The organism is Dokdonia sp. Asnod3-C12 (assembly GCF_045063975.1).
GTDB lineage: Bacteria > Bacteroidota > Bacteroidia > Flavobacteriales > Flavobacteriaceae > Dokdonia.
Map to the genome: position 1 here is coordinate 2,438,971 of NZ_JBEFNY010000003.1, position 57,671 is coordinate 2,496,641.

Genomic DNA, 57,671 nt, shown 5'->3' on the forward strand with positions numbered 1-57,671 from the left:
TTGAGTGTGTTAAATAGAAAATGAGGGTGAATTTGCTCTTTTAGGTAATAAAGTTCTTTCTCTTTAAGGGTGAGTTGACCTTCTAGAAGTTTTTTTTCTAATGCTGTATTGCGATTAATCGCTTTGTAGTTGTATCTCAGGACTTGTACAAGTGATACTAATCCAGCAATAATGTAAACAAGTATGAATACAAATAGAAAATTACGGGTGAGTAATGGCATTTGCTTCATATCATAATTAGATAAAAATATGAAGTTGATAAAAGTGATAATGATAATAAGAAATAGCGAACCAACTATGGTGTAGAGTAGGTAGGTACTAAATAATAGATATCGCTTTTCAAGCAAGAATCTTGGAATTAAATAGTAAGCAATAATATAAGTGACGGTAATCGTTATTGGCAAAAGACTCGTTGCAAAGTATAATACAAACTCTTCATTTGCTGCTGCATAGCTAAAAAAGTAAATGTAAAATAGCCATACGACTATCCACAGTATAATATGTAATGGTATAAGCGCAAGATTTTTAAGCTTGAATTCATGCATTTTCCAAAGATGAGAAAAATATAAGAACGATTTGATTTTTTGAGGTGAACGACGAGATTCATCATGGGAATAACATTTTCACCAAGCTAGTAACCACTTAAAAGGCTTATTAAGTTATAATGTGTGTTATAATGGAAGTTGGTCGAGTATATTAATGAGCGTTGTAATTCAGTTATATGTTTGCCTCGTAAACGTTTACGAATAACTTGCCCAGCATGTTATGTTCAATCATTTAATATCAAATAGTATTTTTAACCATTAACACTACAAATTATGTCACAATTAATTGACCGCATGAATGAAGGAGGGCCATTATTTATGTACCCTATTCTAATAGTAATTCTTGCTATACTTGCCTTGCTTGTAATTTCTCTCATGGGAAAAAGAGCTAAGAGAGCAACCTCAGAAATTATAGGTCACCTTAGTTTATTTGCAATGATGTGGGGCTTTCTAGGTTCTACCTTGGGCTTAATTACAGCTTTTGATGCCATAGAAGGAAGCGGTAATATATCGCAACCCATGATGGCAGGCGGACTTAAAGTAGCATTGCTTTGTACGCTATTTGGTCTCTTTACCTTTGTGATTGGTAGGTTGTCTATGTTGGTGCTTACTGTAAAAGCACAACAAGAAGAGCGAACTAAAGTATAATTTAGAAAGTACCTGATATCCCGGCACGACCTAGACCTACATTAAAATTCCAAGTGATTTTATTCTTCTTAGTTCCGTCGGGATAGACGTTACTTTTGTTCATATAGTTATCTATAGAATCTACAATAACGATACTTAATGCTGCACTAAGTGCAACATCTGTAAGCCAGTGCGCTCCTCCCCAAAGTCTTTGCAAAGGTGCAATAGATCCTAAGGCGTACACGCCCACTTTTACCCACGTGTTATCAAATTGCTTTGCAATTGCATGCGCCATCGTAACAGATAATATAGTATGTCCAGAAGGGAATGATCTAAAACCTGGCATACCACTATAAGGGTTAAATGCAAATTTACCTTCGCCGTTTTTAGGTCTACTTCTTCCTACAGAGGCCTTGAGAAGAGTTTGTAAAAGCCCAGCCGTCACTGCAGATGATGTCATTAAAGCTCCTGCTCTGCGCACCTTTTGATTCTTAGTAAATAACCCAAATAAATAAGTTCCAGCCGTCAGTCCATAAATCACCTGCGGACTACCGCCTCGTTCTCCAGCCTCGTCTAGTACTCCTGGTAAGTCATCACTTCTTTTTGTGAAAAAACTGTTCACATCATCATCTACAAAATAGAGTAATGCGGTTCCTCCAGCAATCGTACCAGCTACAATCCAGTCATCCTTTTTCCATCGTAGTGGTCCTGTATAAGCGTGACCTATACCTTTGAGCATTACCTTAGTGTCGTACACTGCAAGTTTTAAAATACTCAAGGTGTCTTGAGTTTGAGAAGGAATAGGGGTTTGTGCTTTGCAAAAAATAGAAAGGAAACACACGAGTATGATGGTAAAGGTCGTTTTCAATGGGGTCATAATTTAGTGTGTGAGATTGACTAGAAAACTCACGCTATGGTTGGTTTAATGGTAAACTAGGTAAATAGTTTTTTCTTGCGTAGCTCAAAGTTTTGACCTAAATATACTTTACGTACCATCTCATCTGCTGCAAGTTCTTCTGGTTCTCCATGTTTAAGGATACTTCCTTCAAACATTAAGTAAGTACGATCTGTAATGGCAAGTGTTTCTTGGACATTATGATCGGTAATAAGTATTCCTATATTTTTATCTTTAAGCTGTGCTACGATGCGCTGTATATCTTCTACTGCAACAGGATCCACACCTGCAAAAGGCTCATCCAGTAATATAAAAGAGGGAGAGGTCGCTAGTGCTCTTGCAATTTCTGTACGGCGTCGTTCACCTCCAGAAAGTAAATCACCACGACTTTTACGTATATGCCCTAAACTAAATTCTTCTATGAGTTCCTCCATTTTATGAAGTTGCTCTTTCTTTGAAAGCTTTGTGAGTTGTAGTACACTTAATATATTATCCTCAATGCTTAGTTTTCTAAAAACAGAAGCCTCTTGCGCGAGGTAACCTATCCCATTCTGGGCGCGTTTGTACATCGGGTACTTTGTGATATCCTGCTGTTCTAGGTAAATATTTCCACCATTAGGCTTTACAAGACCTACTATCATATAGAAGGAAGTAGTTTTTCCAGCTCCGTTAGGGCCTAGTAATCCTACTATTTCTCCTTGATTTACCTCTACAGAAATTCCTTTAACCACCTGTCGGCCTTTATAGGATTTCATTAAATTTTCAGCGCGTAGTTTCATAATAGGTAAATATACAAATTGTTTAATCCTCTGTTCTAGTCTTATTATAACGTGTAAAAGTAAAAGCCATTATAAGACCAAAAAATAAACCTTGAAATAATTTACCAAACCAGCTTATCTCTTGTTTACTAAAATATTCAAAAGCATTGAGTACAAGACTGTGTGTAATGAAGAAGGTTATAAAATATTTTAAAAATCTCATCATTACACACAGCTTAAATTATTTACCTGCTTTTCTCTCGTCTAGTGCTTCCCAAAATTCATAAGCACGGCGCAGGTGAGGTATTACAATAGTACCACCCACTAGGGTTCCTATTCCTAATGTTTCCATTACTTCTTCTTTTGTCACGCCTTCATCGTGACAGCTTTCCAAGTGATATTTTATACAATCATCACATCTTAGAACGGTAGAGGCTACAAGACCTAAAAGCTCTTTAGTCTTTTTATTTAGTGCACCTTCAGAAAAGGCATTGGTATCTAGGTTAAAAATACGCTTGACGATTTTATTATTATCGGCAAGAATTTTATCGTTCATTGTAGAACGGTAACTATTAAAGTCGTCTATTATATTGCTCATAATTGCGGGGAGTAGTGGTTATTACGCTTTCGCGAAAGCGTTAAAAATGAATATTAGTTAAGTGATGTTATGCAAGTCCTTCCTTCTTGAGTCGGCGTTTTTCTCTTCTGATAACACCTCTAGAAATAAAAATACTTACTTCATATAATATAATGATAGGTACGGCAACGATTACTTGCGTTGAAATATCTGGAGGCGTTATAATTGCCGCCAAAATTAATACAATAACTAATGCATACTTGCGATTCTTTTTAAGGAATTCTGGAGTGACAAGCCCTATTTTAGTAAGGAAGTACATAATGATAGGTAGTTCAAATATTAATCCAGATGCTAGCACTGAAGCCCTTACAAGACCTATAAATGAGTCGATATCAAATTCATTTTGAACTGCATCAGATATCTTAAAAGTTGCTAGGAAATTAATAGATAGTGGTGCTACCACAAAGTATCCAAATGCTGCTCCTAGAAAGAATAGAAAAGAGGCAACTACAATAAAGCCTTTACTAGATCTACGCTCATTTTCATAGAGTCCTGGAGATATAAATTTCCAAAATTCATACAATATATATGGAAAACCTATTACAACTCCTGCCATAATAGAAGTCCATATAGCTGCGCTAAACTGGCCAGCTACTTTTCTACTCTGGATGATAAAGTCCATATCGCCATCTGCAATACATCCTTTTTCTGCTCCAAAAAATTGAGAGATTTTACAGAGTATGTCATAAGAAACGAAGTCTGGATTTTGAGGTCCAAAAACAATTTCAAAAAGCGTTCCTTTAAATATAAAAGCAACTGTAGCTATGATAACTACAGCAAGCGTAGCTCTTATTAAGTGCCATCTTAATTCTTCCAAGTGATCAAGGAAGGACATCTCATCTGGATGTTTTTTTACTTTCTTTGCCATTATGCGATTCCTTCTTTTATAAGATCGTGTATGTGCACCACGCCAGCATAGTTTCCGTCTTTTTCAACTAGTAACTGGGTGATGTTATGTGCTTCTAAAATTTCTTTTGCATCAATCGCCATGGCATCATGACGAACTGTTTTTGGTGTAGCACTCATGATTGCAGCAGCGGTAAGACCGTCAAGTGAATCATTTTTTGAGAGCATGCGACGCAAGTCGCCGTCTGTAATAATTCCTTGGATAACTCCGTTGAGCACAACGGCGGTTACACCAAGCATTTTATTAGTAATCTCAATGATTACCTCCTTGATACTTGCATCTGGAGTTACTTGTGGATTTTCGTGAGTCGAGCAAATATCATTAACGGTAAGGTATAGTCTCTTGCCTAGTGCACCACCAGGGTGGTATCGTGCAAAGTCACTTTCTGTAAATCCTCTCAAATCTAGCAAGGCAACTGCTACAGCATCACCTAGCACTAGCTGTACAGTTGTGCTTGTAGTAGGTGCGAGGTTGTTAGGGCATGCTTCCTCTTCTGTGTTGGCATGTAAAATATAGTCTGCTTCTTTACCTAAAAAAGAATCTCTATTTGCAGTAATTGCAATCAGCGTGTTCTCCGTCTTTTTAATAAGAGGAACTAGAACCTTGATTTCTGGAGTGTTTCCGCTTTTTGAGATGCAGATAACGATGTCATCTATTAATATGCTTCCTAAATCTCCATGAATAGCATCTGCTGCATGCATAAATAATGCAGGAGTTCCTGTGCTATTTAAGGTTGCAACGATTTTTTGAGCAATAATTGCGCTCTTGCCTATGCCAGTAATGACCACTCTGCCCTTAGATTTATAGATGGCTTGTACTGCTTGTGCAAATTCTTCGTCTATTAATGAACTGAGATTTGCAATCGCAGTTTGCTCAATATGAATGGTTTTCTGTGCGCTAGCAATGATTTGCTGGAAGTTGTTCAAAACTGGGTTTTGTTATGATTTGTTTAACGTGCGGAAATTACTATCTTTAGAAAACACAAAGGTATGTAAAAATGTATTTGAATACATATGGGGACAAGGCAAATAGACTTACACGAAGAACTTAAAAGATATTTTGGCTTTAGTCAGTTCAAGGGTCTGCAGGAAGAAGTTATAAGAAGCATCGTAGGTGGTAATCACAGTTTTGTGATTATGCCCACAGGAGGTGGAAAATCATTATGTTATCAGTTACCTGCACTTATTGCAGAGGGAACTGCTATTGTGGTATCACCACTTATAGCATTAATGAAAAACCAAGTAGATGCACTTAGAGGTATATCTCAAGAAGAGGGCATAGCTCATGTACTTAATAGCTCGCTTACTAAAGGAGAGATAAAAAAAGTAAAAGAAGATATTACTAATGGAGTAACAAAACTCTTGTACGTGGCTCCCGAGTCACTTACTAAAGAAGAAAACGTCGAGTTTTTAAGAGGAGTTACTGTTTCTTTTTTAGCTATAGATGAAGCACACTGTATCTCAGAGTGGGGACATGATTTTAGACCAGAATACCGTAACCTACGTAAGATTATTGGTAGGATAGGTGATAATATCCCAATTATAGCGGTTACCGCTACTGCTACCCCAAAAGTGCAAGAGGATATTCTTAAAAACTTAGGGATTACAGATGCAAACACTTTTAAGGCGTCATTTAATAGACCTAATCTATATTACGAGGTGCGACCTAAAACGGCACAAGTAGATGCAGATATTATTCGTTTTGTGAAGCAAAATGAAGGTAAGAGTGGTATTATATATTGCCTCGCACGTAAGCGTGTAGAGGAGTTAGCGCAAACATTGCAAGTAAACGGACTTAAAGCGGTGCCATATCATGCAGGACTCGATGCAAAAACACGAGTGAGACATCAAGATATGTTCTTGATGGAAGATGTGGATGTGGTGGTTGCTACCATAGCTTTTGGGATGGGAATTGATAAGCCAGATGTAAGATTTGTTATACATCATGACATTCCTAAAAGTATAGAGAGCTACTATCAAGAAACTGGTAGAGCGGGAAGAGATGGAGGAGAAGGACATTGTCTTGCTTTTTATGCATATAAAGACATAGAGAAGCTTGAGAAATTCATGAGTGGCAAGCCCGTTGCCGAACAGGAAATAGGTCATGCCTTACTTCAAGAAGTAGTAGCTTTTGCAGAGACGAGTATGTCTAGACGTAAATTTATACTTCACTATTTTGGAGAGGAGTTTGATAACGCCACTGGAGAAGGAGGGATGCTTGATGATAACATGCGTAATCCTAAAAAGCAACACGAGGCAAAAGAGGAACTTGTAAAAGTGTTATCTGTAATACGAGATACTAACGAGATCTATAAAAGTAAAGAGATTGTTCTTACGTTAAGAGGAAAGGAAAATGCTATTATCAGTTCGCATAAAACTCATGAGCAGCCATTTTTCGGTATAGGTCATGATCAGAAAAAAGAATACTGGTTTGCCCTTATACGTCAGGCTCTAGTTGCAGGATATATAAAGAAGGACATTGAGACTTATGGCGTTGTAAAAATGACACCACAAGGTCTAGATTATATAGAGAACCCTGTCTCATTTATGATGACAGATGATCATGTATTTGATGCAAATACTGATAATGCAATAGTATCTGCTCAAAAAGCAGGAGCTGGAGCCGATAAGAAGCTCCTAGAAATGCTTAAAGACTTGCGTAAAAAAGTAGCAAAGAAGCTTGATGTGCCACCTTTTGTGGTTTTTCAAGATCCTTCACTAGAAGATATGTCTATTAAATACCCTGTAAGTGTTGAAGAACTTGGTAATGTACATGGAGTAGGTGATGGTAAGGCAAAGAAATACGGAAAAGAATTTGTAGCGCTTATTGATAGGTATGTTTCTGATAATGAAATTTTAAGGCCAGATGATCTTGTAGTGAAAAGTACAGGAGCAAATAGCGGATTAAAATTATACATTATTCAAAACGTAGATCGCAAATTACCACTGGATGACCTCGCTTCTGCAAAAGGTAAGGATATGCCAGACTTCATTAAAGAGATGGAGGCAATCGTTTTTAGCGGTACGCGTCTTAATATAGACTACTGGATTAACGATATACTGGACGAGGATCAGCAAGAGGAACTGCATGATTATTTTATGGAGGCAGAGACAGATAAAATCGAAGTTGCCATGGAAGAATTTGATGGGGACTATGAGGACGAGGAGCTGCGTTTGTATAGAATTAAATTCATGAGCGAGGTGGCAAATTAAATTGTAATTATATGAGATGTGTTTGGTTTTAAGTACGCTTTCGCGAAAGCGTGATTAATTAAAAATCATCCCTAAGACTATTTCCGATTCGTTTATTATAACATGGTACATCTAGCATTTATTACCTTCACAATATGTTGAAACTAGTATACGATATACGGCATTATTTTGAGAAACATGGGTTTTATGTTTCCTCTAGACTCGCAGACCGCCTAGGAATGCGAGCAAAAAATGTCAGACTTTTTTTTATATATGTGTCATTTGCAACCCTAGGGGTAGGCTTTGCATTATATCTTACAGTGGCGTTTTGGCTTAAGTTAAAAGATCTTATTTATACAAAGCGTACTTCTGTTTTTGACTTATGAATTTGTTTTCCTTTTTTAAGAATAAAATTTATCTAGCTATAGTGCTCCTAGTAACGACCTTGCTTTTAGGAGTTTTTGGCTATCGTTTTATAGCAGACTACAATTGGGTAGATGCTGTATATATGACGGTAATTACAATAACTACCGTGGGTTTTGGAGAAGTGATACCACTCACACCCGAAGCAAAAATTTTTACAGTAATGCTTATTTTATTAAGTGTTGTGATTGTGGGTTATGCTTTGACAGTAATCTCGGAGTATATAATAAGTAAGAGTTCTTATAAAGATTTAATACATAAAAAGGTGCAGCAAGAAATCGATAAAATGACAGATCACATCATTGTGTGTGGTTATGGACGTAATGGACAAGAGGCGGTGCAAAAGCTCATGGCTTATAACAAGCAATTTGTGGTCATTGAGATGGATTTGGACGTTATAGAGCGCTATGAAATGGATAAGAATATTCATTTTGTGTATGGCAACGCAAATGAAGATGAGATACTAGAGAAAGCTGGAATCACAAAGGCCTCGGCACTATTGTGTGCACTTCCTGAAGATGCAGACAACCTTTTTATAGTACTGAGTGCACGTCAACTTAATAGTAAGCTCAAGATTATAAGTCGAGCAACTGCCGAGACTTCTCAAAAGAAACTCAAGCTTGCTGGAGCAGATAATGTGATAATGCCTGATAAAATAGGTGGAGATCACATGGCGTCACTTGTCGTAGTTCCTGATCTTATCGAATTTTTAGACAATTTATCTGTAGTAGGAGAGGAGGATAGTATTAATGTAGAGGAAATAAGCTTTGATCAAATTTGTGCAGACGGAAAAGAAGCAAGTATTAAGGAAATTGATTTGCGTTATAAGACTGGCTGTACGATTATAGGTTACAGATCACCATCTGGTAAGTATATTGTTAACCCAGAAGCAGATATGAGACTAGAGAGAGGGTCAAAATTAATAGTGATAGGGCGCCCTGAACAAATCAAAAGACTACACGAGACCTTTGATATTTAAATATTGTTAAGGATTTTAAGATAGTTTCCTTTGAATAAGGGGCATTTTTTTGGATATTGCTAGCTGAATTTACAATAACTTAATATATCTATACTAATGAAGAAATACCTTTTATTCATTCTTTCTGTTTTTATTCCGCTTCTTTCATTTGCACAAGAAACTCAAGAAGTAGGAATTGACCAGAAAATTGACCAAGCATTTCAACCAATTTCAGATTTCTTTTCGGCAATTGTATTTTTTGAAGTTGCAGGAACACCTTTTGTTCTTATTTTATTAGTGGCGAGTGCCGCTTTTTTTACGATTTATTTTGGATTCCCAAACGTACGTTTCTTCTGGAGAGCAATCCAAACTGTACGTGGTAAATATGAAGATATTGAAAAGCATGGAGCTGCAGAGCTTTATGGTGAAGATGGTATTGCACAAGGCCAAGATTTATCTAATGTTGATATAGAAGAGCATATAGAAAATCTTGATGTAGATGATAATCTAGCTATTGATGGAGACATCGTAGACACAATTAGAGATGAAAGTTCTGCAGGAGAAGTTTCTCACTTCCAAGCACTAGCAACTGCAGTATCTGGAACTGTAGGTAATGGTAATATTGCTGGTGTTGCACTTGCTATCGCATTAGGTGGTCCGGGAGCTACATTCTGGATGATTGTTTGTGGTCTTTTAGGAATGTCTACAAAATTTGTAGAGTGTACCTTAGGTGTTCAGTACAGAGATGTAGGTGAAGACGGGACTGTTTATGGAGGTCCTATGTATTATTTAACTAAAGGTTTAAAAGCAAAAGGATTTGCAACTTTAGGAAAGATTGCAGCTGTAGTATTTGCTGTTTTCTGTATTGGTGGTTCTTTTGGTGGTGGTAACGCAGCTCAATCTAACCAAGCTACTATCGTTCTTAAAGAGATGTTTAACATGACGAGTGCAGCCTCAGGATTTATTGTAGGTATTGTACTTGCAATAATTGTTGGTATTATCATCATAGGTGGTATTAAGCGTATTGCTCAGGTAACAGAGAAAGTAGTACCTTTTATGGCAATCATGTACGTTGTTGCATGTCTATACATTATACTAAGTAACTTTACTCTTATTGATGATGCTGTAGCACTTATCGTAAAAGAAGCATTTAACCCTACAGCTATAGGAGTGGGAGGATTTATAGGAGTATTATTAGTTGGTTTCAAAAGAGCAGCATTTTCAAATGAAGCTGGAGCAGGATCTGCATCTATTGCACACTCTGCAGTACGTACTAAATACTCTGCAAGTGAAGGTCTAGTGGCATTACTAGAGCCATTTATCGACACAGTACTTATCTGTACGATGACAGCACTTGTGATTATTATTTTCAACTTTGGAGGAGCTTTCCAATATGGTGGTGATGGACTAGGAGCTGTAATGATAGGTGGGGAATCTTTTGAAGGAGCTGGTATTACTGCCAAGGCTTTTGCAGAATATATTCCTTATTCTGATGTATTCTTAACAATTGCAGTGGTACTCTTTGCAGTGTCAACGATGATCTCATGGTCTTATTACGGACTACAATCTTGGAAATTTCTTTTCGGGCGTGGTAAGGTTGCAGATTTAGTGTACAAATTATTATTCTTAACGTTTGTAGTTGTAGGAGCATCTGCAAGTATGAACTCAATATGGGCATTCTCTGATGCAATGATTTTTGCAATGGTTTTCCCTAACATGGTGGGATTATTCTTCCTATTCCCTGTTGTTAAAAAGCAATTAACTAGATACCTTAACGCTATAAAGCTTAAGGAGCAGGCTATAGAGTAATAGTAAATAGTATGAAAAGTTTAAAATCCCATTTCATTTACGATAGGCGTAAAAGAAATGGGATTTTCTTTTTTATAGCAATAATTATTGCGTGTACTGCTGCGGTCATTTTTTATACCCCAGAAGCCGATGTGCAAATATCTCAAGAAGAAGATCTAGAGGTTTTGGCGTTTCAGAAGGAGATAGACTCTCTTAAGTTGGTAGAGATTGAGAAACATAAGCCTAAGATTTTTCCTTTCAACCCTACACTACTTACAGACTTCAACGGTTACAAACTTGGTATGACCACAGAGGAGATAGATAGAGTGTTACGCTTTCGCGAAAGCGGGAAATGGTTTGATTCCACCGCTCAGTTTCAAAAAGTGTCAGGCGTCTCAGATTCCCTGCTTACAGTGATGGAACCTTATTTTAAATGGCCGAAATGGATTGAAGAGCAAAAGAAATCTCCTAAAAAGAAATCTAGTTTTAAAAAGAAATGGAAAACTGCCGAAGAAAAAGGTGATCTCAATAGTGTCTCTTATGAAATGTTGATAGCTATTGATGGTGTAGATGAAGATATAGCGACCAGAATACTTAGACATCGTGATAAAACTGGAGGATATCTAGTAGATTTTCAGCTTTACAGTGTGTTTGGGGTTGATAAAAATGTGAAACGTGCAATTCTTAACGAATACACGGTAAAAGAAAAGCCAGTAGTTGCATTAGTAAATGTGAATACGGCAACCGCATCAGATTTATCTACCGTTCCTTTACTTAATTTTGATCTTGCCAAAGAGATAGTAGATTATCGAATTCTCAGAGAAGGTATCAAATCGATAGAAGAATTGAAAAATTTGGAGGGTATGACAGACTTTAAATATGATATAATAAGTTTATATTTACATATTGATTGAAATTGCTATAAATAACCATCACATTCTTAGTAATTATTCTAATTTTAGAGAATTACTTATTAGAATGAAATTCCCAATTGTAAGAGTTGTAAAAGGCTTACAATTGGATTGAAAAAGAATTTTAAATATGACAAACATGTATTTTACGGAGGAGCATAATCTCTTTCGCGAAAGCTTAAGAGACTTTCTTAAGAAAGAAGTAGTGCCGCACATTGATAAGTGGGAGGAAACAGGACAGATAGAACGTTTTATCTGGAAGAAATTTGGTGACATGGGATTCTTTGGGATTAGTTATCCTGAGGCATATGGAGGAATGAATCTTGACTTCTTCTATACTGTTATCTTATTAGAGGAGCTACAGCGTATTAATAGTGGTGGATTTGCTGCTGCGATATGGGCGCACGCTTATCTTGCAATGACACACCTTAATGTAGAGGGTGATGAAAGAATAAAATCTGAATATCTTACAGCGAGTATTGCAGGAGATAAAATAGGTTGTTTATGTATCACAGAACCTTTTGGTGGAAGTGATGTTGCAGGTATGAGAACTACAGCTGTAAAGGATGGTGATCATTATGTAATTAATGGTTCTAAGACCTTTATCACAAATGGCGTGTATTCAGATTATTTAATTGTTGCTGCTAAGACGGCTCCTGAGTTAGGAGGTAAAGGTATGAGCATTTTCCTATTAGATAGAGATATGCCAGGTATAAGTGCTACAAAGCTGGATAAGCTAGGGTGGAGAGCATCAGATACTGGAGAGATTGCATTTGATAATGTGAAGGTGCCAGTGGCAAACCTTATGGGTGAAGAGAATGCAGGCTTTGGGTACATCATGCAGCATTTTGCATCAGAGCGTCTTATTATGGGTATAAACGCTCATGCGAGGGCAGAGTATGCTATTGAGTATGCGCTAGACTACATGAAGGACAGAATGGCCTTTGGTGTTACTATTGATAAATTCCAAGCGTTACGTCATACACTAGCAGAGCGTCAAGCAGAGGTTGAGATGTCAAAAGCTTTTAATTATACAGTGGCATATCGTCTTAATAAAGGGGAGTATGTTGTAAAAGAAGCGACCATGTCAAAACTCACTGCGACAAAAATTGCAGATGAGGTAATTTATGACTGTTTACAGATGCTAGGTGGTTATGGTTATATGGAAGAATATCCACTTGCACGTATGTTACGTGATAGTAGGCTAGGACCTATAGGTGGCGGTACCTCAGAAATACTGCGTGAAATCATTGCAAAGATGGTTATCGATAAGAAGACTTACAAAGCAAAGTCAGAAGAAATTTCAAAAAATTAAAGGATAGGGTTGCAGGGTTACTTTTAAAACGTATATTTGCAGCCTGAAAACCGAATAAGAACTTAAAGAAAGGAGGTCCCACTATGTTAATTATACCAGTAAAAGACGGAGAAAATATAGATAGAGCGCTTAAACGTTTTAAGCGTAAATTTGATCGCACAAAAACTATGCGTAATCTTAGAGAGCGCAAGCAGTTTACAAAGCCTTCTGTAGTAAGAAGACGTGAGATTCAAAAAGCATCGTACATCCAAGGGATGAGGGATGCAGAGAATATCTAGCATTTATTAATCCGTTGTCATGCAAAGCATGATCTGGATTAACAGAGAGATTAAACCTCTCTCAATCATATAAAACCGTTGTGTTGTAAAGTTTATCTTTACAGTGCAACGGTTTTTTATTTTAGACATATGTTGTAAAGAGTGTTTGTAGTAATTCTAATAATCTATCTTATTTATGTCATTGACCTCTTTTCTTGATTATCTCAGTCTTGAGAAAAATTATAGCAAGCATACAGTTGTAGCTTATGAGAAAGATGTGGTTGAATTTTTGGCTTTCGCCAAAATAACTTTTGATGAAAGTAATTTAGCAGATATTCATTACGTGCAAATCCGGTCTTGGATTGTAAGTCTTGTAGATAACGACGTTTCTAACCGAACGGTCAATAGAAAGATATCTTCGTTAAAGGCTTACTATAAATTCTTACTTAAAATAGGTGAGATAGAAGCTTCGCCACTTGCGAAGCATAAATCACTAAAAACTCCCAAGCGACTACAAATTCCATTTTCTGAAGTAGAGGTGGGAGCTGTCTTTGATCGGCTAAAAGAAGCTGATGATTTTGCAACGTTGAGAGACTTATTCATAGTGGAGCTTCTGTATGCAACTGGAATGAGACGTGCTGAGCTAGTGGATCTGACTGTGGGGAGCATTGATGTGGTTCAAAAAACCATAAAAATTATAGGTAAACGTAATAAGGAGCGCATCGTTCCTTTGCTTTCTAGTGTGGTTGTTACCTATGATAGGTATATAGCTGTTAGGTCTTCTGTAGCTAGTAGTGGTGAAGATGCTCTCTTGGTGACTAATAAAGGTGCTAAAATTTATAGCACCCTTGTATACAGGATAATTAATCGTTACTTTAGTGAGACGTCAGATAAGTTAAAAACGAGTCCGCATATATTGAGACACTCGTTTGCAACGCATTTACTTAATCAGGGTGTAGATTTGAATATTGTAAAAGAGTTGTTGGGTCACGCAAGTCTTGCATCTACGCAAGTTTATACGCATAATAGTGTCCAGGCGCTCAAAGATGTTTATTCTAAAGCGCATCCTCGCAATAAAAAGTAATTATCTGAGTAATTAAAGCAAGCACCTATTGTAAGGTGTTTGAGTTTTGAACTAAAAATATATAATCTTATGAAAGTAACTGTAGAAGCGCCAAAATTTGATGCAGATGTAAAGCTCATTGAATTCATTGAAAAAAAAGTAGGAAAGCTTGAGCATTTTTATGATAAGATAATTCACGCAGATGTGTTCTTAAAATTAGAGCCTAATGTGAAGCCGGATAATAAAATTGTGGAGCTATTAATCAGTGTTCCAGGGGATGAGTTTATCGTAAAGAAAATGGCAAAGTCTTTTGAAGAGGCTACAGACACGTGTGTACAGTCTATGGAGAGGATGCTTTTAAAGAGGAAGGATAAAATTAGATCTTAATTTTTTTGATTTTTTTTCAAAAAAAAATTGGATAAGTATAAAAATTAGTTATCTTCGCAGTCCGTTAGAAATAGCGGACTTTTTTACGCCTCTTTATAGAGGTCTATGTAAGTAAAAAGCCGATGTAGCTCAGCTGGCTAGAGCAGCTGATTTGTAATCAGCAGGTCGTGGGTTCGAGTCCCTCCATCGGCTCTTTTTTAACTGAAATAAAAAGGTTAAAAAGTTCTTTAAAATATTGTTTTATTATTCAAAATTAATACGTAGTTTTGCGCACTGAATTTTGATAATACAATGGGGAGATACTCAAGCGGCCAACGAGGACTGACTGTAACTCAGTTGTTTTTAACTTCGCAGGTTCGAATCCTGCTCTCCCCACACCTTTAATTTCATTATCACTTTTGTTAGTGAGATTATAAACGCGGGAGTAGCTCAGTTGGTAGAGCGTCAGCCTTCCAAGCTGAATGTCGCCAGTTCGAACCTGGTCTCCCGCTCTAAATGCCTTTGAGGTATTGAGCTTTCGCGAAAGCGTAAAAAAATCCGCCGACGTAGCTCAGGGGTAGAGCGTTTCCTTGGTAAGGAAGAGGCCACGGGTTCAATTCCCGTCGTTGGCTCAAAAAGAATTAATAACAATGAGTGCTGGTCGCACTCACTTTTCGTGTTTAAATGAGAAGGTACTCGATCAATAGTAAACTAGTACACTAATAATAACTAAGATTAAATAATTACATTATGGCAAAGGAAACATACGATCGTTCGAAACCCCATTTAAATGTTGGAACTATCGGACACGTAGATCACGGTAAAACAACTTTAACAGCTGCGATTACAAAAGTATTGGCAGATGCGGGTTATTCAGAAGCTTCTGCTTTTGATCAAATTGATAATGCTCCTGAGGAAAAAGAAAGAGGTATAACAATAAACTCTTCACACGTTGAGTATGCTACGGAAAACCGTCACTACGCACACGTTGATTGTCCAGGTCACGCCGATTATGTAAAGAATATGGTAACTGGTGCTGCTCAAATGGACGGTGCTATACTTGTTGTTGCTGCTACAGATGGTCCAATGCCACAAACACGTGAGCACATCCTTCTTGGTCGTCAGGTAGGTATTCCTCGTATCGTTGTATTCATGAATAAAGTGGATATGGTTGATGATGAAGAATTACTTGAGCTTGTAGAGATGGAGATCAGAGATCTTCTTTCTTTCTACGAGTATGATGGAGATAATGGTCCTGTAATTGCTGGTTCTGCTCTTGGAGCATTAAACGGTGAGCAAAAATGGGTTGATACAGTATTAGAGCTTATGGCTGCTGTTGATGCTTGGATCGAAGAGCCACTACGTGAGACTGAAAAGCCTTTCCTTATGCCAATAGAAGATGTATTCTCTATTACAGGTCGTGGAACTGTTGCTACAGGTCGTATCGAAACTGGTATTGCAAACACTGGAGATCCTGTTGAGATCATTGGTATGGGTGCAGAGAAACTTACATCTACTATTACTGGTATTGAAATGTTCCGTCAGATCCTTGATAGAGGTGAGGCTGGAGATAACGCTGGTATCCTTTTAAGAGGTATTGAGAAATCAATGATTTCTAGAGGAATGGTAATTGTTAAGCCAGGATCAGTAACACCACACGCTAAGTTTAAAGCTGAGGTTTATATCCTTAAGAAAGAAGAAGGTGGACGTCACACTCCATTCCACAATAACTACCGTCCACAGTTTTATGTACGTACAACTGATGTAACTGGTAACATCATGCTTCCTGATGGAGTTGAGATGGTTATGCCTGGAGATAACTTAACTATTACTGTTGAGCTTATCCAGCCTATCGCACTTAGCTTAGGTCTTCGTTTTGCTGTCCGTGAAGGTGGTAGAACTGTAGGAGCTGGTCAGGTAACTGAGATATTAGATTAATTCTAGTCTATAGATAAAAAGTAAAGGTGTCTTGTTTTGCAAGACGCCTTGACTTTTGTTAAGAGGGGTTCTGTTTAGCTTTCGCGAAAGTGTTGCTTGTTGAAATCCTAAGTTTATGAATAATAACGATAATTTCTTTTGAAATTTGAGATTCAAAACTTAAAGTATACGGGATTAGCTCAGTTGGTAGAGCACTGGTCTCCAAAACCAGGTGTCGTGAGTTCGAGTCTCTCATCCCGTGCAACTTAAATTAGCTTTAAGATTAATTTTTAGAGCTAATTTATATTTTGAAAACATTAGAACATCCTAGCGCTTGTTAGATGTTTGTTTAGAAAGAAATAACTATTATGGCTGGATTAATTAATTACGTTCAAGAATCATATAATGAGCTTAGAAACCACGTGACGTGGACGCCGCTTCCAGAAGCGCAGCGTCTAATGGTAGTGGTTGCTGTGTTTTCTATAATTTTTTCATTGGCTATTTGGGGTGTTGATACCGTTTTTAGTAATGTGATTAAGTTATATTTTGATAAAGTAGTTGGAACAAATTAATTCAAGCAAGATGGCTAAGACAAGTAACACGAAGCAGTGGTATGTGGTAAGGGCCGTTAGTGGTCAAGAGAATAAAGTAAAGGCGTATATCGAGCAAGAAATTTCTCGTTTAAATCTTGAGGATAGTATTGAAGAGGTGTTAGTGCCTACTGAAAAAGTTATCCAAATCCGTAATGGTAAAAAGGTTAATAAAGAGCGTGTTTATTTTCCTGGATATATAATGGTTAAAGCTAATCTTGGTGGAGAAATTCCTCACATTATTAAGTCTATTAATGGTGTAATTGGTTTTCTTGGTGAGGTTAAAGGGGGAGATCCTGTTCCTTTACGTAAGTCTGAGGTTAATCGTATGTTAGGTAAGGTAGATGAGCTTGCTGTCAAGCAAGACAGTATATCTATACCATTCACTATAGGTGAGACAATCAAGGTGATCGATGGTCCATTTAATGGATTTAACGGTACGGTTGAGAAAGTGAATGAAGAAAAGCGTAAGCTTGAAGTGATGGTGAAGATATTCGGAAGAAAGACTCCGTTAGAGCTTAGCTATATGCAAGTGGAAAAAGTATAAGAGATTAATTGTTACATTAATATATTTTAGATTTTGTTCTATGCTTCCACATTATGAACAAGTCTGTTTAAATTTTTAGAAATGGCAAAAGAAGTAAGTAAGGTTGTTAAGTTACAAGTACGTGGAGGGGCTGCAAATCCTTCTCCACCAGTAGGACCTGCTTTAGGTGCAGCCGGTGTAAATATCATGGAGTTCTGTAAGCAGTTTAATGCTAGAACTCAAGATAAAGCTGGTAAAGTGCTTCCTGTTGCGATAACTGTTTATAAGGATAAGTCTTTTGATTTTGTAATCAAAACTCCTCCAGCAGCAGTTCAATTATTGGAAGCAGCTAAAGTTAAAAGTGGTTCTGGTGAGCCTAACCGTAAGAAGGTTGCAAAAGTTACTTGGGATCAAGTACGTGCAATTGCAGAGGACAAGATGCCTGATTTAAATGCATTTACAATTGATAGTGCAATGAAGATGGTGGCTGGTACAGCTCGTTCAATGGGAATAACGGTTAAAGGTGGAGATGCTCCAGCTTAACAGCTTAAAACAAAATTAAAATGGCAAAATTAACAAAAAAGCAAAAAGAAAATCAGACTAAGATTGAAGCGGGTCAAACCTACAATCTTGCTGATGCTTCTGCTTTAATTAAAGAAGTAAGTAACGTAAACTTTGATCCTTCTGTAGATATTGCTGTGCGTCTTAATGTTGATCCTCGTAAAGCTAACCAGATGGTTCGTGGAGTGGTTACATTACCTCACGGTACTGGTAAGGATGTAAAAGTGCTTGCGCTTGTTACTCCAGACAAGGCTGCTGAGGCTCAAGAGGCTGGTGCAGATTACGTAGGATTAGACGAGTACCTTGAGAAAATCAAAGGTGGTTGGACAGACGTAGATGTAATTATTACTATGCCTAGTGTAATGGGTAAATTAGGGCCTTTAGGACGTGTTTTAGGACCACGTGGTTTAATGCCTAACCCTAAGACTGGTACAGTTACTATGGATATTGCAAAAGCAGTATCTGATGTAAAAGCAGGTAAGATTGACTTTAAAGTTGATAAGACTGGTATCATTCACGCTTCTGTAGGTAAAGCATCTTTTGATGCTGAGAAAATTGCAGGAAACGCAAGAGAATTAATAACAACATTAGTAAAGCTTAAACCTACTACGGCAAAAGGTGTTTACATAAAGAGTATTTTTATGTCAAGTACAATGAGCCCATCTGTAGAGGTAGATGCTAAGCGATTCGCTACTGACTAGTTCAAATTTTAAATTATGACAAGAGAAGAAAAATCAATAGTAATTAAAGATTTAACTGCGCAGTTAGGGGATAATGTACATATTTATCTTGCAGATATATCTGGTTTAGATGCAGGTACGACTTCTAATTTACGTCGTGCATGTTTTAAAGCAGGAGTTAGTCTAGCAGTAGTTAAAAACACATTGCTTTCAAAGGCAATGGAGGCATCAGACAAGGATTTTGCAGAACTTCCAAGTGTATTAAAAGGAAACACTGCAATCATGTTTGCTGAGACGGGTAATGCACCTGCTAAGGTAATTAAGGAATTTCGTAAGAAATCTGATAAGCCTTTATTAAAAGGAGCATTTATTGAAGAAGCTATTTATGTTGGAGATGACCAACTAGATAGTCTGGTAAATATCAAATCTAGAGAAGAACTTATTGGAGACATCGTTGGATTGCTTCAATCACCTGCTAAGAACGTTGTTAGCGCTCTTAAGTCAAGTGGAGGTAAACTCGCTGGTATTATCAAAACCCTTTCTGAAAAGGAAGGATAAGCAGTACGCACTATTATTTATTATATAACAATTACAATTTTCAAAAACGATAGAAAATGGCAGATTTAAAAGATTTCGCAGAACAATTAGTTAACCTTACAGTAAAAGAAGTAAACGAGTTAGCTACTATTTTAAAAGATGAATACGGTATCGAGCCTGCTGCTGCTGCAGTAGTAGCTGGACCAGCTGGAGCTGGAGCTGAAGCTGCTGAGGAAAAGTCAGAATTTGACGTGATCCTTAAAGCTGCTGGTGGTTCTAAACTTGCTGTAGTTAAACTTGTAAAAGAATTAACTGGAGCTGGACTTAAAGATGCAAAAGAGCTTGTAGATAATGCACCATCTCCTATCAAGGAAGGTGTTTCTAAAGACGAAGCTGAAGCACTTAAAGCTCAATTAGAAGAAGCTGGTGCAGAGGTTGAGCTTAAGTAAGCTTACCATAATAACTAGATAAAGGTTTAGGTTAATTGTACTTCTTCGGAAGTACGATTATACCTAAACCATTTGTCGTATAAGATGGTTACCTTTTTTGTAACTCGATATTTACTTGATTTTAATCGTACATAATAAATCATATTTAAACTTGCTAAGGGGCAAGTTTAGTTCTAATCAAATTCCGTTCGTTGATGATGCAAGATGCAAAACAAGGAGAAAGAATCAGTTTCTCATCGGTAAAGAATAGACCTGATTATCCAGACTTTTTGGATATTCAAGTAAAGTCTTTCCAAGATTTTTTCCAACTGGAAACAAAGTCTGATGAGAGAGGTGATGAGGGTCTTTATAATACTTTTCTCGAGAACTTCCCAATTACAGATACTCGTAACAACTTTGTACTCGAGTTTTTAGATTATTTCGTTGATCCACCAAGATACTCTATTCAAGAGTGTATTGAGCGTGGTCTTACATATAGTGTGCCTTTAAAGGCACGTCTAAAATTATACTGTACTGACGAAGAGCACGAGGATTTTGAAACTATTGTACAAGATGTATATCTAGGTACAATTCCATACATGACTCCTAGCGGAACATTTGTGATCAATGGCGCAGAGCGTGTTGTTGTTTCTCAACTACACCGTTCACCTGGAGTTTTCTTTGGACAATCGTTCCACGCAAATGGGACAAAATTATATTCTGCCCGAGTAATTCCTTTTAAAGGATCTTGGATAGAATTTGCGACAGATATTAATAGCGTTATGTACGCATATATCGATCGTAAAAAGAAATTACCTGTTACTACACTTTTCCGCGCAATCGGTTTTGAAAGAGATAAAGACATCCTTGAAATCTTTGACCTTGCAGAGGAAGTAAAAGTTTCTAAAACAGGCTTAAAAAAATATTTAGGTCGTAAGCTTGCTGCACGTGTTCTTAACACGTGGCATGAAGACTTCGTAGATGAAGATACTGGTGAAGTTGTTTCTATCGAGCGTAACGAGATTGTGCTTGACCGTGATACTGTATTAGAAAAAGAGCACGTAGAAGAAATTCTTGAAGCTGGAGCTAAAACTGTGTTACTTCACAAAGAAGATAATCAGCAGGCAGATTATGCTATTATCCATAATACACTACAAAAGGATCCAACAAACTCTGAAAAAGAGGCTGTTGAACATATTTATAGACAACTACGTAATGCTGAACCGCCAGATGAGGAAACAGCACGTGGTATTATTGATAAATTATTCTTCTCAGACCAACGCTATAACTTAGGTGAAGTAGGTCGTTACAGAATGAATAAAAAATTAGGTCTTGATATTGAGATGGATAAGCAAGTGCTTACTAAGCTTGATATTATTACCATTATTAAGTATTTAATTGAGTTGATCAATGCAAAAGCAGAGATTGATGATATTGATCACTTATCAAACCGTCGTGTACGTACAGTTGGTGAGCAATTATCTGCACAGTTTGGTGTAGGTCTTGCACGTATGGCTCGTACTATTCGTGAGCGTATGAACGTTCGTGATAATGAAGTTTTTACTCCTATTGATTTGATTAATGCAAAGACATTGTCCTCTGTTATTAATTCTTTCTTTGGAACAAACCAGTTATCACAATTTATGGATCAAACCAATCCTCTTGCAGAGATAACGCACAAGCGTCGTCTTTCTGCTCTTGGACCTGGAGGTCTATCTCGTGAGCGTGCTGGATTTGAGGTACGTGATGTTCACTATACTCACTACGGAAGATTATGTCCAATTGAAACACCAGAGGGGCCAAACATTGGTCTTATTTCATCTCTTGCGGTATATGCAAAGGTGAATAACATGGGATTCATTGAGACTCCATATAGAAAAGTAGAAAACGGTAAAATCGATCTAAAATCTGAACCACTTTATTTAAGTGCAGAGGAGGAAGAAGGGATGTTAATTGCACAAGCAAACAACCCGATGGATGATAGCGGGGCAATTACTGAAGAAAAAGTAATTGCACGTATGGAAGGAGATTTTCCTGTTGTAGATCCTGATACCGTACACTATGCAGATGTCTCTCCTAACCAGATTGCATCTATATCTGCATCTCTTATTCCATTCTTGGAGCATGATGATGCAAACCGTGCACTGATGGGATCAAACATGATGCGCCAGGCAGTACCACTTATTATGGCAGATGCGCCTATCGTGGGAACAGGTCTGGAACGTCAAGTAGCTACAGACTCTAGAGTACTTATTAACGCAGAAGGTGCGGGTACTGTTGAGTATGTAGATGCAAACATGATTACTATCAAGTATGATCGTACTGAAGATGAGCGTTTAGTTAGCTTTGACGAAGATTCTAAATCATATAACCTTATTAAGTTCCGTAAAACGAACCAAGGAACAAATATCAACTTGAAACCTATTGTAAAAGTAGGTGATAGAGTGGAAAAGGGTCAAGTATTATGTCAAGGGTATGCTACCGAGAAAGGGGAGCTTGCACTAGGACGTAACATGAAGGTTGCCTTCATGCCTTGGAAAGGATATAACTTTGAGGATGCAATCGTAATATCTGAAAAGGTAGTACGTGATGATATCTTTACTTCTATTCACATTGATGAGTATTCTCTTGATGTGCGTGATACTAAGTTAGGAAACGAAGAGCTTACTAATGATATCCCTAACGTTTCTGAGGAAGCTACTAAGGATCTTGATGAGCACGGAATGATCCGTATAGGAGCAGAGGTAAAACCTGGAGATATATTAATAGGTAAGATTACTCCAAAAGGAGAATCTGATCCTACTCCAGAAGAAAAACTTTTACGTGCAATCTTTGGAGACAAAGCTGGTGATGTAAAAGATGCTTCTCTTAAAGCTTCTCCTTCTTTACATGGTGTGGTTATCAATAAGAAATTGTTTGCAAGAGCAATAAAAGATAAGCGCAAGCGTGCAAAGGATAAAGAAGACATCGCTGTTCTTGAAAATGAGTATGACGATAAGTTTGACGATTTACAAGCTGTAGTAATTGAAAAATTATTTAAGCTAGTAAACGGTAAAACTGCTCAAGGTGTTATGAACGATCTAGGTGAGGAAGTTCTTCCTAAAGGAAAGAAATTCACACTTAAGATGCTTAACTCTGTAGAAGATTACACGCACCTTACACAAGGTACTTGGACTACAGATGACAAGACTAACACGCTTATAGCAGATTTATTACACAACTATAAGATTAAAGAAAACGATCTACAAGGAAACTTACGTCGTGAGAAATTTACAATTTCTGTAGGAGATGAATTACCAGCTGGTATCATCAAACTTGCAAAAGTGTACATTGCTAAAAAACGTAAGCTTAAAGTAGGTGATAAAATGGCAGGACGTCACGGTAACAAAGGTATTGTTGCTCGTATCGTTCGTCAAGAGGATATGCCATTCCTTGAGGATGGAACTCCAGTAGATATCGTTCTTAACCCACTTGGTGTACCATCTCGTATGAACATCGGGCAGATTTATGAAACGGTATTAGGATGGGCTGGTCAAAAATTAGGAAGAACGTATGCGACGCCTATTTTTGATGGAGCTACACTAGATCAGATTAATGCACTTACTGATGAGGCAGGTATTCCACGTTTTGGACATACTTACTTATATGACGGAGGTACGGGAGATCGTTTTGATCAACCAGCAACAGTAGGAGTTATCTACATGCTTAAACTAGGACACATGGTAGATGATAAGATGCACGCGCGTTCTATCGGACCATACTCTCTTATTACGCAACAACCTCTTGGAGGTAAGGCGCAGTTTGGAGGTCAACGTTTTGGTGAGATGGAAGTTTGGGCTCTTGAGGCATATGGAGCTTCGGCAACATTGCGTGAGATCTTAACTGTAAAATCTGATGACGTGATTGGTCGTGCTAAGACGTATGAAAGTATTGTAAAAGGAGAGCCTATGCCAGAGCCGGGACTTCCTGAATCTTTCAACGTATTGATGCATGAGCTTAAAGGACTGGGACTAGACATTCGTCTAGAGAATAAGTAAATGGTTTTTGGAAAGCGGAGTCTTTTTAGGTTCCGCTTTCGCGAAAGCGTAACAATAACCATTCACAACAATAATTAATTCGACATATACAGAATTATGGCAAGAAATAATGATAATGTACAACAGCCGAAGTTTAATGCTATCTCGATCGGTCTTGCGTCTCCAGAATCTATTCTAGGGGCATCAAGAGGAGAAGTTTTAAAGCCGGAAACAATAAACTACCGTACGCACAAGCCAGAGCGTGACGGGTTGTTCTGTGAGCGTATTTTTGGTCCTGTAAAGGACTATGAGTGTGCTTGTGGTAAATATAAAAGAATACGCTACAAAGGGATCGTGTGTGATCGTTGTGGTGTTGAAGTAACAGAAAAGAAAGTACGTCGTGATCGCGTGGGACACATTAATCTTGTGGTTCCTGTTGCACACATTTGGTACTTTAGATCGTTACCTAACAAAATAGGTTACTTACTTGGTCTTCCATCTAAGAAATTAGATATGATCATTTACTACGAGCGTTATGTGGTTATACAACCAGGTATTGCAAAGAGTGAAGAAGGTGAGGAACTTAACAAGATGGATTTCTTAACAGAAGAGGAGTATTTAAATATACTTGATAGTCTTCCTCAAGAAAACTTATATCTTGATGACGAGGATCCAAACAAATTTATCGCCAAAATGGGTGCTGAATGTTTGATCGACCTTCTTAAAAGAATTGATCTTGATGAGCTTTCTTATGAGTTACGTCACAAGGCAAATAATGAGACGTCTAAACAACGTAAAACGGAGGCGCTTAAACGTCTTCAAGTTGTAGAAGCACTTCGTGATTCTAACAAGAATCGTGAGAATCAACCTGAGTGGATGATTATGAAGGTTGTACCTGTAATTCCACCAGAATTACGTCCACTAGTACCACTAGATGGAGGTCGCTTTGCAACATCAGATTTAAATGATCTTTACCGTCGTGTAATTATACGTAACAACCGTCTTAAGAGATTGATGGAAATCAAGGCTCCTGAGGTAATTTTACGTAATGAGAAGCGTATGCTACAGGAATCTGTAGATTCACTTTTTGATAACACACGTAAGTCATCTGCAGTAAAAACAGATTCTAACAGACCATTAAAGTCTCTTTCTGATTCTTTAAAAGGTAAGCAAGGGCGTTTTCGTCAAAACTTACTTGGTAAGCGTGTGGATTATTCAGCACGTTCTGTAATTGTTGTTGGACCTGAGCTTAAATTGTTTGAATGTGGTATTCCTAAAGGAATGGCTGCCGAGCTTTATAAGCCATTTGTAATCCGTAAGCTTATTGAGCGTGGGATTGTAAAGACAGTAAAATCTGCAAAGAAAATAATAGACAAAAAAGAGCCAGTAGTTTGGGATATTTTAGAGAATGTTCTTAAAGGACATCCTATCCTCCTTAACCGTGCTCCTACGCTTCACCGTCTAGGTATACAGGCCTTCCAGCCTAAACTTATTGAAGGTAAAGCAATACAGTTACACCCATTAGTATGTACAGCATTTAACGCCGATTTTGATGGTGACCAGATGGCAGTACACTTACCATTGGGACCTGAAGCGATACTTGAGGCGCAGCTATTAATGCTTGCTTCTCATAATATCTTAAACCCTGCAAACGGTGCTCCAGTAGCAGTACCTTCTCAGGATATGGTATTAGGTCTTTACTATATGACAAAGGCCAGAAAATCGACTCCGGAATTTCACGTAAAAGGAGAAGGAATCACTTTCTACTCTGCAGAAGAGGTAAACATTGCCTACAATGAAAAGCGTGTAGACATTAATGCTATCATTAAAATACGTGCTAAGGATTTTAATGAGAATAAAGAGCTTGTTTATAAAGTAATGGAGACGACTGTAGGTCGTGTGCTATTTAATGAAGCAGTGCCAGAAGCAGCTGGATATATTAACGAAGTATTGACTAAGAAGTCTCTTCGTGATATTATCGGTGGTATTCTTAAAGTGACTAGTGTACCTGTAACAGCAGATTTCCTTGACCGTATCAAAACGATGGGTTATGGATTTGCATTCCGCGGTGGACTATCATTCTCTCTTGGAGATATTATTATCCCGAAGGAGAAGCAGGAAATGATTGATGATGCAAACGAGCAAGTTGAAGGTATTACTGGATCTTATAACATGGGTCTTATTACTAACACAGAGCGTTATAACCAAGTTATTGATGTATGGACATCAACAAACGCGACTCTTACGGAGCTTTCTATGAAGCGTATTCGTGAGGATCAACAAGGGTTTAACTCGGTGTATATGATGCTTGACTCTGGAGCACGTGGATCTAAGGAGCAGATTCGTCAGCTTACTGGTATGCGTGGTCTTATGGCAAAACCAAAAAAATCTAACGATGGAGGTGGTGCCATTATTGAAAACCCTATTCTTTCTAACTTTAAGGAAGGTCTTTCAATTCTTGAGTACTTTATCTCTACGCACGGTGCACGTAAAGGTCTTGCAGATACCGCTCTTAAAACGGCAGATGCAGGTTACTTAACACGTCGTCTAGTAGATGTGTCACAAGATGTTATTATTAATAGCACAGATTGTGGTACGTTAAGAGGTGTAGAAGTAGGAGCTCTTAAGAAAAACGAAGAAATCATTGAGAAACTAAGCGCACGTATCGTGGGACGTACATCATTAAATGATGTAATTAATCCACTTACAAACGAGGTAATCGTTGAGGCTGGTGTTGAGATTGATGATGACATAGCAGATCTTATAGGTGCTGCACCAATAGAAACTGTAGAGGTTCGTTCTGCGCTTACTTGTGAGGCTAAGAAAGGAATTTGTGTGAAATGTTACGGTCGTAACCTAGCAACCAATAAAACGGTGCAAATGGGTGAAGCTGTAGGAGTAGTAGCAGCACAATCTATTGGAGAACCAGGTACACAGCTTACACTTCGTACGTTCCACGTAGGAGGGGTAGCAGGAGGTGTGTCTGAGGATTCTAGTGTAACAGCTAAATTCCCTGGACTACTTGAGATCGAAGATCTTAAAACTGTAACTGGACAAGATAACGAAGGAAACGATGTTCAAATCGTAATCTCTCGTACATCTGAAGCAAAAGTATCTGATCCTAAAACGGGTATCACATTAAGTACAAATACAATTCCTTACGGTTCACAAATATTTGCCAGCTCTGGTGATAAAGTGAAAGCTGGAGATGTAATCTGTAAGTGGGATCCATTTAACGGTGTAGTTATTTCAGAATTTGCTGGAAAAATTAAGTTTGAGTCTATTGAGCAAGGTATTACATACCGTGTAGAAACAGATGAGCAAACAGGTTTCCAAGAAAAAGTAATATCTGAATCTAGAGATAAGAAGAAGATACCAACATTGATTATTGAGGATAGCAAAGGAAACGCGCTACGTTCTTACAACTTACCAGTAGGAGCTCACCTTATGATTGATGATGGGGATAAAATTAAAGAAGGTAAGATTCTTGTAAAAATACCTCGTAGGTCTGCAAAGGCTGGCGATATTACAGGGGGTCTTCCACGTGTAACTGAGTTGTTTGAAGCGCGTAACCCATCTAACCCAGCAGTAGTATCTGAGATAGACGGTGTGGTTTCATTCGGTAAAATCAAACGTGGTAACCGTGAGATAATCGTAGAGTCTAAGCTTGGAGAAATCAAGAAGTACTTAGTGAAGTTATCTAATCAGATTCTAGTTCAAGAAAATGATTATGTACGCGCAGGTATGCCACTTTCTGATGGATCTGTGACACCTAATGATATTCTTAATATCAAAGGGCCGTCTGCAGTACAGCAGTACCTAGTAAACGAAGTACAAGAAGTATATCGTCTACAAGGGGTGAAGATTAACGATAAGCACTTTGAAGTTGTTGTGCGCCAGATGATGCGTAAAGTACGTATACAAGATCCAGGAGATACTATTTTCCTAGAGAATCAATTGGTACACAAAGCAGACTTCATTGAAGAAAATGATGCAATGTACGGTATGAAAGTCGTAGAAGATGCAGGAGAATCTGAGAGCCTTAAACCAGGTCAACTCGTTTCACCACGTGAGCTTCGCGATGAGAACTCTTTACTTAGAAGAGAAGATAAGAATCAAGTTACAGCTCGCGATGTAAGTCCAGCTACAGCTTCTCCTATCCTTCAAGGTATTACAAGAGCATCGTTACAGACTAAGTCATTTATCTCTGCAGCATCATTCCAAGAGACAACAAAAGTATTGAACGAAGCTGCTGTAAGCGGTAAGATTGATTACTTAGAAGGTCTTAAAGAGAATGTTATTGTAGGTCATAAAATTCCAGCAGGAACGGGAATGCGTCGTTACGATAATATACTCGTAGGAAGCAAAGAAGATCTTGAGAATATGATGACTGAAAAGCAAGAAGTGAATTACAACTAGTATGTAGTTTGAGTTTTTTAATTTTTTAAGAAACAAAAGCTTTAATAATTTTAAAACCCGTTCAGCAATGCTGAACGGGTTTTTTATTTTAATATAACTAATCACATTGCTTAGATGGGGTTCGGTATTTCGTGTTGAGATAAATGCTCATTAGACTATTTATGCTTTCGCGAAAGCGTACTAATTCTTACACTTTATAGATGTATTTGAAGCAACACCATGTCTTAGGGTATCGCAACATATGATAACCATTAACCATTCATTATTTAAAGCTACTATATAGATATGAAAAGCGTCTTGCGAAATCACTTATCAAAATATAAGAAGATTTGCAGGAGCTTGTAAGTTTAATAATGAATATGAACAGATATGAATGCTCCTCAACTCAGTAGTTGCTAAACGTACCTAGAACTTGCTGTAACTAGGTAGAGTTTTTAGTCTTTTAATTTATGTAATGGGACTAGAACGTGCTGTATTGAACAAATATTAAACGCTTTTAGGCAAAAGTGCGAGCATTTCTTTTGATTTCCTTTTAACATAAACAAAATGTTAATATTTAATCGTAAATTTCTTAAACAAAACTTAATTTGAGATATTAAGCATATCTTCGAATTCTTTTTTTATGAAATTTTTTAGTTTTTAACCCCTACTTTTTTGAAGAACACACAAAATAAGAAGCATATTATTGTAGCTGTAGGAGCCAGTGCTGGCGGCCTAGAGGCACTCAATGCTTTTTTTAATAATGTAGTCGAAAATTACGATTACAGTTATATAATTATACAGCACTTGTCTCCAGACCATAAAAGTCTCATGGCCGAATTGCTGTCTAAAAAAACAAATGTTCCTATTGTTGCCGTTACTAATGACTCTGAAATAAAGCGGAGTCATATCTATGTGATACCTCCTTCAATGAATCTTATTATTGAAAATGGGCACCTCATATTATTAGACAAACCATTAGCCAAAACGCTCAATCTTCCTATTGATTTATTCATGAGTTCCCTTGCAGAAGCTTATGGAAAGGAAGCCGTAGGCGTTATATTGAGTGGTACAGGTAGTGATGGTACAAAAGGCGTTCAAGCTATCAAAGAACATGGAGGAGTCGTACTTGTACAACAGCCAGATGAGGCTAGCTTTGATGGGATGCCTACAAGCGCTATAAATAGTGGTGATGTAGACTATATTGTGCCAGCAGGAGAAATGATAGATGAAATACATCGCTATTTTAATAATGAGGATGCGTTTAATTTTAAGGACGATATTTCTACAGAAGATAATGAACGTTTGCGTTCCATCTTAAATATACTCCATACTAATACAAATATAAATTTCAATTATTACAAGCGTCCTACGATTCTGAGACGAACAGAAAGGCGTATGCAAAACCTTAAAATGGGTAGTTTTGATCAATATATAGCATATCTCAAAATTCATCCAGAAGAGGTTTCTGTGTTATATAAGGAGTTTTTAATAGGAGTCACAAAATTTTTTAGAGATACAAACGCGTGGAATTTGCTAGAAGCGGAGACCATACCAGGTATTGTAAGAAATAAAAGGGATGGAGATACTATAAAAGTTTGGGATGTGGCTTGCTCTACAGGAGAAGAGGCATATTCAATGGCGATGCTTTTTCAAGAAGAAATAGATCGTCAGGAAAAGGATATAAAGCTCAAAATATTTGCTACAGATATTTCTGAAGAGCACATAGCACTTGCATCTCAAGGGGTTTTTAGTAATACAATCGTTCAGAGTGTTTCTCCTAGTAAATTACAGAAGTACTTTGTTAAAGATGGAGAAGAATATAAGGTTGCTAAAGATCTTAGAAAGAAAATTATTTTCTCTAATCATGATATTTTAAAAGACCCTCCATTTAAAAATATGGATATGGTCTCATGCCGTAATCTTTTGATTTACTTAAAGCCAGAGGTGCAAACAGCGGTATTGCATACATTACACTACGCATTGAAACTTAATGGATTTTTGTTTTTGGGTTCAAGTGAGTCTATAACTGCATTGCGTAATTCCTTTGAGACAATCAACGGGAAGCTTAAAATTTTTAAAAATATACACCCATCGGAGAGATTGCATAGTGAGTTACTTACTTCAAATGCAGATAAGAGTAACTTCATGCTTTCGCGAAAGCAGAAAAAAACGGTAATTCACAAGAAAGAAACATTTACTAGCGATATAAAAATGAGTATAAGCAATGTGCTTTTATCTCAATTTGATACTGCTAGCGTATATGTAGATGCAGACTTTAAAGTACTAGATGCTTTAGGTTCTTTTTCTAAGTATGCACAATTACCAGAGAGCGGTTTTTCTTTAGACTTACTAAAGATGCTTCCTGATAATTTGAAAACGGCAGTAAACTCGGCTGCGAGAAAAGCAAAGCGTTCTAAAAAAGACTTTATTTACAACGACGTGATTACCCCAAAGGCAGGTGCAGATACCGTTGTTAATGTATTGGTAAAGCCTGTTTTTCAAAATAACACGAGTGACTGTAACTATGTAGTCACCTTTATTGAAAAGGAATTAAACCCAGATGCAGCTGTAGCTCGTGGTACAATGAATCTTGCAGTAGCTCCAGACGAGCGTATTAAAGACCTTATAGACGAGATAGAAGAAACAAGAGGAGAGCTTAAAAAAGCGCTAGAGGATGCAGAGACTAGTAATGAAGAACTACAAACGCTCAATGAAGAGTTGCTTGCCTCAAATGAAGAATTGCAGAGCACAAACGAGGAGTTGCAGAGTGTAAATGAAGAGTTGCATACTGTAAATGTGGAGCATATTGAAAAAATGGATGATCTCGCATTGCTTAATGCAGATATGGACAATATTCTTAATAGTACTCAGATAGCCACAATTTTCCTAGATAGGCAACTTACAATTAGAAAATTTACACCTTCCATAAAAGAACATTTCAAGTTAATGAAGCAAGATGTAGGGAGACCTATAGATCACTTCTTAACCCAGTTAGGAACAGGGAGAAAATCGTCACTTAGAAGTAAGATTGAAACTGTGATGAGTAAAGGTGAGGTAAATGAAACACAAATTGATAAAAAAGGTGGACGCTCTTATATACGACGTATTTCTCCTTTTTATACAGGGACTAATAAAATAGAAGGATCTGTAATCACCTTTGTAGACATTACCAAAACGGTGGATTCACAAAAGAAATTAAAAGAAAGCCAGCAGAAGTTTAAAGATTTTTATGAAAATGATCCTGTGATGCACGTTAGTGTAGATCCTTCTACAGGACGTATTGTAGAATGTAATAAAATTTTCATCGAGACGCTTGGCTTAAATTCTCGTAGCGAAGTTGTAGGAAGGCGTATATTTGATTTCTACACAGATGATTCTAAGGCTAAAGGCCTTGGTCTCTTGGATGAGATTCAAAGAACTGGAGTGATAGAAGGTGAGCAAATGACCCTTATAGATACAGAAGGTAACGAGATTCCTATTATTCTTAATTCTGAGCTGGTGATTCCAGAAGAAGGTAACTCGTACTCGCGTTCTACCTTAATAAACATATCAGATTTGCAGCGTGCACAGCAGTTAATGTATGATAAGAATGAAGAGTTACAACGCATTAATACAGACCTAGAACAGTTTGTATCTATATGTTCACATGACCTACAAGAACCTTTGGGTACGATACGCTTTAGTAGTGATGTTATTCTAAAGAAATTTGGAGATGATCTGGACCCTAAGGCTGCCGAATACTTAGGTTACATCTATGGTGCAGCGGGTAGAATGGCAAACCAAATCAAAGGACTTCTTGAGCATAGCCGCATAGGGCAAGAGCTAGAGCGTACGGAAGTAAATGTTCAAGAACTTCTAGAGATTGTGAAATACGATCTCGGTAAAAGACTGAGGGAGTGCGGAGGTAAAATACACCTTAGTAAAATGCCTACTATCCAGGCGTATAATACGGAATTGAGATTATTGTTCCAGAACTTAATAGGTAACTCACTTAAATATTCAAAGCCAGATGTAAGTCCTGTAGTACGTATTTCATCTTTTGAAGATGAAGGGTACTGGACCTTTGTGATTAACGACAATGGTATAGGTATAGCCGAAGAAGATCTTGACCATGTTTTTAAAATTTTTGGTCGAGCATCCACCCAGCATAAATATGAAGGTACTGGTGTCGGTCTTGCACACTGTGAGAAAATTGTAAAACTTCACGATGGCTCAATATGGGTAGACTCTCAGTTAAATGTAGGTAGTACATTTTATTTCAAAATTAAAAAATAAGTAAACTATGGGGAGTCCATCTGCTTTATATCCAAAAAAGATTGACCTAACTAATTGTGATAAAGAACCTATACATCTCATAGGTCGTATACAATCTCATGCGATGCTTTTTGTGATAGATAGCTCATCTTTTGAGATATCACACATATCTCAAAATGTGATTTCAACGCTTTCGCGAAAGCGTGAAGAGTTTTATTCTAAGCGTCTTGAAGATGTGTTGGGACAAAATGGTACACTTATAGAAACATATATAAAAAGTAAAAATAAGACCTCTCTAGAGGTAACTATTGATGATAAACGTTATGTAGTAGTCACTCACCACAACAATCAATTAATATATATAGAATTAGAGCCAATACAACAGCAAGAAAGTGCTCAATACATGCAACGCCAGTTGTCTGAAATTATATCAGATTTAAGTGAGGCTGTTTCTGTCTCTGCAATGTGCGATAAAACAGCAAGACTCATTAAGGGTTTTACTGAGTATGATCGCGTAATGATATATAAATTTGACGAAAACTGGAACGGTAAGATTATATCTGAGGCTCGTGAAGAGCACCTTAATAGCTGGATAGGCATGCACTACCCAGCGACAGATATACCGCAGCAAGCACGTAAACTATTTTTAAAACAAGGCGTGCGTATCATTGCAGATGTTTCATCACAGACGGTTCCCGTTTATGCAAAGCCTAGTGCAGAAGATGAGCCAATAGATTTAGGTCTTTGTGAGTCTCGAGCATCGTCTCCTATACACATAGAGTATTTGGAGAACATGAAAGTGGGAGCAACACTTACAGCAGCAATTGTGAGTGATGGAGAATTATGGGGGTTAATAGCGTGTCATCATTATAGTCCTAAGTTTGTAAACTATTATCAAAGACAAACGGTTAAATTTTTAACCCAGGTATTTTCTACGCAGCTCACATTAAGAGCGTCAAATGAAGTGCTCAGCCGTATTAACGCAACCTCTGCTATACGAGCTAGCCTTGTAGAGCAAATGAGTGATGGATGGGACGTGGCAAATGGTTTGACACAGAAGTCTACATCAATGCTCACTATTACAGAAGCTACGGGTGGAGCAGTGTTTTTAGAAAATAATGTGTCCACTGTAGGAGAGACCCCCAGTAATGAAGAAATTACAGCCTTAATAGACTGGATTTATAACACCCAGATGGGCGATATATATACCACTCAAAATATTGCAGAAGAGTATGATAAGTGGGCGGCTTTCGCCAAAATAGGCTCGGGATTACTTTGTATTTTTATTGCAAAAGGAGAAAAGGATTGTCTTCTCTGGTTTAAACCAGAACTTAAACAAGTTATATCCTGGGGAGGAAATCCAGAAAAAGCGATGGAAGAAAAGGCGCAAAATCTAAGCCCTAGGAAATCTTTTGAAAAATGGAATAAAGAGCAAGTAAATACATCGCTTCCTTGGAAAGATTATGAAATAGCTTCTGCTCAAGCACTTAAAACAAGTATTTCAAATATTATTATAAGTAGGTATCAAGAGGTAAAACTTCTTAATGATAAACTTAAAGAAGCTTATAAAGAGTTAGAATCTTTTAGCTACAGTGTTTCTCATGATTTGAGGTCTCCTTTGCGTGGTATTGATGGTTTTGCACAAATAATTAAAGAAGATTACTTTGAAACGCTGGATGAATACGGTCAAAAAGCCATTCAGACAATTATCGACTCCACAAGCAAAATGAATACGCTTATAGACGATATTCTTGCATTTTCTGGAATAGGTAAAAACCAAATAGCTATGGGAGTCTTTTCTATGAAAGACTTAGTAGAAGAGGTAGTTGCATTTTTGCAAGTAGATATGAAGTACAAAGACGCACAGTTTGTTATCGATCCAGAATTACCTGATGCCTTTGGAGATCGAGGTATGATTTTTCAATTGCTCAATAATCTTATAGGCAATGCTCTTAAGTATTCTCACACTATAGAAAAACCTATTATAGAAATAGGTTGTGATAACAGTGTCTCTCCTGCAGTTTATTATGTGAAAGATAATGGGATAGGTTTTGATAATAAGTATAATGAGAAAATTTTTGGAGTGTTTAATAGACTTGTAAAGGACGAGTTTGAAGGTTCGGGTATAGGTCTTGCTATCTCTCAACGAGTATTAGAAAAGCATCAAGGTCGCATCTGGGCAGAAGGTAAGATAGATGATGGAGCCACATTTTATTTTCAACTTCCCACTAGATAATGAAGGGACTTATAGTATCTGTAGAAGATAATGCAACAGACAGTGAATTAATGAGTCGTGTTTTTGATAAAGAAATGCCCCTTGTTGAAGTTCGCTTTATAGATGATTCCTTAGAAGCTCTATCATGGTTTAAGGCATATGATGATGTGAGTCGCATACCAGATCTTATATTGTTAGATATAAAAATGCCTAGATTAAATGGCTTAGACTTATTAAAGGAAATAAGAAAAATAGAGCTATTTAAATATGCACCTATTGTTATGATGAGTTCATCAGATCAAATAAGTGATAAGGATAAGGCTTATCTCAATGGAGCAAATAGCTACCTAGAAAAGCCTAAAAATTATGCCGAGCTAAAGGAGCGAATTCCTATTGTCGCCAAATATTGGTTAACATTAAATAAATAACTATGTCAACAGAAGTACATATACTACTTGTAGAAGATACAGACTCAGATGCTGCCCTTATTACAAGGCAAATTCACAAGTTAGATAAAGCATATAAAGTGCAAGTTGTTGATAATCTAGCAGATTTAGAGGTTGCAATAAAGACTTTTAATCCGCAAATGATAATTTCAGATTATAATTTGCCTACGTGTTCTGGGATGGAAGTGCTAGAAGTTGCTAGAAGTAAATCTCCTACTGCCACCTTCTTGTTTGTTACGGGCACTCTTCAAGATGAAGAACTAGCAGCAGAGACTATTTTAAATGGTGCAGATGGCTTTATTTTAAAAAGACACATGGGTGTACTTGCTTCTAAGCTGGCTCCACATATAGATAAAATCAAAAACAGACCTGTCATTGTGCAAAACACTAGAAATCGTATTAAGCAGAGCACAGATCTTGTAAATGATATAAAGGAGTATATGGAGGATATTAATAGAGAAAATATCTCTCATCAAGATCGAATAGCTAAAATAAGAGAGCATCTAGAAAAAATAAAAAACTCATTATAATATTACGAGAATATAATTCTAGGAAGCAAAGGGGTTCTCGTGAGTATGATGAATAAAAACAAAAACGTAAATTAAAACTAGTATATCAACTTCGTTTATTCGATAAGAAACAAATTTCTAAAAAAAAGTTCTAAAACCCATTCAGATAAGCTGAATGGGTTTTTCAATACTTGAAAGTCAATTTTTTGTAGAAATATTAAGTTTTAATTAACGAATATCTAACACTGTGATGCGGATTTCCGCTTTTGCGAAAGCAAGGCAATTCTTATCTTTCCAGACTGCCTTATAAAGGTAGAATTAAGATTAAATCAATCAATTAGAGAGTATTACTCTCATTATAATACACGCCCACATGGCTGAAGATAAAAAGACTCAAAACAACCAAAAACAAATAAATATAGAACTAGATGAGGCTGTCGCTCAAGGCACGTACTCAAATCTGGCAATAATAAATCATTCTGTTTCAGAATTTGTAGTGGACTTCGTAAATATTATGCCTGGCACGCCTAAGAGTAAGGTGAAGAGCCGCATCATATTAACTCCACAACATGCTAAAAGGCTTGCTAAGGCACTTGCAGAAAATGTAAAACGTTTTGAAAATGCCCATGGTGTTATAAAGGATTATGAGAGACAACCTGTTCCATTAAATTTTGGACCTACAGGTCAGGCTTAATTTTATTTAATTGGTATGGTTTATGATGAACTAGTTAATTCTCTATTAACTAGGTTATAAGCGTGGTTAAATTTAACATATGAATAGTTTACTTATAAAAACATCCCTATGATTTTAGAAGCACTTAAGAATGGAACAACATCAATTCATGACGAAATAGAAAGGAATAACTTAACTAATCTTATCATGGATGGTTCAATTGATCAAGATCAATATGAAACATTATTACGTCATAATTTTAAAGTATATAAAGCCGTCGAAGATTTTATAAATGGTCGCTACGAAATGTTGCCACTAGGATTAAAGTCATTTGCAGGTTATGAAAAGACAAATGCGTTAGCTAAAGATATTACGGCTTTTTCAAGTATGCCGCTGCCTGAGCCTATGAGCATATCGGGAGCTAGAGATCAAGCAACCTTAGTGGGTAAGCTTTACGTTATTGAAGGATCTATGATAGGAGGAATAATGATGAGTAAGAAGCTTCAATCTTGCAGTAATCTCTCTCACATAGAGAGTCATCATTTCTTTAATGGAGACGTAAACGAAGGCTTATTGAGGTGGAATGAATTTAAAGAGGCTGTAGATTCTTTAGACTTCAGCTATGAAGAAATTAAAACTGCTGTAAAAAGTGCAAAAGCTACTTTTAAACTGTTTAAGAAAGCCTACAAGAAAGAGCTTATCTAGCATTCACATATAATTATGCTTTCTGGTTAAAGCTGGGTTAAATGCAGTATGCTTTATTCTTTATAGGAATATATTTCAGACCTTCATGATTCACAAACAGAAATATGAAATCATATAAACTTAAAATAGAGCAAGTAGACGACTTTGTACCAGAAATTGCAGATGCTTTTGGGGTCAATTACACAAACAACTTTGGGGAGTTTGCGGTGCAAATTCCTACTCATTTAGGTAAAGGTTTTATAAAGGGTATTAATTTTCCTAACGGTATCGGTCTTCACATCATTAATGGTGATATGATAGACGATACCGAACTTTATTTTGAGAATAATGGGATGAATTCCTTGCGTTTCATTTATTGCATGAAAGGGGAGGTAGGTCATAAATTTTCTAGAGATTCTGAAGAAATGGCCATTAGAAGAGCTGAGCATCTTATTGCAGCGCCTAGATATAATGAAGATCAAGTCTATATTATAAAAAAAGAAAAGCCGGCAATTATTTGTTATTTGGAAATCAATAAGGCAAAGTTTCAAGAGCAGCTTTCTTACGACTTATCAAAGGTAGATGAAGTGTATTATCCATTATTTGCAGATGTTAATGCGCTTACCCAAGTTTGCTACAAAGGATATTACAGTTTGCAAATTTCAGATATCATAGATGATATCTTGACTAACGATGATCAAGGCCTGGTAAGAACAAATTATCTTGGAGCAAAGGCATTGGAGTGTACCTCATTAATGCTCAAATTATTTAAAGAAGATTCCCTTGAAGGCAAGAAGCATCCTACACTTAGATTGGCAGATCTAGACAATATTGCAGCTGCTGTTCAATACATAGAAAATCATATATCTGAGCTTGTAACCATTCCAGAAATCGCCGAAGTGGTTGGCATCGAGACCTACAGATTGCAAGATGGATTTAAGCGCAATTATGGTATGACCGTAAATGATTATATCAAGGAGTTTAGACTTAAGAGAGCTTTGACTATGCTCACCTCAGAAGATAAAAATGTATCTGAAGTAGTGTACGCACTTGGCTTATCCAGTAGAAGTTACTTTTCAAAAATATTCAAGGAGAAATACGGGATTAGCCCTTCTTCTCTGCGCAGAAATCCAGAAATTTAAAGTAGTTTTTCAAGTGATGAAGTAGTCCAAGCTTCAGGCTTTGCACTAAACTTAGTTTTCGTCTCTGCCCAGATACCTTTAAAAAGTTCTGAGTTACGATAATTCTGCAGTGCTTCATCAGAGACCCAATGGCTGTGAGTAAAGAAAATACAGGGATCATCTTCCCCACGTAGTAGCTCTAGATATAAACACCCATTAGACGCTCTAATTTTTTCTTTTACCTTCTCAAAATTAGCTAGAAAAGCTGGAATCTCGCTTTCGCGAAAGCGTAATTTTACAAGTCTTACAATCATTTGTCTATAAAATTAATCATCACAGTATCTCTATAGTTGAGGCCAAATAGACTAGCAGCACTTCCTACCGTACTTGGATTACTTTTGTAAATGGCAAGTTCCACATATCCACCAGAGTTAAAGACAGCTAGCTTTTTACCTTCTTCCTCACGTTTAGATTTATCAATAGAAAAGTTAATGGCATCACTGTACTGATTGTGTATTTTTGAAATGTCGGCTCCTCTTGCTTGAAGTCTGTAATCTCTACCTTTCCCTACCTCATCAAATAGCTTTTTTGTGATATTGCTTATCACATTTCCATAGTTGTCTATGTAAATGACATTTCCAGAAATTTGATTTCGTGAGGTGTTTATTACTGGTGAGATTCCCGTAAGTTGTCTTATGGTCTCTATGTTTTTACCGATAACTCCTAAGGTTCCACCACGTGCAATATGACAAGCGGTTTTTACAAAGACGTCAAGAACAGTAAAGTTAGTTTGTGTGCGGTCGTGAATGTTTATTTCTACTTTTTCCTCAGGTACAATATCCTTAGTGAGAAGAGAAATAATACCATTATTGGCGCATATAAAATAATGCCCGTCTAGCTTTACAGCGATATGATTTGTCTCTGGAGTGAGCTCACTATCTACTCCTATAACATGTATAGTTCCTTTAGGGAAATTTTGATATGCATTCTGAATAATGTATGCTGCCTCCATAAGATGAAAGGGAGATACATTATGCGAGATATCTACAATGCGCACTTCTTCTAACTCTGAATAAATAGCACCCTTTACAGCGCCTGCAAAAGGATCTTTCTCTCCAAAATCTGTAGTAAGAGTGATTATTTTCATCGAGTTATGAGTGTGTGCTTACTAGAAAGTATATAAATCTAATATAGTTATAAACTAAAAATGTTCATTATTTCTTAACTTAGAAAAGCGTGTGCCTTGCAAATGATGGTCAAAAAAGACGTATTTTAGTAGTAAACAAAGCTAAAATATTTTACGGACGTATCTCACATAATCTCTCTGCCTTTTGAACGAATTAATCTTAGAACTCTCAGAAATCAACCCGCGCGAATTTTTCGGTCAGCGTAACTCAAATATCGAACTTTTAAAACAGTATTATCCAAAGCTTAAAATTGTTGCCAGAGGTAACAAAATCAAAGCTTATGGTGATGAGGATCTCCTCGAAGAGTTTGATAGGCGTATGACGATGCTTATGGAGCATTTTGGAAAATACAATAAGCTCGACGAGAATTCCATAGAGCGTGTACTCACTAGTGTAAGTAAAGCAGATTATGAAACCCCAGTAGAAAGTGGTGACACACTAGTACATGGTGTAAGTGGTAAACTTATAAAGCCGCAAACTGCAAACCAGCGCAAACTAGTAGAGCTCGCAAAGAAGAATGACTTAACATTTGCTATAGGCCCAGCGGGTACTGGAAAAACATATATAGGAGTTGCTCTTGCTGTACAAGCTCTCAAAGAAAAGAGAGTAAAAAAAATTATTCTCACACGTCCAGCGGTTGAAGCGGGTGAAAACCTAGGTTTTTTACCAGGTGATCTTAAGGAAAAGTTAGATCCATACATGCAGCCGCTATATGATGCGCTACGTGATATGATTCCTCATGAGAAACTAGAAACATTTATTGAGAAAGGAGTCATACAGATTGCTCCTATGGCATTTATGCGCGGTCGTACTTTAGACAATGCCTTTGTAATACTTGACGAAGCACAAAATACGACACATGCTCAAATGAAAATGTTTCTTACCCGTATGGGGCGTAACGCAAAGTTTATGATTACTGGAGATCCTGGACAAATAGATTTACCTAGGAGAGTTACTAGTGGTCTTAAAGAAGCGCTACTTATTCTCAAAACCGTTGAAGGAGTTGGTATGGTTTACCTAGATGATAAAGATGTTGTACGCCATCCTCTCGTAAAGAAAATGATTGCAGCATATAGAGAGATAGAAAATAGAAATGATTAATTTTTATTAAGTAGAGTGCTTGATTAAGCATTTAGAATTTTACTTTTGACACTACTAACCACGTTAATGTTTATCTAGAGATAGCAGACGTAAAGACAACTTGAAGTGAATACCATTACAGATACAAATTTCAATTTTCCAGGACAGCAATCTATTTATAAGGGGAAAGTCCGCGAGGTCTATACTTTAGAAAATGATTTATTACTAATGGTGGCTACAGATAGGCTTAGTGCCTTTGATGTGGTAATGCCTAAAGGAATTCCTTTTAAGGGACAAATCTTAAATCAGATTGCGACAAAAATGATGCGCGATACAGAGGATATTGTACCTAACTGGCTTGTGGCTACTCCGGATCCTAATGTTGCGGTAGGAAAGCGATGTGAACCTTTTAAGGTGGAGATGGTGATACGTGGATATATGTCTGGTCATGCTGCTCGTGAGTATAAGGCGGGACGCAGAGTTCTTTGTGGTGTTGCAATGCCAGAAGGGATGAAAGAAAATGATGCATTTCCATCACCTATAATTACGCCAGCTACAAAGGCAGAGATGGGTGACCACGATGAGGATATCTCAAGAGAGGATATCATAAAAAAGAACATTGTTTCAGAAGAGGATTACCTCGTGCTAGAAGATTACACACGCAAGCTTTTTCAAAGAGGAAGTGAGATAGCAGCATCTAGAGGACTTATATTGGTAGATACCAAGTATGAATTTGGAAAAACTGCAGATGGTGAGATTGTTCTCATAGATGAGATACACACACCAGATTCCTCTCGTTACTTCTATTCAGAAGGTTATGAAGATCGCCAGGCCAATGGAGAGGCACAGAAACAACTTTCAAAAGAATTTGTAAGACAGTGGCTTATCTCAAATAACTTTCAAGGTTTAGAAGGTCAGACGGTTCCAGAGATGACAGATGAGTACATAGAGACCGTATCAGAAAGATATATCGAATTATATGAGAATATTACAGGTGACGCTTTCGCGAAAGCGGACACTTCAAATATTCTTGATCGTATAGAGAAAAACGTGCTTGCATACCTTGCAAAATAACAGCATAGCACTCTAAAAACTAAAAGCCCTTTCGTTACGAAGGGGCTTTTTTTGTGTTACGCTTTCGCGAAAGCGTACTTATATCACTTACTAAAATCTAATTCAAACTTTGAAATCATTTGCAGTAATACCTCCTCAGTTTCTGTAAAAAATGGTCTTGCACCTTGATGAGCATCTACCTTTTTAAACTCAGCGACGATAGATCCAGACTCATAGGCATCTACTATTTGAGGATGCACGTAGTACTTTCGACATACATTACGTGTATTTCCTAGAGCTTCTGCAGCTGCATCAAAACCTTTTAGTACGTTAGATTTATTTTCTTTTTCGTCTTCTGTGTAGCCTAGATCATGCACGGTTTCAAAAAAAGTTTTTGTAGCTCCCCAAGTTCTAAAATCTTTTGCCGAAAATAAGTCACCACTTAGCTCGTGTATGTAATCGTTTACCATCGTGCTATCTACGCGGTGCTTTTCGCCATTTGCATCATAAAATTGAAATAACTCCCAGCCAGGTATTTCCTCACAACGGTTTACAAGTTTTGCGAGTTTCTTGTTGCGTAGGGTAATGTTGTGCTTTTTACCTTTTTTACCCACAAACTCAAAGCGGATTTTTTCCTTGGTAGTTGTCACGTGTCGGGTGCGTAAGGTAGAGAGACCGTAGGTTTTATTACGCTTTGCGTAGTAATCGTTACCTATACGTATGTGGGTTTCTTCCATAAGTCTAAGCACGAGTGCAAGCACCTTGCGTTTAGACATATCTGGAGCGTCTAAGTCTTGGTCTATGCGCTTTCGTAACTTTGGTAATGCATTTCCAAAATTTGCCAATTTATAAAACTTAGTTTGGTTTCTGATTTTTGACCACAAATCGTGATATCGGTATACTTTTCTGTTTTTAGCATCTCTCCCTATCACTTGTAAATGACCATTAGGAGGATACGCAATACGCACTTTCTCCCAGTTAGGCGGTATCACAAGATTATTGATGCGATCTAGCTCCTTCGCGTCCTCAAGAGGTTTATCATTAAAGTAATAATGAAAGTTTTTCTTCTTCTTTTTCCTTCTTATGTTGAGGTCTGCATCAGAGACGTAAATGAGATTTGCTGCGGCTGCAGTTTCCTCTGGGTTTCTCAGGATGTTTTTAATTTGGTTGGCGGTGAGTGTCATAACAGTAAATTTAGTTATGAAAACAAATGACTGTTCAAAAATATATGTGAACGTTTTGGTAAACTGCTCTTAATTTTTGTTACTTCACCATATAAATAGACCTTATATGCAATCACAACCATCATTTTACGATCAAGCTAATGAGCTTATAGCAGATTTTTCTAGCGCTATGTGGGGAATCCCGCTCGTATGCTTACTTATAGGTGGCGGTTTGTTTTTACTCATCTATTCGAGGTTTTTGCCATTTAGATATTTAGGTCACGCTGTTGCAGTCTTGCGAGGAAAGTACGATGGAGAAAATGATGAAGGAGAGATCACACACTTTCAAGCACTCACTACAGCGCTTAGTGCAACTGTGGGTATGGGTAACATCGCCGGTGTTGCTGTTGCAATTGCAATAGGTGGTCCAGGTGCTGTATTCTGGATGTGGATGAGCGCAATAGTAGGGATGGGCACTAAGTTTTTTACAGGCTCTCTAGCGGTAATGTATCGTGGTAAGGATAGTGAAGGCAAATTACAAGGTGGACCTATGTACTTTATTACAGAAGGAATGGGTAAGGCTTGGAAACCACTTGCCGTAATCTTTAGTATCGCAGGATTAGTTGGTGCATTGCCGGTTTTTAATGTAAACCAACTCACACAGGCGGTAAATGATATTTTACTCGTTCCGCAGGGTGTTGAGGTAGGTTTTACTTCGAATTTAATTATTGGTCTTGTGCTTGTCGCAATTACCTCGATAGTGATAATAGGAGGTTTAGATCGTATTTCTAAAACAGCTGCCAAACTTGTTCCAGCCATGGTGCTCATCTATTTTGTAGCAGTAATGGCGATTCTATTTGTAAATATTGACGTGGTTCCTAAGTACTTTAGTTTAATTTTTACAGACGCCTTTTCTGCCGATTTCTATACGGGAGATAAACTGCTAGGAGGCGTTGTAGGTGGTCTCATATTACTGGGTATTAAACGTGGAGCGTTCTCAAACGAGGCAGGAGTAGGTACAGCACCAATGGCCCATGGAGCTGCAAAAACAGCAGAACCTATACGTGAAGGACTCGTAGCAATGCTCGGTCCAGCAATTGACACCATCGTGGTTTGTACACTTACGGCGCTTGCAATTTTAGTGACAGACGTGTGGCAAACTACAGATGCAAATGGAGTTACGCTTACGGCTTCCGCTTTCGCGAAAGCGTTATCACCTGCAGGTAAATACATACTATTATTGTGCATCGCCGTGTTTAGTATCTCATCGCTTTTCTCTTATAGTTATTATGGAACCAAGTGTTTGAGTTTCCTTTTTGGAGCGCACAACAAGAAGTACTATAACATAGCATATATCGCAAGTATCTTGATAGGAGCGACTACATCACTTAGTATGATGATTAATCTCATAGACGGATTTTTTGCCATCATGGCAATCCCAACAATGATTGCCACATTGTATCTCGCACCAAGAGTGATGAAGGAAGCGAGGAGGTATTTTAAGGCTTTGAAAGGATAGAAATATTGACCGCTATTTTTTTAAAGTTGGCCAACTGATGAACTAATACTGTAAGACATAAAAAAAGCTAGATCATTTAATTTAATAAATGACCTAGCTTTTTTTTATCTAATATCGTTTTGTTCAATTATACTTGAATCACCCCAAGATTAAAAGGCTTCTCGATAGGAGCGTGATCTGCGGCTTCGATACCCATTGAGATCCATTTACGAGTATCTCGTGGATCTATGATACCATCTGTCCAGATTCTTGACGCTGCATAGTATGGTGATACTTGATCATCATAACGAGACTTAATGCGGTCAAAAAGTTCTTTTTCTACCTCTGGTGTAATTTCTTTCCCTTGCTTTTTGAGCGAGGCAGTTTCTATCTGTAGCAATACTTTTGCAGCACTATTACCAGACATTACTGCAAGCTCTGCACTAGGCCAGGCTACTATGAGTCTTGGGTCGTAAGCTTTACCGCACATTGCATAGTTTCCTGCTCCGTAAGAATTTCCTATAATAATCGTAAACTTAGGTACTACCGAGTTTGAAACGGCATTTACCATTTTTGCTCCGTCTTTAATAATACCACCATGCTCACTTTTACTACCTACCATAAAGCCAGTTACATCTTGTAAGAATACAAGCGGTATTTTTTTCTGGTTACAGTTGGCTATAAAGCGTGTAGCCTTATCTGCACTGTCAGAGTAAATCACTCCGCCAAACTGCATTTCACCTTTTTTAGTTTTTACAAGTTTGCGCTGATTTGCAACTATTCCTACTGCCCATCCATTAATGCGAGCATATCCTGTAAGGATTGTTTGCCCGTATCCTTCCTTATACTCATCAAACTCTGAGTTATCTACTAGTCTATCAATAATGTCACGCATGTCATATTGATCTGCACGAGAAGCAGGTAATAGTCCAAAAAGTTCTTCTGGATCTTTTGCTGGTTTTGCAGGTGCAATACGATTGTAACCTGCTTTTGTATAATCGCCTATCTTACTCATTATTTTCTTAATGGTATCTAGGGCGTCTTTATCGTCTTTAGATTTATAATCTGTAACACCAGAGATCTCACAATGCGTAGTAGCTCCACCTAAGGTTTCATTATCAATACTTTCACCTATTGCAGCTTTTACAAGGTAACTTCCAGCTAGAAAAATACTTCCGGTTTTATCTACTATAAGCGCTTCATCACTCATAATAGGTAAGTATGCACCACCGGCAACACAACTTCCCATTACAGCAGAAATCTGTGTAATACCCATACTGCTCATCACCGCATTATTACGGAAGATGCGTCCAAAGTGCTCCTTGTCCGGGAAAATCTCATCCTGCATAGGGAGATAAACACCCGCACTATCTACAAGGTAGATAATAGGCAGCTTATTTTCCATAGCGATTTCTTGCGCTCTTAGGTTTTTCTTTCCTGTGATAGGAAACCAAGCTCCAGCCTTAACCGTAGCATCGTTTGCAACAATGAGGCACTGTTTTCCAGATACGTGACCTATTTTTACAACCACCCCCCCAGAAGGGCAACCGCCATGTTCTTCATACATACCATCACCTGCAAAGGCAGCAATCTCGATACATTTATCTGGATTATCTACAAGGTAATTAATGCGCTCGCGCGCCGTCATTTTACCTTTTGCTTTATGCTTATCTATTCTTTTCTGGCCACCACCTAGTTTTACTTGCCCTAGGCGTGTGCGCATTTCTGAAAGAAGTAGCTTATTATGATCTTCGTTTTTATTGAATTTTAAATCCATAAAATGTGTGTGTGCTTGAATGTTTTTCTGTCTATAAAGGTAAGTATTGTAGCACAAGCTTGAAATGAGAATTGTAAAAATTACCAGCTACCCAAATTCCAATAAATAACCGATATTTGTAGCTTGTCTTATTACAAAAGATTTTCCCTAAAAATAAAACTATGGGTATGAATAAAAATACCGTCCTGGCTTGGGCCACATTTATAATGATTTTAGTAGGCTTAGGACTTATTGCTCTAGGCGTTTTTAGATATACCGATGTAGCCGGCTGGGGTTTTGCATCTGTAGGTATTGGATTTTTTGCCATTGCCTGGGTATTTAATGCCCTTAAGGGTCGCGTATAATGTGTAAGGATGCTTGAGGATTTTAAGCACCATATCGCACAAGATTTACCATTTCTTCTTGATAGTAAAATACTCGTCACTGTAAGTGGTGGGCTCGATAGTATGCTCTTATTATTGCTATGTCGTCAGGCAGGGCTTGATGTGAGCGTAGCACACTGCAACTTTAATTTAAGAGCTGCAGAGAGTGACGGTGATCAAGCTTTTGTGGCGAGCTACTGCAAGCTCCATAACATTCCTGTTTACATAAAAAGTTTTGATACTTCCGCTTACGCGAAAACATCCAAGACATCAACTCAGATAGCAGCAAGAGAACTTCGTTATCAGTGGTTCAGAGAACTTTCGGTCGCCGAAGGTTTTGACTACATCTTAACTGCTCATCATCACAATGACGATTTGGAGACATTTCTCATTAATTTAGGTCGTGGTACAGGTATAAAAGGACTTACAGGAATCCCTGTGGTAAATGGAGAGATTGTTCGCCCTTTGCTCAAATTTTCGCGAAAGCAACTAAAAAATTATGCTTTAAAAGAGGATTTGCAATGGCGAGAAGATAGCAGTAATGCAACAGATAATTATGTGCGCAACCATTTACGCCACCATGCAATACCAAATCTAGAAGAAGCTCAGCCCAATACTCTCAAAGGGTTACAGCATACGCAAGAGCATTTAAAACAAAGTGAACGTTTACTGAAAGTTTATACAGCGCAGTTACGACAACAATTTATGACCGTTTCTAACGGTGATGAAGTCATAGATCTAGATGAACTAGCAAGTCATCCAGAACCAGAAGCCGTGTTGTATCAATTGTTATCTCCTTATGGATTTACCGCTTGGGATGATATTTATAAGTTGCCACAAGCGCAATCTGGAAAAGAGGTTACGTCGAGTACGCATTGCTTATTAAAAGATAGAGATAACTTGATTATTTCTGTAATTAAAGAGGAAACAACACGTTCTTATCAATGGCAGCAAGGAGAGGAACGTGTTAAAGGAGATTTTGGAATGCTGTCTGTAGGAGAAGGAGCTGTTGTGACTGGTTTATCTAAACAAGAGATTGTAGTAGATGCAGCGCGTCTTACCTATCCACTCACCATTAGAAAATGGCAAGATGGTGATTATTTTTATCCTTATGGGATGAAGGGAAAGAAGAAGTTGAGTAAGTATTTCAAAGATGAAAAGTTATCTTTGATAGCAAAGGAAAAGGTCTGGCTTTTATGCAGTAATAATGCTGTAATATGGGTGATAGGCCACAGAGCAGACGACCGTTTTAAAGTAGTAGATACTACACTAAAAACAATAAAATTTACAATCATATGACGCGTAAAGCATTCATTATAGCAACTTCTCTACTATTATTTATAGTAAGTGGAGTGGCCGCACAAGGATTTGGCATCACTCAAGTAACACTTGATCCCGTAGCCTGGGAAGGTTCTGTAGAGAAAGTGTCAGACACGGAGTATGTCTTGCATTACCAAGCCACTGTAGAAGATGGATGGTATATCTATGCTCAAGAAACTCCAGCTGGAATTCCTTTTAACTTTGAGTTTTTACAAAAGGATGCAGGTGTTACTCGTGAGAAATTTGCACGAGAGAGCGAGACCAAAACCGCTTATGATGAGATTTTTGAAGAAGATGTAATTAAATATGCAGGACAGCGCCCTAAGCTATCTATGCCTATTACGCTAACAGATAAGAATATTACCATTGTCAAGTCGGTTATAAACTATCAGGTATGTAAAGAAGTGTGCATTCCACAAGACTTTTATATTGCTCATAACCTCAAAACGGGTAAAGTTAAAGCTTTTACAGACTATAATGAGTTTGAAGGTTATAGAGCAACGCCTGCACAAAAGGATAAAGGAGAAGAAGAGGAAGGTGTGATAGATGATGATGGACCTACTAACAAAGGTTTGTGGGCTACATTTTTTCTCTCTTTTCTAGGAGGTCTAGCAGCACTTTTCACACCCTGTGTGTTCCCTATGATCCCTATGACGGTGAGCTACTTTACAAAACAAAGTAAGTCTAGAGCTGCCGGCATACGTAATGCTATCATTTACGGTATATCTATCATTATTATATATGTAGTACTAGGGCTTACAGTAACTGGTATTTTTGGAGCTACAGCAATTGTTGAGGTCTCTACTAGTGTTACTTTTAATCTAGTGTTCTTTATATTACTAGTAGTATTTGCCGTTTCATTTTTTGGAGCCTTTGAGATTATGCTTCCTCAAAAATGGGCAAATAAGATAGACAGCAAAGCAGATCGTGGAGGATTTGCAGGAATATTTTTTATGGCGCTTGCACTAGCTATCGTTTCCTTTAGCTGTACGGGTCCTATAGTAGGCGTTGCACTAGTGCAATCTATTACAGAAGGTGGTATTACCCCAGTTATAAGTATGCTTGGTTTCTCTACTGCCATAGCGCTGCCATTTGCATTATTTGCAATGTTTCCAGGGTGGTTAAATAGTTTGCCAAAATCTGGCGGATGGCTTAACACAGTAAAAGTAGTTTTAGGATTTTTAGAGCTTGGACTAGCACTTAAATTTTTATCAAATGCAGATTTGGTAATTGATGGTCATTACCTAGAGCGCGAGGTGTTTTTAGTATTGCTCATTGCAATCATGGTTGGGCTAGCACTGTATTTATTTGGTAAAATCCAACTATCACATGACACCGAAGTAAAGAATATCTCTGTGGGCAGATTACTACTTGGAATAATGACTACTGCTTTCATTTTATACCTCATTCCTGGATTATGGGGTGCGCCACTCAAACTTATAAGTGGTTTCCCACCGCCTATGAATTATAGCGAGTCGCCTTATGGAATAGGAGGGCAGTCTACACTCTCTGATAGTACTGCAGAGTTTCCAGAAAATGCAGAGATAGGACCGCACGGATTATTATCCTTTACAGATTATGAAGCAGGTATGGAGTATGCCCGTAAAGAGAGCAAACCTGTACTGCTAGATTTTACTGGAAAAGCTTGTGTAAACTGTCGTCGTATGGAAGAGCTAGTGTGGTCTAAACCGGGCGTGTTAAATATCTTAAAGAATGATGTTGTTTTGATATCTTTATACGGAGACTCTCAAGAGGAGCTTCCAGAAGCCGAGCAGGGAGTGAGCGCTTCAGGACGTCGCATTAAAACAGTAGGTAATAAGTGGAGTAACTTCCAGATAGAACGTTATAATCTTGTCGCAGCACCATATTATGTAATGCTGGATCATGATGAAAAACCATTAAACAAGCCTATTGCTTACACTCCTGATGCAAAAAAGTATGAAAACTGGCTTAAAACTGCCATCACAACCTTTAATAATCAATAAATGAATTACACCTTTAAACTACTTTGTATAGTATGCTTTTTTGCTTTCGCGAAAGCGTCATCTGCACAATCACGAGAAACTATCTTAGATACCACCTATCAAGTTTCTGAACATTATAATAAACAAGAAGTGCGCATCAAAATGAGAGATGGAGTTCACCTTCATACAACCATTTACTCGCCAAAGGATACCTCAAAATCGTATCCTATTTTAATGCAGCGCACGCCATATAGTTCAAAGCCTTATGGTGAGGGGCAAATGCGTACGGCGATAGCTCCTAATGCTTATTTAATGCAGGAGGGTAATATTATCGTATATCAAGATGTGCGTGGTCGCTGGATGAGTGAAGGTAAGTATGATAACATGCGAGCATTTATTCCCAATAAAACAGGAACTCAAATAGATGAAGCGAGTGATACCTATGATACTATAGAATGGTTAGTAAATAACGTAGAGAATAATAACGGAAACGTAGGGACGTGGGGAATTTCTTACCCTGGGTTTTATGCAACTTATTCTTTGTTGAGTGGTCACCCAGCTTTAAAAGCGGCATCTCCACAAGCATGTATAGGCGATTTCTTTTTTGATGATTTTCATCATAACGGAGCTTATTTGTTGAGCTACTGGAGAGCAACTGCAGTTTTTGGTTACCAGAAAGATGCTCCTACTACAGAGTCTTGGTATGATTTTCCAGAGTTAAATAGCGATGACCAGTTTGACTTTTTCTTAAAAACGGGACCTTTATCTAACTTAGATAAGTATTACGATGAGACTAATGAGTTCTGGACGCAACTAAAGGAACATCCTAACTACGATGAGTTTTGGAAATCAAGAGGAATTATCCAGCACTTAGAAAACATAGAACCTGCAGTGATGGTTGTAGGCGGACTTTACGATGCCGAAGACTTATATGGACCTTGGGAAACTTATAAAAATATAGAGAAGCGTAGTAATAACTATAATACTGTTGTTTTTGGACCTTGGAGTCATGGAGACTGGGCTCGTAATAAGCCGAGACAAGCAGTGGGTAATGTATATTTTGGTGATAATATTTCAGATTATTTTCAAAGAGATATTGAGACAAAATTCTTTAATCACTTCTTAAAAGGCGGTGATAAAGACGGAGCAACAGGATTGCCAGAAGCACATGTGTTTGACTCAGGAAGTAAAGAGTGGAACTCTTTTGAGCAATGGCCACCTAAAAAGGCAATGCCGGCTTCGTTCTTCTTAGGAAAAGATAATGCACTTACTGGAAGCGCTTCTAGTAAATACGATGCTGAGAAGTTTGTGAGTGATCCAGCAAATCCTGTTCCGTATGCAGAGGGTAAAAAGATGGTATTTACACCACGTAAATATATGTCTGATGACCAACGTTTTGCTGCGCAAAGAGAAGATGTATTGGTATATGAAACACCAGTACTTGATGATGATTTGACGCTAGTAGGAGATATCATGGCAAAACTTAATGTAGCCACTACAGGAACTTCTGCAGATTGGATTGTAAAAATCATAGATGTATACCCAGACGATGTTCCTAATACTCAAGAAACAGAAGAAGGTGTAGAGATGGCAGGATATCACCAGATGGTGCGTAGTGAGGTAATGCGCGGTCGTTTTAGAAAGAGCTTTGAACGCCCTCAGCCATTTGTTGCAGGAGAGAAAGATGAGGTTTTTGTTAAGCTACAAGACGTGCTTCATACATTTAAAAAGGGACACAAATTGCAAGTACAAATACAAAGCACATGGTTTCCTCTTATAGATTTAAATCCGCAAACGTATGTGGATAATATCTTTGAGGCAAAAGAAGAAGATTTTACTAAGCAAACACATAGTGTATTCCACTCTTCAAAAATTGAATTTAATATTCTTACCAAGTAAGAGTACTAATCAATAATCACTATAATCAAAAAAGCCTGAGAAATTCATTTCTCAGGCTTTTTTGTATAAGACTAGTTGTAAAAAGAAAAACACCCCTGCAAAGCAGGGATGCCTTTCACCCCTAAATTCATGATAGCTAAATGAATAGCTCACAGTCCCCTAATCTCTTAGGTGCGCCAAATATAGCCTACATTTTCTAGTTAGCGATAACTTTTCTCGGTAAAAAGTTAATTTTTAATGATTTAAAAAGAAAAGCACCTCTGCGAGTGCAGAGATGCCTTTCACCCCTAAATAATGTCTACTATATTATGATATTCTTAATATGACTTGTTGTGTATAGTTTTTTTTATAATGGATTAAGAATCCCATTATTTATTGTAAAAGTAGGATGATTTTGCAAGATGCTGTAGGGGTGTTTGCCCCTAATACAGCTTATTAAAATTGTAAGTGTTGATTACCAGAGTAATACCTATATTTATGCAAACAATTGATTAGATGCTAACTAAGGTTTATGGAAGTGCTGTTTTTGGGGTAGATGCTACTACAATTACAATAGAGGTAAATGTAGATAAGGGAGTAGGCTACCACTTAGTAGGGCTACCGGATAATGCAATTAAGGAAAGCAGTTATCGTATTGCAGCAGCATTACAAAACAATGGTTATAAAATACCAGGGAAGAAACTTATTCTTAATATGTCTCCGGCAGACTTACGCAAAGAAGGATCTGCATATGATTTACCTCTTGCTACAGGTATACTTATCGCCACCGAACAAATTGAAGGAGATGAGGTAGAGAAGTATATCCTTATGGGAGAACTTTCTCTCGATGGAGGTCTACAGCCTATTAAGGGAGCTTTGCCTATTGCAATAAAAGCACGCGAAGAAGGGTATAAAGGCTTTATTCTACCAGCCCAAAATGCAAAAGAAGCAGCAATTGTAGACGGACTTGATGTATATGGTGTAGAAAACATAAGTGAAGTAATTGCTTTTTTTGATAAAGGAACACCTCTTGAAGCTACCGTTATAGATACTAGAGCAGAGTTTTATAAAAACCTAGAGCATCCGGAGTTTGATTTTGCAGATGTAAAAGGTCAAGAATCTATTAAGCGCTGTATGGAAATTGCGGCAGCAGGAGGTCATAATATCATACTTATAGGGCCACCAGGATCTGGTAAAACCATGCTTAGTAAAAGATTACCTAGTATTTTACCTCCTATGTCCCTTAGAGAAGCGCTTGAAACCACTAAAATTCATTCTGTAGTAGGGCGAGTTAAGGAGCATCAAGGTCTTATGTCTGAGCGACCTTTTAGAAGTCCGCATCATACTATAAGTGATGTGGCTCTTGTGGGTGGTGGTGCTTACCCTCAACCTGGTGAGATATCTTTATCTCATAATGGTGTTTTATTCCTAGATGAATTACCTGAGTTTAAGCGTTCTGTTTTAGAAGTGATGAGACAGCCTCTCGAAGATAGAGAAGTTACTATATCCAGAGCGCGATTTACGGTTACTTATCCTTCTAGTTTTATGCTCGTAGCGAGTATGAATCCTAGTCCTGGAGGCTATTTTAATGATCCTAACGCTCCGGTTACGAGCAGTCCAGCAGAGATGCAGCGCTATTTAAGTAAAATATCAGGGCCACTTTTAGATCGTATTGATATTCATATAGAAGTGACTCCTGTACCTTTTGAAAAGCTTAGTGATGAGACGAAGGCAGAGTCAAGTGTTGATATACGCAAACGTGTTACAGCAGCGAGAGAATTGCAGGTAGAACGCTTTCGCGAAAGCGTAAAAACCAACTATAACGCTCAGATGAATGTGAAGCAAATAAGAAAATATTGTGCACTTGACGAAGCTTCAAAAGAGCTATTAAAAATTGCGATGGAACGTTTAAATCTATCTGCCAGGGCTTATGATCGTATTTTGAAAGTGTCAAGAACCATAGCAGATCTTGAAGGTGCTGAGATCGTGACAGGCACTCATATATCTGAGGCAATACAATATAGAAGCTTAGATCGAGATGGTTGGTTAGGTTAATATTTTCATAATAAGTTAATTCATAAATTGCGTATATTTACACTTTATCGATTAAATGATGTATTTAGTCGATAATATATTCAAAAATTTTATTTTGTGATAACAGTAAGAGTGTCCGTTTTTTTTTAATAATATCTTTGAATAACATGATAGCACCCCCTTACTATGATATCACAAAAAAAATCTCTAGACCAGACCGCTCAAGATGCAGTAAGCCTGAATAGTTTAAAGAAATTCTTGGAACAAGTTGAAGGGTTTTTCTTTAAAATCCAGTTTGATAAGATTTCTAAAACATATTCGTTTCCTTTTATCACACAAAATGCAGAATCACTATACGGACTTACCCTAGAATACCTTCAAGACAATGCACATGTAATATCTGATTTGATATATGTAGATGATAGAAAATTAGTTCTAGACGCTATTTATGAATCTATGCAAACCTCTAATCCTTGGATTCAGCAATTTAGATTTCTTTTACCATCAGGGGCTCACGGATGGGTAAAAATACATGCAACACCAGAAAAGCTTTCTGAGAATGTAATAAGCTGGCATGGCTATGCAACAGATATAACTGAGATGAAAAATACTCAGTTAGAACTGCTCAAAGTTAAAGATCGATTTGAGTTTGCTCTCGAAGGATCAGAAATAGGAGTTTGGGATTGGGATATTGAAAATGACGAAGTTTACTATTCAGATAAGTCATTAGAATTCTTAGAGATTCCTAGAGACAGACTTTTGCTTAGTGATAGTACATGGACAGATAAAGTTCACCCAGATGACAAGCAAATGTATTTTGATGATATGAATGCATACTTTGAGGGGCGTACAAAATACTACTCTGGACAGCACCGTATATTTTCTTCAAGTGGTACTTATAAATGGATTCAAGATAAAGGCAAAGCTGTTGAGTGGGATGAGAAAGGAAAACCATCTCGCATGATAGGAACTCATGTTGATATTACCGCGATGAAGGAGTTTGAAGAAGGTGTTGTAAGTAAAAACAGACTTATAGAGAGCCATAATGGACGTCTCAAAAACTTTGCACTCATCGTATCTCATAATTTGAGAACACATGCAGGAAATCTAAAAAGTATTCTACAGCTCATAGATGATGCCGAGAGTCCAGAAGAGAAGAAAGAACTAGCTCCTTATCTCAATGATATCTCAGACGGTTTAAGTGGTACCATTAGTAATCTTAATGATATAGCTTCTTCAAATAGAAACTTGTCAGACAAGCCTAAACTTATTCTCTTGAGAGAATATATAGATAAAACAATCAATACACTTCAAGCTCAAATAACTGAGAAGGATGTTATTGTGTTATGTGATATTCCTAATGATATCCAGATTACTTACAATGCTGCATATTTAGAAAGTATTTTGTTTAACCTAATATCAAATGCGGTTAAGTATAGTGATAATAATAGGCAGTCTATCGTTACTATTAATGCAGAGATGATATCCATAAACGATCTATTATTATCTGTAGAGGATAATGGATTAGGTCTTGATCTCAATGCAAATGGAGGTAAACTATTTGGGCTTTATAAAACATTTCACCGCAATGAAGATGCAAAAGGGTTAGGCTTATTTATGACCAAAAATCAAATAGAAGACATGGGTGATGAGATAAGTGTTTCTAGTGTAAAAGGCGAGGGGTCTATCTTTAGTGTACTTTTTAAAAATAAATTACCGTAGGTTATTATATCAGGTGTTCTCCGTACTTTGTGGTTATCATATTGATAATCATAATATATTGAGTGCAATAGATGAATAATAAATTCAAATTATCAGGTCCTGGTGTACTAGTAGCTGCCGCCTTTATAGGTCCGGGAACAGTCACTGTATGTACAATTACAGGAGCTACCTATGGATTTACACTCCTATGGGCTATGGTATTATCCATTATAGCTACCATAGTGTTACAAGAAATGGCAGCTCGCATAGGTCTTGTATCTGGTAAAGGACTATCTGGCGTTATAAGAGATTCATTATCAAATAAAATTACACGAACTTTTGCAGTTATCTTAATGCTTAGCGCTATAGCGATAGGCAATGCAGCATATGAGGCAGGTAATATAAGCGGAGGTGTTCTAGGTATAGAAGCACTCGGTTTTTCGAGCTCATTAAGCTTAGGTACTTTGGATATTAATAGTTGGTCTTTAGTGCTAGGAATCCTCGCTAGCATCATCCTATTTATTGGAAATTATAAAGTGCTAGAGCGCATACTGGTCACACTTGTTATTATCATGAGTATAGCTTTTGTAACGACGGCATTTGTGACAAAGCCAGATATACTAGCTGTTTTAAAAGGTAGTTTTATTCCCTCTTTTCCAGATGGTAGCTTACTCACCATAGTTGCACTGGTAGGTACTACGGTAGTTCCTTATAATTTATTTTTACATGCCTCATTAGTTAGTGAGAAGTGGCGTAATGAATCAGATTTACCAGCTGCACGTCGTGACACTATTGTTGCAGTGATTTTAGGAGGTTTGGTTAGTATGGCGATCATCATTTGTGCAGCAGCCATACAAGGAAGCGAGATAAAAAATGCAGCCGACCTTGCTCAGAGTTTAGAACCACTTTTTGGAGATTATGCGCGGTATTTTATTGGGCTAGGATTAGGAGCGGCAGGTTTAACCTCTGCTATCACAGCACCTCTTGCAGCAGCATATGTTGTGCAAGGTTGTTTAGGTTGGGAACGAGATCTCAAATCTGTGAAGTTTAGAACAGTCTGGCTTACAATACTTATACTCGGTATCATTTTTTCGTCTATAGGGTACAGCCCCGTAGAGATTATTCAGTTTGCACAAGTAGCAAATGGTGTGTTATTACCCATAATTGCAGGTTATTTAATCTGGATAGTAAATAAACGTGAGGTACTAGGTAATTATGTAAACTCATCACTCCAAAATGGAATTTCAATCTTTATTTGGTTAATCGTTTTTGTACTAGGTGCGCGCACTATCTTAAAAGTATTTGGACTATTATGATGCATATAGATCTCAACAGCGATGTAGGTGAAGGTGTAGGGAACGAGGCTCAGTTAATGCCATATTTGAGCTCTTGTAACATCGCTTGCGGTGGTCATGCAGGAGATATTGCAACGATGCTGGAAGTTCTCGCTTTCGCGAAAATATCTAATGTGAAAATTGGTGCTCATCCTAGTTACCCAGATCGCAAGAATTTTGGTCGTGAGGCAATGACTATTTCTCATGAACTTTTAAAAGAGTCAATAACTTCTCAAATTAAACTTCTTATTAGTTTAGCAGCAAAAAGTGGACAATACGTACATCACGTAAAACCACATGGTGCGTTATATAACGAAGCTGCCAAAAATGAAGAAATAGCTCATCTCATTATAGATACCATACTTGAGATAGATGACCGTCTTGTGCTCTACGTACCTCATAATTCTGTAATCGCATCGCTAGCTGTTTCAAAACTAGCTATAAGCATAGAAGGTTTTGCAGATAGAAATTATAATGATGATTACTCACTAGTATCTCGTAGTTTACCAGAAGCGGTATTAACATCTCATAATGCAGTCTTACCTCACGTATTACGAATGGTAAAGCAGCGCCAACTAAAAACAATAAACAATCTTACACTTCCTTTTGACGTAGATACACTTTGCGTTCACGGCGATACAGAAAATGCATTACAGATTGTAAAAGAAATTCACCAGGCTTTTGCTCAAGAGAATATTTTAATAAGGTGATGCGCCAGTATGATTTTCATATTAGTAGGTTAGGAGACTATTCTTTGTTAATTCAAATAGATAGTGCTCCGTCTAAAGATCTTTTGAATTGGTTGCTCATTAAAAAAGCTGATTTATCAAAGCTGCTTAATGCTGAGGTAGTGCACACTTATAATGAGTTGCTAGTTAAAGATTGTATTTCTGCAAGTACGAACATAGCATCTTTAATTAATAAGGTATCAGCAGCGCTTAATGTTCTAGTGTCTAACGATGATTATAATAGCGTCGTACATCAAATCCCTGTTTGTTATAGTAGCACGTATGCTCCAGATTTAGAAGAATATGCATCCCAAGTAAAATGCACAATACCTGAGATTATAGAGATTCATACGAGTATAGAGTATCCTATCTACTTTTTAGGATTTCTTCCGG

49 protein-coding genes and 5 tRNA genes (2 of these 54 only partly in view) are annotated in these 57,671 nt (G+C 37.5%); 43 read left to right on the forward strand and 11 right to left on the reverse strand.

The genetic code is table 11. The annotated features are described in order from the left end of the window. Positions 1 to 545: the 5' portion of a sensor histidine kinase gene (locus ACJJVW_RS11080; RefSeq protein ID WP_405251901.1), read on the reverse strand. It extends 505 nt beyond the left edge of the window; only the first 545 of its 1,050 coding nucleotides appear in the window; it begins with the start codon at positions 543 to 545; its stop codon lies off the left edge, out of view. Positions 546 to 818: 273 nt separating this feature from the next. Between ACJJVW_RS11080 and ACJJVW_RS11085 the strand changes: the two genes are divergently transcribed. Then, complete coding sequence (locus ACJJVW_RS11085) at positions 819 to 1,193, forward strand: MotA/TolQ/ExbB proton channel family protein (protein WP_298326363.1); 375 nt, start codon at positions 819 to 821, stop codon at positions 1,191 to 1,193. A 1-nt stretch (position 1,194) separates the two neighbouring features. Here ACJJVW_RS11085 and ACJJVW_RS11090 read toward each other — a convergent pair whose 3' ends face one another. The 6 genes from ACJJVW_RS11090 to ACJJVW_RS11115 form a co-directional block, all read right to left on the reverse strand. Further along, positions 1,195 to 2,049, reverse strand: coding sequence for a phosphatase PAP2 family protein (locus ACJJVW_RS11090; RefSeq protein ID WP_405251904.1), 855 nt, complete (start codon positions 2,047 to 2,049; stop codon positions 1,195 to 1,197). 56 nt (positions 2,050 to 2,105) lie between these two features. After that, positions 2,106 to 2,846: an LPS export ABC transporter ATP-binding protein gene (lptB, locus tag ACJJVW_RS11095; protein ID WP_035334263.1), complete on the reverse strand. Its 741-nt coding sequence runs from the start codon at positions 2,844 to 2,846 to the stop codon at positions 2,106 to 2,108. 22 nt (positions 2,847 to 2,868) lie between these two features. Further along, the gene (locus ACJJVW_RS11100) at positions 2,869 to 3,051 is read right to left on the reverse strand and encodes a hypothetical protein (protein WP_405251905.1); all 183 of its coding nucleotides are present in this window, start codon (positions 3,049 to 3,051) and stop codon (positions 2,869 to 2,871) included. Between the two features lie 15 nt (positions 3,052 to 3,066). Then, positions 3,067 to 3,423, reverse strand: coding sequence for a carboxymuconolactone decarboxylase family protein (locus ACJJVW_RS11105; protein WP_298326347.1), 357 nt, complete (start codon positions 3,421 to 3,423; stop codon positions 3,067 to 3,069). 67 nt (positions 3,424 to 3,490) lie between these two features. After that, positions 3,491 to 4,330 (reverse strand): twin-arginine translocase subunit TatC, encoded by an 840-nt coding sequence (gene tatC / locus ACJJVW_RS11110; RefSeq protein WP_405251907.1) that lies wholly within the window; start codon positions 4,328 to 4,330, stop codon positions 3,491 to 3,493. Next, positions 4,330 to 5,295 (reverse strand): SIS domain-containing protein, encoded by a 966-nt coding sequence (locus ACJJVW_RS11115; protein ID WP_298326341.1) that lies wholly within the window; start codon positions 5,293 to 5,295, stop codon positions 4,330 to 4,332. The genes tatC and ACJJVW_RS11115 overlap by 1 nt, the downstream gene beginning before the upstream one ends. Before the next feature lie 87 nt (positions 5,296 to 5,382). Here ACJJVW_RS11115 and ACJJVW_RS11120 point away from each other — a divergent pair, with 87 nt between their 5' ends. The 30 genes from ACJJVW_RS11120 (at position 5,383) to ACJJVW_RS11265 (ending at position 38,220) form a co-directional block, all read left to right on the forward strand. Beyond that, positions 5,383 to 7,581 carry a RecQ family ATP-dependent DNA helicase gene (locus ACJJVW_RS11120; protein WP_405251909.1) on the forward strand — a complete coding sequence of 733 codons (2,199 nt, stop codon included), beginning with the start codon at positions 5,383 to 5,385 and terminating at the stop codon, positions 7,579 to 7,581. A gap of 134 nt (positions 7,582 to 7,715) precedes the next feature. After that, positions 7,716 to 7,946, forward strand: coding sequence for a PspC family transcriptional regulator (locus tag ACJJVW_RS11125; RefSeq protein WP_108878167.1), 231 nt, complete (start codon positions 7,716 to 7,718; stop codon positions 7,944 to 7,946). Further along, on the forward strand, positions 7,943 to 8,962 hold the full coding sequence (locus ACJJVW_RS11130; protein ID WP_405251911.1) for a potassium channel family protein: 1,020 nt from the start codon (positions 7,943 to 7,945) through the stop codon (positions 8,960 to 8,962). The genes ACJJVW_RS11125 and ACJJVW_RS11130 overlap by 4 nt, the downstream gene beginning before the upstream one ends. Before the next feature lie 96 nt (positions 8,963 to 9,058). Continuing rightward, positions 9,059 to 10,750: an alanine/glycine:cation symporter family protein gene (locus tag ACJJVW_RS11135; protein WP_405226439.1), complete on the forward strand. Its 1,692-nt coding sequence runs from the start codon at positions 9,059 to 9,061 to the stop codon at positions 10,748 to 10,750. 11 nt (positions 10,751 to 10,761) lie between these two features. Continuing rightward, positions 10,762 to 11,643 carry a ComEA family DNA-binding protein gene (locus ACJJVW_RS11140; protein ID WP_405251913.1) on the forward strand — a complete coding sequence of 294 codons (882 nt, stop codon included), beginning with the start codon at positions 10,762 to 10,764 and terminating at the stop codon, positions 11,641 to 11,643. A gap of 127 nt (positions 11,644 to 11,770) precedes the next feature. After that, the gene (locus tag ACJJVW_RS11145; RefSeq protein ID WP_405251916.1) at positions 11,771 to 12,955 is read left to right on the forward strand and encodes an acyl-CoA dehydrogenase family protein; all 1,185 of its coding nucleotides are present in this window, start codon (positions 11,771 to 11,773) and stop codon (positions 12,953 to 12,955) included. Positions 12,956 to 13,038: 83 nt separating this feature from the next. Next, entirely contained in the window at positions 13,039 to 13,233 is a 195-nt protein-coding gene (gene rpsU / locus ACJJVW_RS11150) for a 30S ribosomal protein S21 (protein WP_013749868.1), read from the forward strand. 175 nt (positions 13,234 to 13,408) lie between these two features. After that, the gene (locus ACJJVW_RS11155) at positions 13,409 to 14,296 is read left to right on the forward strand and encodes a tyrosine-type recombinase/integrase (RefSeq protein ID WP_405251918.1); all 888 of its coding nucleotides are present in this window, start codon (positions 13,409 to 13,411) and stop codon (positions 14,294 to 14,296) included. A 69-nt stretch (positions 14,297 to 14,365) separates the two neighbouring features. After that, a complete protein-coding gene (locus tag ACJJVW_RS11160; RefSeq protein ID WP_108878173.1) occupies positions 14,366 to 14,662 on the forward strand; it encodes an HPF/RaiA family ribosome-associated protein in 297 nt (98 codons plus the stop codon). 118 nt (positions 14,663 to 14,780) lie between these two features. After that, positions 14,781 to 14,854: transfer RNA gene (locus ACJJVW_RS11165), tRNA-Thr, on the forward strand. Positions 14,855 to 14,955: 101 nt separating this feature from the next. Then, positions 14,956 to 15,037, forward strand: a tRNA-Tyr gene (locus ACJJVW_RS11170). A gap of 43 nt (positions 15,038 to 15,080) precedes the next feature. Next, a tRNA-Gly gene (locus tag ACJJVW_RS11175) sits at positions 15,081 to 15,153 on the forward strand. Positions 15,154 to 15,201: 48 nt separating this feature from the next. Continuing rightward, positions 15,202 to 15,273, forward strand: a tRNA-Thr gene (locus tag ACJJVW_RS11180). 118 nt (positions 15,274 to 15,391) lie between these two features. Then, complete coding sequence (gene tuf, locus ACJJVW_RS11185) at positions 15,392 to 16,579, forward strand: elongation factor Tu (protein ID WP_108878174.1); 1,188 nt, start codon at positions 15,392 to 15,394, stop codon at positions 16,577 to 16,579. 168 nt (positions 16,580 to 16,747) lie between these two features. After that, positions 16,748 to 16,820: transfer RNA gene (locus tag ACJJVW_RS11190), tRNA-Trp, on the forward strand. Between the two features lie 106 nt (positions 16,821 to 16,926). After that, a complete protein-coding gene (secE, locus tag ACJJVW_RS11195) occupies positions 16,927 to 17,130 on the forward strand; it encodes a preprotein translocase subunit SecE (RefSeq protein ID WP_013749864.1) in 204 nt (67 codons plus the stop codon). A gap of 10 nt (positions 17,131 to 17,140) precedes the next feature. Further along, positions 17,141 to 17,695, forward strand: a complete 555-nt coding sequence (gene nusG, locus ACJJVW_RS11200; protein ID WP_013749863.1) for a transcription termination/antitermination protein NusG — start codon at positions 17,141 to 17,143, stop codon at positions 17,693 to 17,695. A gap of 81 nt (positions 17,696 to 17,776) precedes the next feature. Continuing rightward, on the forward strand, positions 17,777 to 18,217 hold the full coding sequence (rplK, locus tag ACJJVW_RS11205) for a 50S ribosomal protein L11 (RefSeq protein WP_013749862.1): 441 nt from the start codon (positions 17,777 to 17,779) through the stop codon (positions 18,215 to 18,217). 20 nt (positions 18,218 to 18,237) lie between these two features. Then, on the forward strand, positions 18,238 to 18,936 hold the full coding sequence (gene rplA, locus ACJJVW_RS11210) for a 50S ribosomal protein L1 (protein WP_013749861.1): 699 nt from the start codon (positions 18,238 to 18,240) through the stop codon (positions 18,934 to 18,936). 15 nt (positions 18,937 to 18,951) lie between these two features. Continuing rightward, on the forward strand, positions 18,952 to 19,473 hold the full coding sequence (rplJ, locus tag ACJJVW_RS11215; RefSeq protein ID WP_108878175.1) for a 50S ribosomal protein L10: 522 nt from the start codon (positions 18,952 to 18,954) through the stop codon (positions 19,471 to 19,473). A gap of 56 nt (positions 19,474 to 19,529) precedes the next feature. Continuing rightward, positions 19,530 to 19,901, forward strand: a complete 372-nt coding sequence (rplL, locus tag ACJJVW_RS11220; protein ID WP_035334247.1) for a 50S ribosomal protein L7/L12 — start codon at positions 19,530 to 19,532, stop codon at positions 19,899 to 19,901. 194 nt (positions 19,902 to 20,095) lie between these two features. Continuing rightward, the gene (gene rpoB / locus ACJJVW_RS11225; protein ID WP_013749858.1) at positions 20,096 to 23,917 is read left to right on the forward strand and encodes a DNA-directed RNA polymerase subunit beta; all 3,822 of its coding nucleotides are present in this window, start codon (positions 20,096 to 20,098) and stop codon (positions 23,915 to 23,917) included. Positions 23,918 to 24,013: 96 nt separating this feature from the next. Further along, on the forward strand, positions 24,014 to 28,315 hold the full coding sequence (gene rpoC / locus ACJJVW_RS11230; protein WP_339847052.1) for a DNA-directed RNA polymerase subunit beta': 4,302 nt from the start codon (positions 24,014 to 24,016) through the stop codon (positions 28,313 to 28,315). Positions 28,316 to 28,969: 654 nt separating this feature from the next. Beyond that, a complete protein-coding gene (locus tag ACJJVW_RS11235) occupies positions 28,970 to 32,572 on the forward strand; it encodes a CheR family methyltransferase (protein WP_405251922.1) in 3,603 nt (1,200 codons plus the stop codon). 7 nt (positions 32,573 to 32,579) lie between these two features. Beyond that, positions 32,580 to 34,787 (forward strand): ATP-binding protein, encoded by a 2,208-nt coding sequence (locus ACJJVW_RS11240; protein ID WP_405251924.1) that lies wholly within the window; start codon positions 32,580 to 32,582, stop codon positions 34,785 to 34,787. Continuing rightward, on the forward strand, positions 34,787 to 35,194 hold the full coding sequence (locus ACJJVW_RS11245) for a response regulator (protein WP_405251926.1): 408 nt from the start codon (positions 34,787 to 34,789) through the stop codon (positions 35,192 to 35,194). Before ACJJVW_RS11240 ends, ACJJVW_RS11245 begins: the two co-directional genes overlap by 1 nt. Before the next feature lie 2 nt (positions 35,195 to 35,196). Further along, the gene (locus ACJJVW_RS11250) at positions 35,197 to 35,742 is read left to right on the forward strand and encodes a response regulator (RefSeq protein ID WP_405251928.1); all 546 of its coding nucleotides are present in this window, start codon (positions 35,197 to 35,199) and stop codon (positions 35,740 to 35,742) included. A 352-nt stretch (positions 35,743 to 36,094) separates the two neighbouring features. Continuing rightward, positions 36,095 to 36,415, forward strand: a complete 321-nt coding sequence (locus tag ACJJVW_RS11255) for a DUF3467 domain-containing protein (RefSeq protein ID WP_298326265.1) — start codon at positions 36,095 to 36,097, stop codon at positions 36,413 to 36,415. A gap of 108 nt (positions 36,416 to 36,523) precedes the next feature. Beyond that, a complete protein-coding gene (locus ACJJVW_RS11260) occupies positions 36,524 to 37,099 on the forward strand; it encodes a biliverdin-producing heme oxygenase (protein WP_405251930.1) in 576 nt (191 codons plus the stop codon). A 104-nt stretch (positions 37,100 to 37,203) separates the two neighbouring features. After that, the gene (locus tag ACJJVW_RS11265; protein ID WP_405251932.1) at positions 37,204 to 38,220 is read left to right on the forward strand and encodes a helix-turn-helix domain-containing protein; all 1,017 of its coding nucleotides are present in this window, start codon (positions 37,204 to 37,206) and stop codon (positions 38,218 to 38,220) included. On the opposite strand, the gene ACJJVW_RS11270 is transcribed toward ACJJVW_RS11265, so the two are convergent. Both ACJJVW_RS11270 and ACJJVW_RS11275 read right to left on the reverse strand, forming a co-directional pair. After that, positions 38,217 to 38,513 carry a putative quinol monooxygenase gene (locus ACJJVW_RS11270; protein ID WP_298326256.1) on the reverse strand — a complete coding sequence of 99 codons (297 nt, stop codon included), beginning with the start codon at positions 38,511 to 38,513 and terminating at the stop codon, positions 38,217 to 38,219. The genes ACJJVW_RS11265 and ACJJVW_RS11270 overlap by 4 nt on opposite strands. Further along, positions 38,510 to 39,346 (reverse strand): SAM-dependent chlorinase/fluorinase, encoded by an 837-nt coding sequence (locus ACJJVW_RS11275; protein ID WP_339847069.1) that lies wholly within the window; start codon positions 39,344 to 39,346, stop codon positions 38,510 to 38,512. Before ACJJVW_RS11275 ends, ACJJVW_RS11270 begins: the two co-directional genes overlap by 4 nt. Positions 39,347 to 39,530: 184 nt before the next feature. Between ACJJVW_RS11275 and ACJJVW_RS11280 the strand changes: the two genes are divergently transcribed. Next, positions 39,531 to 40,487 carry a PhoH family protein gene (locus ACJJVW_RS11280; RefSeq protein ID WP_108878186.1) on the forward strand — a complete coding sequence of 319 codons (957 nt, stop codon included), beginning with the start codon at positions 39,531 to 39,533 and terminating at the stop codon, positions 40,485 to 40,487. A gap of 105 nt (positions 40,488 to 40,592) precedes the next feature. Next, positions 40,593 to 41,540: a phosphoribosylaminoimidazolesuccinocarboxamide synthase gene (locus ACJJVW_RS11285; RefSeq protein WP_405251934.1), complete on the forward strand. Its 948-nt coding sequence runs from the start codon at positions 40,593 to 40,595 to the stop codon at positions 41,538 to 41,540. Positions 41,541 to 41,623: 83 nt separating this feature from the next. Here ACJJVW_RS11285 and ACJJVW_RS11290 read toward each other — a convergent pair whose 3' ends face one another. Further along, positions 41,624 to 42,703: a DNA topoisomerase IB gene (locus ACJJVW_RS11290; protein WP_405251936.1), complete on the reverse strand. Its 1,080-nt coding sequence runs from the start codon at positions 42,701 to 42,703 to the stop codon at positions 41,624 to 41,626. A 106-nt stretch (positions 42,704 to 42,809) separates the two neighbouring features. Between ACJJVW_RS11290 and ACJJVW_RS11295 the strand changes: the two genes are divergently transcribed. Continuing rightward, positions 42,810 to 44,201, forward strand: a complete 1,392-nt coding sequence (locus ACJJVW_RS11295) for an alanine/glycine:cation symporter family protein (RefSeq protein ID WP_405251938.1) — start codon at positions 42,810 to 42,812, stop codon at positions 44,199 to 44,201. Between the two features lie 127 nt (positions 44,202 to 44,328). Here the strand turns inward: ACJJVW_RS11295 and ACJJVW_RS11300 are convergent, their stop codons facing one another. Beyond that, positions 44,329 to 45,957, reverse strand: a complete 1,629-nt coding sequence (locus ACJJVW_RS11300) for a carboxyl transferase domain-containing protein (protein ID WP_339847082.1) — start codon at positions 45,955 to 45,957, stop codon at positions 44,329 to 44,331. Between the two features lie 161 nt (positions 45,958 to 46,118). Between ACJJVW_RS11300 and ACJJVW_RS11305 the strand changes: the two genes are divergently transcribed. The 9 genes from ACJJVW_RS11305 to pxpB form a co-directional block, all read left to right on the forward strand. Further along, positions 46,119 to 46,301, forward strand: a complete 183-nt coding sequence (locus ACJJVW_RS11305) for a CAL67264 family membrane protein (protein ID WP_013749842.1) — start codon at positions 46,119 to 46,121, stop codon at positions 46,299 to 46,301. Positions 46,302 to 46,310: 9 nt separating this feature from the next. Further along, positions 46,311 to 47,618, forward strand: a complete 1,308-nt coding sequence (gene tilS, locus ACJJVW_RS11310) for a tRNA lysidine(34) synthetase TilS (RefSeq protein ID WP_405251940.1) — start codon at positions 46,311 to 46,313, stop codon at positions 47,616 to 47,618. Continuing rightward, entirely contained in the window at positions 47,615 to 49,624 is a 2,010-nt protein-coding gene (locus ACJJVW_RS11315; RefSeq protein WP_405251942.1) for a cytochrome c biogenesis protein CcdA, read from the forward strand. The genes tilS and ACJJVW_RS11315 overlap by 4 nt, the downstream gene beginning before the upstream one ends. Then, a complete protein-coding gene (locus ACJJVW_RS11320) occupies positions 49,625 to 51,502 on the forward strand; it encodes a CocE/NonD family hydrolase (RefSeq protein ID WP_339847091.1) in 1,878 nt (625 codons plus the stop codon). 495 nt (positions 51,503 to 51,997) lie between these two features. Then, positions 51,998 to 53,536 (forward strand): YifB family Mg chelatase-like AAA ATPase, encoded by a 1,539-nt coding sequence (locus ACJJVW_RS11325; protein ID WP_405251945.1) that lies wholly within the window; start codon positions 51,998 to 52,000, stop codon positions 53,534 to 53,536. Positions 53,537 to 53,701: 165 nt separating this feature from the next. After that, the gene (locus tag ACJJVW_RS11330; RefSeq protein ID WP_405251947.1) at positions 53,702 to 55,237 is read left to right on the forward strand and encodes a PAS domain-containing sensor histidine kinase; all 1,536 of its coding nucleotides are present in this window, start codon (positions 53,702 to 53,704) and stop codon (positions 55,235 to 55,237) included. Between the two features lie 71 nt (positions 55,238 to 55,308). After that, positions 55,309 to 56,532 carry an Nramp family divalent metal transporter gene (locus ACJJVW_RS11335; RefSeq protein ID WP_405251949.1) on the forward strand — a complete coding sequence of 408 codons (1,224 nt, stop codon included), beginning with the start codon at positions 55,309 to 55,311 and terminating at the stop codon, positions 56,530 to 56,532. After that, complete coding sequence (pxpA, locus tag ACJJVW_RS11340; protein ID WP_405251951.1) at positions 56,529 to 57,260, forward strand: 5-oxoprolinase subunit PxpA; 732 nt, start codon at positions 56,529 to 56,531, stop codon at positions 57,258 to 57,260. Before ACJJVW_RS11335 ends, pxpA begins: the two co-directional genes overlap by 4 nt. Continuing rightward, a protein-coding gene (pxpB, locus tag ACJJVW_RS11345) for a 5-oxoprolinase subunit PxpB (RefSeq protein ID WP_405251953.1) crosses the window boundary here: on the forward strand, positions 57,260 to 57,671 show its 5' portion. It continues 281 nt past the right edge of the window; 412 of the gene's 693 nt are visible here — the first part of the coding sequence; the start codon lies at positions 57,260 to 57,262; the stop codon falls past the right edge of the window. Before pxpA ends, pxpB begins: the two co-directional genes overlap by 1 nt.

What these genes read in the sequence shown, in the direction of transcription:
- rpoC (WP_339847052.1), top strand. Translation starts at nt 24,014, where the DNA reads ATGGCAAGAAATAATGATAATGTACAACAGCCGAAGTTTAATGCTATC.
- rpsU (WP_013749868.1), top strand. Translation starts at nt 13,039, where the DNA reads ATGTTAATTATACCAGTAAAAGACGGAGAAAATATAGATAGAGCGCTT.
- ACJJVW_RS11330 (WP_405251947.1), top strand. Translation starts at nt 53,702, where the DNA reads ATGATATCACAAAAAAAATCTCTAGACCAGACCGCTCAAGATGCAGTA.
- ACJJVW_RS11275 (WP_339847069.1), bottom strand. Translation starts at nt 39,346, where the DNA reads ATGAAAATAATCACTCTTACTACAGATTTTGGAGAGAAAGATCCTTTT.
- pxpA (WP_405251951.1), top strand. Translation starts at nt 56,529, where the DNA reads ATGATGCATATAGATCTCAACAGCGATGTAGGTGAAGGTGTAGGGAAC.
- lptB (WP_035334263.1), bottom strand. Translation starts at nt 2,846, where the DNA reads ATGAAACTACGCGCTGAAAATTTAATGAAATCCTATAAAGGCCGACAG.
- rplA (WP_013749861.1), top strand. Translation starts at nt 18,238, where the DNA reads ATGGCAAAATTAACAAAAAAGCAAAAAGAAAATCAGACTAAGATTGAA.
- ACJJVW_RS11265 (WP_405251932.1), top strand. Translation starts at nt 37,204, where the DNA reads ATGAAATCATATAAACTTAAAATAGAGCAAGTAGACGACTTTGTACCA.
- ACJJVW_RS11300 (WP_339847082.1), bottom strand. Translation starts at nt 45,957, where the DNA reads ATGGATTTAAAATTCAATAAAAACGAAGATCATAATAAGCTACTTCTT.
- nusG (WP_013749863.1), top strand. Translation starts at nt 17,141, where the DNA reads ATGGCTAAGACAAGTAACACGAAGCAGTGGTATGTGGTAAGGGCCGTT.
- ACJJVW_RS11130 (WP_405251911.1), top strand. Translation starts at nt 7,943, where the DNA reads ATGAATTTGTTTTCCTTTTTTAAGAATAAAATTTATCTAGCTATAGTG.
- ACJJVW_RS11085 (WP_298326363.1), top strand. Translation starts at nt 819, where the DNA reads ATGTCACAATTAATTGACCGCATGAATGAAGGAGGGCCATTATTTATG.
- ACJJVW_RS11090 (WP_405251904.1), bottom strand. Translation starts at nt 2,049, where the DNA reads ATGACCCCATTGAAAACGACCTTTACCATCATACTCGTGTGTTTCCTT.
- ACJJVW_RS11245 (WP_405251926.1), top strand. Translation starts at nt 34,787, where the DNA reads ATGAAGGGACTTATAGTATCTGTAGAAGATAATGCAACAGACAGTGAA.
- ACJJVW_RS11155 (WP_405251918.1), top strand. Translation starts at nt 13,409, where the DNA reads ATGTCATTGACCTCTTTTCTTGATTATCTCAGTCTTGAGAAAAATTAT.
- rplK (WP_013749862.1), top strand. Translation starts at nt 17,777, where the DNA reads ATGGCAAAAGAAGTAAGTAAGGTTGTTAAGTTACAAGTACGTGGAGGG.
- ACJJVW_RS11260 (WP_405251930.1), top strand. Translation starts at nt 36,524, where the DNA reads ATGATTTTAGAAGCACTTAAGAATGGAACAACATCAATTCATGACGAA.
- ACJJVW_RS11250 (WP_405251928.1), top strand. Translation starts at nt 35,197, where the DNA reads ATGTCAACAGAAGTACATATACTACTTGTAGAAGATACAGACTCAGAT.
- tuf (WP_108878174.1), top strand. Translation starts at nt 15,392, where the DNA reads ATGGCAAAGGAAACATACGATCGTTCGAAACCCCATTTAAATGTTGGA.
- ACJJVW_RS11305 (WP_013749842.1), top strand. Translation starts at nt 46,119, where the DNA reads ATGGGTATGAATAAAAATACCGTCCTGGCTTGGGCCACATTTATAATG.
- ACJJVW_RS11105 (WP_298326347.1), bottom strand. Translation starts at nt 3,423, where the DNA reads ATGAGCAATATAATAGACGACTTTAATAGTTACCGTTCTACAATGAAC.
- rpoB (WP_013749858.1), top strand. Translation starts at nt 20,096, where the DNA reads ATGATGCAAGATGCAAAACAAGGAGAAAGAATCAGTTTCTCATCGGTA.
- ACJJVW_RS11240 (WP_405251924.1), top strand. Translation starts at nt 32,580, where the DNA reads ATGGGGAGTCCATCTGCTTTATATCCAAAAAAGATTGACCTAACTAAT.
- ACJJVW_RS11140 (WP_405251913.1), top strand. Translation starts at nt 10,762, where the DNA reads ATGAAAAGTTTAAAATCCCATTTCATTTACGATAGGCGTAAAAGAAAT.
- ACJJVW_RS11270 (WP_298326256.1), bottom strand. Translation starts at nt 38,513, where the DNA reads ATGATTGTAAGACTTGTAAAATTACGCTTTCGCGAAAGCGAGATTCCA.
- ACJJVW_RS11320 (WP_339847091.1), top strand. Translation starts at nt 49,625, where the DNA reads ATGAATTACACCTTTAAACTACTTTGTATAGTATGCTTTTTTGCTTTC.
- ACJJVW_RS11255 (WP_298326265.1), top strand. Translation starts at nt 36,095, where the DNA reads ATGGCTGAAGATAAAAAGACTCAAAACAACCAAAAACAAATAAATATA.
- ACJJVW_RS11145 (WP_405251916.1), top strand. Translation starts at nt 11,771, where the DNA reads ATGACAAACATGTATTTTACGGAGGAGCATAATCTCTTTCGCGAAAGC.
- secE (WP_013749864.1), top strand. Translation starts at nt 16,927, where the DNA reads ATGGCTGGATTAATTAATTACGTTCAAGAATCATATAATGAGCTTAGA.
- ACJJVW_RS11100 (WP_405251905.1), bottom strand. Translation starts at nt 3,051, where the DNA reads ATGATGAGATTTTTAAAATATTTTATAACCTTCTTCATTACACACAGT.
- tilS (WP_405251940.1), top strand. Translation starts at nt 46,311, where the DNA reads ATGCTTGAGGATTTTAAGCACCATATCGCACAAGATTTACCATTTCTT.
- ACJJVW_RS11135 (WP_405226439.1), top strand. Translation starts at nt 9,059, where the DNA reads ATGAAGAAATACCTTTTATTCATTCTTTCTGTTTTTATTCCGCTTCTT.
- tatC (WP_405251907.1), bottom strand. Translation starts at nt 4,330, where the DNA reads ATGGCAAAGAAAGTAAAAAAACATCCAGATGAGATGTCCTTCCTTGAT.
- ACJJVW_RS11335 (WP_405251949.1), top strand. Translation starts at nt 55,309, where the DNA reads ATGAATAATAAATTCAAATTATCAGGTCCTGGTGTACTAGTAGCTGCC.
- ACJJVW_RS11295 (WP_405251938.1), top strand. Translation starts at nt 42,810, where the DNA reads ATGCAATCACAACCATCATTTTACGATCAAGCTAATGAGCTTATAGCA.
- rplL (WP_035334247.1), top strand. Translation starts at nt 19,530, where the DNA reads ATGGCAGATTTAAAAGATTTCGCAGAACAATTAGTTAACCTTACAGTA.
- ACJJVW_RS11290 (WP_405251936.1), bottom strand. Translation starts at nt 42,703, where the DNA reads ATGACACTCACCGCCAACCAAATTAAAAACATCCTGAGAAACCCAGAG.
- ACJJVW_RS11125 (WP_108878167.1), top strand. Translation starts at nt 7,716, where the DNA reads ATGTTGAAACTAGTATACGATATACGGCATTATTTTGAGAAACATGGG.
- ACJJVW_RS11120 (WP_405251909.1), top strand. Translation starts at nt 5,383, where the DNA reads ATGGGGACAAGGCAAATAGACTTACACGAAGAACTTAAAAGATATTTT.
- ACJJVW_RS11315 (WP_405251942.1), top strand. Translation starts at nt 47,615, where the DNA reads ATGACGCGTAAAGCATTCATTATAGCAACTTCTCTACTATTATTTATA.
- ACJJVW_RS11325 (WP_405251945.1), top strand. Translation starts at nt 51,998, where the DNA reads ATGCTAACTAAGGTTTATGGAAGTGCTGTTTTTGGGGTAGATGCTACT.
- ACJJVW_RS11160 (WP_108878173.1), top strand. Translation starts at nt 14,366, where the DNA reads ATGAAAGTAACTGTAGAAGCGCCAAAATTTGATGCAGATGTAAAGCTC.
- rplJ (WP_108878175.1), top strand. Translation starts at nt 18,952, where the DNA reads ATGACAAGAGAAGAAAAATCAATAGTAATTAAAGATTTAACTGCGCAG.